Raw genomic sequence first — 57,671 nt, 5'->3', positions numbered from 1 at the left:
CGACGATCCGCGAAGGTCGCCATGAAGTAGAGCACGAGCCCCATGAACGTCAGCATGATCAGGCTGGCGAAGGCCTGGGGCAGCAGAAGCTGGAAGCTGAAGCGCTGGATCAGCACGCCGATCCCTTCGGAGGCGGAGACGAACTCGCCCACGATGGCGCCGATGAGAGCGAGGCTGATGCTGGTCTTGAAGCCCGCCATGATCACCGGCATCGCGCCGGGCAGCTGCAGATGGCGGAACACCTGCCACTTCGTGGCGCGCATCGAGTCGAACATCTCCTGGTTCTCGTAATCGACCTGCATCAGGCCGGTCAGCGCGTTGATGAACATCGGGAAGAAGCAGATGATCGCGGCAATGGCGATCTTCGGTTCCATGCCGAAGCCGAGCCAGGCGACGATGATCGGCGCGATGGCGATCCGCGGCGTCACCTGCAGAGCCACCATGTAGGGCTGCACCAGGCGGCGGAAGATCGGGTTGATCGCGGAAATGACCGCGATGCCCACGCCGAAGCTCGCGCCGATGGCGAAGCCCACGAGAACCTCGGTCAGGGTGACGAAGAAGTGGCTCCAGATGATGCCGCGCACGATGGCGAGGTCCCACCACGCGCCCACGACCGCGAAGGGAGAGGGCAGGATCAGGGCCGAGACCCAGTTGAACTGGACCGCCGCTTCCCAGATCGCGATGAAGCAGGCAAAGACCAGCAGGTGCTGGGCCCAGAGAGGAAAGCGGATGGCGGGGGCGGCCTTGGCCCGGCCCGCGGCGGAAGCGTCGGTCACGCTCATATCGTGCCTCCGAGAATGTCGCGGATCTCGAAGACCCGGCGGTTGAATGTGTCGTCCTTCATCAGCTCGATCTCCCGCGGGCGCGGCAGGTCGACGTCCACAACCTCGGCCAGCCGGCCGGGGCGCGGGGTCATCACGAACACCTTGTCGGCGAGGAACACCGCTTCCTGGATGTTGTGGGTGACGAAGAGGATCGTGGCCTTCACCTCGCGCTGGATGCGCAGAAGCTCCACGTTGAGGCGCTCTCGGGTGAACTCGTCGAGCGCGCCGAAGGGCTCGTCCAGAAGCAGGATCTCCGCGCCCGTGTTCAGCAGCCGCGCCAGCGCCACGCGCTGCTGCATGCCGCCCGAAAGCTGGCTCGGGTAGGAAAACTCGAAGCCCTCGAGACCGACGAGGTGCAGCAGGTCGATCGCCTTCTCGCGGTCGGCCTTGGAGGTGCGGCCCTTCTTGGCGAGCGTCACCGGCAGCATCACGTTCTCGAAGACGGATTTCCAGGCGAGCAGGGTGGGCTTCTGGAACATCATCCCGATCTCGGGACGCGGTCCGGCCATCGGCTGGCCCAGCACGTCGAGCGTGCCCGACGTGGGGAAGGTCAGACCCGCGACAAGGCGCAGGAACGTCGACTTGCCGCAGCCCGAGGGGCCGATGAGCGAGACGAACTCGCCCCGGCGGATGGTCGCGTTGATGTCCTCGAGGGCGACCACGGTCTCGCCGAAGATCTTGCCGACGGCCTTCGATGCGATGATGGCTTCGGAACTGGCAACTCCGGCGGCGGGGCCCTCTCGGGGTGTCTGGACTTGTGGCAAGGCGTTCATCGGTTCTCCCTGAATATCTGTGGCCCGCCCACCCGCCGGGCCGTGTCTTCGTGGTCTCGGCGCCCGTGTCAGGCGCTCTTCCGCTCCGCGCGCAACCGCGCGAGATGCGGGTATTTCTGCGTCAGCAGCGATCCGTGGTACCAGGTGGCGGCATGTTCCGGCCGCGCGCGCATGGTCTCGAACCAGGCGTCCACCATGGGCCGGTCGGCCCACATGTGACCGAGGTTGATGTCGTCCATCCGCACGATGACGGGCAGCACCGCGAGATCGGCAAGGCTGATCTCCGCGCCCATCAGGAACGGCCCGCCGCTCGCCTCGAGCCAGTCCGCCATGCGCGCGATGCCGCGCCCGAGCCGGCCCATGGCCTCGTCCATGTCCGCCTGCGGAAAGCCGGTACGCCCCATGCGCATCAGGAACTCCCGGCGCAGGGGCTTGCTGTCGCACAGCGCCTGGAAGTCCTCCTCGGACATGGACTGGAAATGCGGCAGGAACGCGAGGTTGTAGGACGGAATCCGGATCGCGGGCGTCGGCACCTCGTCGATGAAGCGCATCATCGCCCGCATCTGTGCGGCGGCCACCGGGTCGGCGGGCCGCATCGGCGCCACGTCGCCCCGCGTGTCTTCGAGGTATTCGAGGATCACCGCGCTGTCGACGATCACGGCATCGCCGTCCACCAGCGTCGGCACCACCCCGTTCGGGTTGAGCGACAGATACTCGGGCTTCAGCTGATCGCCGGAGAAGAGGTCGAGCTTCACCTCCTCGAAGGCCAGCCCCTTGGCATGGAGCGCGAAGCGCACGCGCTGCGAGCAGGTCGACTGCGGCGCGTTGTAGAGCGTCAGCGCCATGATGCCGCCCCTGCAGGCGACCGTCTCAGCCGCGTCGCCGGGTGTGCGTCGGAACCCATGTGTCTCTCCTCCCATCTGTCCGGGCGGAGGCTCCTCCCCCCGGGGTGCATCGCCGCGTCCAGCCGTCCCCTCGAGGCGGTCGCGGCGATGCGATCCGGCGCGGCCCTACTCGGCCGCTTCCGGCACCTCGAGCCCGGTCGGGTAGGGGCTGTCCTCGCTCTCGAGCTTGATGCCCGCCTGCGCCGCCACCGTCTCCAGAAGCATGGCGAAATCCGCGGCCAGATAGGCCTCCGGATCGTCCGACGCCTGCGCCATGCCGATATGCTGCTGGAGCGCCTCGCGCGTGGCCGCGGTCACCGGCATCGGCACCTCCAGCGCCCGCCCGGCGCCGAGGCCCAGATCGAGGTCCTTGCGCAGCAGCGCCGAGGTGAAGGTCGTCGTCCAGTCGAGGTTCACCAGCGCGTTCGTCTTGTAGCGCGTGAAGATCGAGCCCATCACCGAGTTGTTCATGAAGTCGAGGAAGGCCCGGCGCGGCACGCCCGCCTTCTCGGCGAGGATGGTGATCTCCGCGAGGTTCTGCGTCACCACGCCCAGCATCACGTTGTGCGCGATCTTGCAGAACCGGGCGAGCTCGCCCTCGCCCACATAGGACACGCCCATGGGCGCCACCGCGCCGATGATGTCCTTGACCTTCTCGAATGTCGCCTCGGGGCCCGAGACCACCGCCGAGAGCTTGCCCGACTTCACGCACTTGCCGTTGCCGGACACGGGCGAGCACAGGAACTCCGCCCCGCGGGCGGTCACGCGCTCGCGCAGCGCCGCCGATTCCTCGGTCGAGATCGACGACCAGTCCACCATGATCCCCGGCGTCGCGTCGCCCGAAAGCACGCCGTTCTCGCCGAAATAGACCTGCTCCACGTCCTTGCCGGTGGATACCATGGTGCAGAACACGTCCACCGACGCCAGATCCGCGGGGCTGTCCACGAGGGTCGCGCCCTTCGCGGCAAGAGGCTCCGCCTTCGCGCGAGTGCGGTTCCAGATCCGCACCTCGTAGCCCGCCTTCACCAGCCGTTCGGCCATGGGATAGCCCATCCGGCCCATCCCGACCCAACCGATCACAAGACCCGCCATACTTGATCTCCTTCCCTAACGTCCTGTCCTGTTCGTCCTGCCGTCGGGCCGTCTCGCGCCCCGGAGCAAACCATGAGCCATGGGGCGGCGCCCCATCTCGTCAACCTGGCGGACCGGAACCCGTCCCGCCCCGCCTGCCGCCGACGGACCTACCCGCCGACTCGACCGCGAAGGGTCTGTGCAATCGGTTGCGAGCAGGCTATGGATCGAGTCGCCGGCGGTCAAGAGCAATTCGCAAACGATTTCCGAGGCGGCCGTCCGGGGCGGATCTGGAAAGGGGCAGGGACCATAATGCCAATGCAGCATAGCCTTGACCGGAGCGTGCTTTCGCTGGAATGCCGTCCGCCGAGCCGGGCAGGCTCCCGTCGCGGAAGCCCCCCGGCCGAGGGCGCCGTTGCTGCGTCTGCAAACCTTTGCACGCTCCGCCGGGCCGGGTCGCCCGCCCCTGGCCGGGGGCGGGCGGGGCGATGAGCGCGATCGACCCGCTCGCGATCCTGACCATCGTCGTGGCGCTCGGCCTCGGCGGCTTCGTCAAGGGCGCCACCGGCTCCGGCGCGCCGCTGATCGCCGTCCCGGTGATCGCCGCCTTCTACGACGTCCGATTCGCGATCGTGGTCATGGTCGTGCCCAACATCGTGCTGAACGTGATGCAGGTCTGGTCCTACCGCCAGCATGTCACGGGCCGGGGAGTCGCGCTCTGGATGTGCGTCGGCGCCGTGCCCGGCATGGCGATCGGCACCCTGCTGCTGTCGCGGCTGCCCGCCGAGGCGCTGAAGCTGGGCCTCGGCGTGATCCTCGTCATCTATCTCGTGCTGCGGCTCGTCGATCCGGATTTCGCTCTCCCCCCGCGGGTCGCCCTTCGGCTGAGCCTGCCCGTGGGCGTCATGGGCGGCATCCTGCAGGGCGCGGCGGGCATGTCCGGGCCGCTCGCCATGCTGTTCCTGAGCACCCAGAGCCTCGCCCGGCCGGTGTTCATCGCCACGATCTCGGTCTTCTACCTGACGAACGCCGTGGTGCAGGCGCCCGCGCTCTGGGCCGAGGGGCTGCTGACTGCGGAGGGGATGATCTTCAGCACCATCGCCCTCGTGCCTGTGCTGGTGGCGATGCCGCTGGGGGGACGCGTCGGCCGGCGGATGTCCACCGAGACCTTCAACCGCTGGATCCTCGTCCTGATCGCGGTGCTTGCGGTGCGGCTTCTCTGGCGTGCCTTCGCCTGAGCGTCCCGGTCCCGCCGGCCTTGCTTGACAAGGGGGAGGGCGGCGACTAGCGCGCCTTCATGCTCCCCGCCGGCCCTCATTCCGCGTCGCCCGACCCCGTTCGCGTGGCCGTCGTGATCCCCGCCCATGACGAGGCCGCGGCCATCGCGGGCGTGGTGCGCGGGGTCCTTTCCGCCGGGACCGCCTTTCCCCTCTCCGAGGTGATCGTGACCGACGACGGCTCGCGCGATTCCACCGCCCGCATCCTTGCCGAGCTCGCCGCCGAGGAGCCGCGCCTGACCGTCGTGACCCACCCCCGCGCGGCGGGGCAGAGCGCGGCGATCCACAGCGCCGTGCGCCGGGCCACGGCGCCCGTGGTGGCGATGCTCGACGGCGACGGGCAGAACCCGCCCGAGGACCTGCCGAAGCTGATCGCGCCCTTCCTTGACGACGCCCCGGCGCGGCTGGGCCTTGTCGCGGGGCAGCGCGTCGGGCGCCGCGACACGCTCTCCAAGCGCCTCGCCTCGGGCTTCGCCAACCGCCTGCGCGGGGCGCTCCTGCAGGACGGCACGCGCGACACCGGCTGCGGGCTCAAGGCATTCCGGCGCGACGCCTTCCTGATGCTGCCCTATTTCGATCACATGCACCGCTACCTGCCCGCGCTCTTCCAGCGCGACGGCTGGGAGGTGCGCCATGTCGATGTCGGCCACCGGCCCCGCGAGGGCGGGCGGTCGAAATACACCAATCTCGGGCGCGGGCTCGTGGGGGCGGTCGATCTCGTCGGCGTGTCCTGGCTGATCCGCCGCCGCAAGCGCGCGCTCACCCCGGCGGACCTGCTGGCGGGCGGACAGGACGGACCGACATGCTAGAGGCGCTGAAGACCTTTCTCCATGTGGACAGCACCGCGGAGCTGACATGGGTGGCGGTGGGCCTGATCGGCCAGCTCGCCTTCACCGCCCGCTTTCTCGTGCAGTGGATCGCCTCCGAACGGATCGGCCGGTCCACCATTCCCGTGGCCTTCTGGTACTGCTCCATCGTCGGAGGGGCGATCCTGCTGAGCTATGCGATCTACCGCCGCGACCCGGTGTTCATCCTCGGGCAGTCCATGGGCGTGCTGATCTATGCGCGGAATCTCTGGCTGATCCGCCGCGAGAGGCTCGAGACGCAATGACGGCCCTCGCCGCCAGGGCCTGGGACCTCTTCCGCCGCTATCCGCTGACCTTCGCCGCGCTCCTGATCGCGGTGCAGTGCCTGCCCGCGCTCGAGGCGCGCTGGTTCTGGTTTTCCGACGAGGTGCGCTATGCCGAGGTCTATTCGAACCTCGTCGAGGGCGGGCACTGGATCGTCCTGAACCTCAACGGCGTGCCCTATCCCGACAAGCCGCCGCTGTTCTTCCTGATGCTGGCTGCGCTCGACCTGATCCCCGGCGTGGGGATGCCCGGGGTGATGTTCCTCGGCTCGGCGGTCTCGGGCTGGTTTCTTCTCTTCGCCGTCACGCGGCTGGGCGCGGCGCTCGGTCTGTCGCGCGATGCGCAGGCGGCGGGGGTGGCGGCGACGCTCTGCCTCTTCGGGGTGATCCTGCATCTTCACTACGTCCGCATGGATCTCCTGTTCGTCGCGCTGATGCTCTGGGCGCAGGCGCTGATGCTGCGCTTCCATCTCCACGGCGCGGGCCGCGCCGCGCTCATCGCGGGCTACGCGCTCGGCGGTCTCGCGGTGCTGGTGAAGGGCCCCCTCGGCCTCCTCCTGCCCATGGTCGCGGCCTGGGCGGCGGGCCTCTGGGCCGGCCGCTGGCGCCCCGTCCTGTCGCTCTCGACCCTCGCGGGCCTCGGGGTGGCCGCTCTGGTGATGTCGTCCTGGGCCCTCGGCATCGTGCTCGTCGAGGGCTGGGACTTCTTCGCGCGCGAGATCATCGGCCAGCAGGTCGTCGCCCGCGCCACAGACACCTTCCACCACGCCGAACCCTGGACCTTCTACTTCGGCGTCCTGCCGGTGCTCATGCTCCCCTGGACCGGCATGGTCGCGGCCCTCCCGTGGCGCCGCTTGCCCCGCTGGCTGCCCGGCCTCCGCGCCACCCTCGGCGCGCCGGGACCCGTCACCGCCCTTGCCCTCGGCGCCCTCGTCCACTTCGCGATCATGTCCACCCTCGACGGCAAGGTGGCGGTCTACCTGCTGCCCGTCATGGCGCAGCTCGCTCTCCTTCTCGGCGCCCTGTCGCTGAGCCACGACCTCCGTCCCGGCTGGATCGCCACAGGCGCCCTCACCGCCCTCTGCGGCGCGGCCCTTCTCGTCCTCGCCGTCCTCCCCGAGGGCGAGGGTCTGCGCGCCGGCGCGCTCCTCTGCGGCGCGCTCCTGCTGCCCGTCGGCGCCGCCCTGATCCTGCGCGCCCGCTCCGGCGGCCCGGCCCTCGCCGCGCTCACCCTGTCGCTCACCGCCTGGGGCCTCGCCCTCGCCCTCGTGCTCCTGCCGGGCCTGAACGAGCGCGCCTCCACCCGCATCCCGGCGGAACTCCTCGCCGCCTACGCCGAAAGGGGCTACACCCCCGTCGCCCACCGCACCTATCCCGGCATCTATTCCTACTACGCCGGCCGCGACATCCTGCAGATCGACGACCCCGAGGCCCTGAAAGCCCTCGCCGGAGAGGGCACGCCCCTCGTGATCGCCGTGCGCCGCGCGCGCTGGGAGGGGCTCGACCTCGAGGGATTCGAGATCATCGACGACCGCCCGATCCAGGGCGCAGGACCCGACTACCTCGTCCTGATCCGCCCGCCGCCGGGCTGACCGCCCCGGCCGATCCGCAGGCTGCGACATTTTTCGGAACCCTGCACAGGGGAACCGCGTTGGACCCCAAATTTTATGCGATCGGCGCGGATTTCCGCGATTGGGTTGCAATTCGAAGGGCCGACCTGTTTATTCGGTGCTCAGACAAGGCGGAAAACCGCCGGGACAACACGGGGAGCCTCTTTTGGCGGATACTGCGACCGGCACGGCGTTCGTTGCCTTTGAGCGCGTTCAGAAAAGCTATGACGGCGAAAGCCTCGTCGTCAAAGACCTCAACCTCGACATGCCGAAGGGCGAGTTCCTGACGATGCTGGGGCCCTCGGGCTCGGGCAAGACCACCTGTCTGATGATGCTGGCCGGCTTCGAGACCGCCACCCACGGCGAGATCAAGCTCGACGGCAAGCCGATCAACAACATTCCCCCGCACAAGCGCGGAATCGGCATGGTGTTCCAGAACTACGCGCTGTTTCCGCACATGACTGTTGCGGAAAATCTCGCCTTCCCCCTCGAGGTGCGCAAGATCGGCAAATCCGAGCGCGAGCAGAAGGTGAAACGCGCTCTCGACATGGTGCAGATGGGCGCATTCGGCGGCCGTCGCCCGGCGCAAATGTCCGGCGGGCAGCAGCAGCGAATTGCCCTCGCCCGCGCGCTGGTGTTCGAGCCCGAGCTGGTGCTCATGGACGAGCCTCTGGGCGCCCTCGACAAGCAGCTCCGGGAGAGCCTCCAGTTCGAGATCACGAACCTCGCCCACGAGCTGGGAATCACCGTGGTCTACGTCACCCACGACCAGACCGAGGCACTGACCATGTCCGACCGCGTGGCGGTCTTCGACGACGGTCGCATCCAGCAGCTCGCCCCGCCGGACGAGCTCTACGAGCGGCCGCAGAACAGCTTCGTCGCCCAGTTCATCGGCGAGAACAACACGCTCGAGGGCCGCGTGACGCAGATCTCCGGCGACGCCTGCGTCGTGCAGCTCGACAACGGCGAGGAGATCGACGCGACGCCGGTCAACGTCTCCGGCGTGGGCGACCGCACGCTGGTGTCGATCCGCCCCGAGCGGGTGGAGATCGACCCGCAGCTCGGTCCTGATGCCCACACGCTCAAGGCCGAGGTGAAGGAATTCATCTACATGGGCGACACGTTCCGGACGCGCCTCAGCGTGGCCGGCAACGACAATTTCATCGTCAAGACACGCAACCGCGCCGATCAGGTCCGGCTGCGTCCCGGGCAGCACGTCACCATCGGCTGGCTGCCCCGCGACTGTCGCGCGCTCGACGCCTGAGCCGCCGGCAAAGGGGGCCGTGCCCGCCCGGGGCCGCAGTCCTCTGTCAACGTGAATCCGGGCAAACGGGAGACCCGAATGAAAATGACAAAGCTTCTGATGACGACGACGGCGCTGACCCTCGCGGCCGGCGTGTCCTTCGCTCAGGACATGGAGAGCCCTGTCGCGGGTGAGCCCATGGCAGACGACCTGACCTTCGTCAGCTGGGGGGGCGCCTATCAGAACTCCCAGCAGCAGGCCTATGTCGTGCCGTACCTGGAAATGAACCCCGACGTCTCGATCTCCTGGGACGAGCGGTCGGCCGAGGCCGTGGCCAACCTGCGCGCCATGTTCGAGGCCGACAACGTGACCTGGGATCTCGTGGACGTGGTGGCCTCCGACGCCATCCGCCTCTGCGACGAGGGCCTCGCCATGGAAGTCGACCATGACGAGATCCTCGCTCCCGCGCCCGACGGCACCCCGGCCTCCGAGGACTTCGGCGACCTGATCGTGTCCGACTGCTACATTCCGCAGATCGTCTACTCGACGACCTTCGGCTACCGCACCGATGTCGAGGCCTGGGGCGACAACGTTCCGCAGGACGTCTGTGCCGTGTTCGATCTGGAAACCTTCCCGGGCCAGCGGTCGCTCGAGCGGCGCCCGATCAACAACATGGAATGGGCGCTTCTGTGTGACGGCGTCGCGAAGGAGGACATCTACGACGTCCTCGAGACCGAGGAAGGCGTCCAGCAGGCCTTCGCGAAGCTCGACACGATCAAGGACCAGGTCGTCTGGTGGAACGCCGGCGCCGACACGCCGCAGCTTCTCGCCGACGGCGAGATCGTCATGGGCTCCACGTACAACGGCCGCCTGTTCTCGGCGATCGTGGAGCAGGACCAGCCCATCGAGATGCTCTGGGACGCGCAGGTCTTCGACCTCGACGGCTGGATCATCCCGGCCGACCTGCCCGAGGAGCGCCTGAACCGGGTGCTGGACTTCCTGTGGTTCGCCACGGACACCCAGCGTCTCGCCGACCAGGCCGCCTACATCTCCTACGGCCCGGCCCGTGCGAGCTCGGCTCCGCTCGTTGGCACCCATGCGGAACTCGGTGTCGAGATGGCGCCGCACATGCCGACGGCGCCCGAGAACTCGCAGAACATCTTCGTCTACAACTACGAGTGGTGGGCGGACTATCGCGATGACCTGGACGCCCAGTTCCAGGCCTGGCTCGCCCAGTAAGCGATCTGCGCAGGCCGGGCCCCGGGCCCGGCCTGCCGCACCAGAGGGGGATGCGACACATGGCCAAGGCCTACTGGATGGTGCACCTGTCCGTGACGGACTCGGAAGCCTACAGGCCCTACGTCGAGGCCGCTCCGTCGGCCCTCGCCGAATTCGGCGGGCGCTATCTGGTCCGCGCCGGCCAGTCCGAGACGCCCGAGGGGGAGATGCCCCATTCGCGGCACGTCCTGATCGAGTTTCCCAGCTACGAGGCCGCCCTGGCCGCCTACCGGTCCGACGCCTACCAGGCCGTGGTCGGCATCCGGCATGCCAACTCGACCGGCACGCTGACCATCGTGGAGGGCGTGTGAGCGGGTCGGCCGCAGCGGAGCCGTGGATCGCGCCCGGTCGGTCGCGCGTGTCCAGCTTTCTGGTCTGCCCGGAGGCCGATGCCGTGCTGGCCTTCGCCCGCGAGGTCTTCGGCGCCGAGGACATCCGCCCGGCGCTCTATCGCCGGGGCGGGGCGCTCTGGAACGCCGAGTTGTCCATCGGCGGCTCCACGATCATGGTCGGGGCGTCGCGGCTCGGTTTCTCGCGACCCGGCTTCGTCTATGTGCACGTCCCCGACGCCCGGGCCACCTTCGACGCCGCCGTCGCGGCGGGGGCGCAGCCGGTGATGCCGCTCGCCGCGCAGTTCTACGGCGATCTCGACGGCGGGGTGGAGGACATGGGCGGAAACTGGTGGTGGATGTCCACCCACGAACGGAGCCTGTCCCCCGACGAGATCGAGGCCGGCGCCCGCCGGCAGGAGGCTGCCGCATGAGCCGGCCGCTCCGTCTTTCCGCCCCTGTGGATAACCTGTGGATAGATTCGTTTATCCATGGATTTCAAATTCTTGATGGGGTGTCCACGCGTGGACGCTTTCCCCGAATCCCGCGCCAGACCGAAACGGAGGTCCGCCGATGACCGACGCCGCCGCCAGCCCGGACAAGATCACCGGACCGACGCCCGACACCGCCATCCGCGACGCCGAACGCGCCGACGGGCCGATGGTGGCCGCCGACGGCCGGCCCCTGAAGCAGAGCCTGAACCGCGCCCTGCGCCGCCAGAAGATGCGCGCGCTCGCCCTGATCGCGCCGCTCCTGCTCTTCATCCTGCTGACCTTCCTCATCCCCATCGGCCAGATGCTGTTCCGCTCGGTCGAGAACCAGATCGTCACCGACACGCTGCCCCGCACCGTCGTGTCGATCTCCGACTGGGACGCCGCCGGCGGCGAACCTCCAAGCCAGGAGGTCTTCGCCGATTTCGCCCGCGATCTGACGCTCGCCGCCGAGCAGCGGATGCACACCCGCCTCGGCAGCCGCCTCAACTACGAACAGCCCGGCATCTCCTCCCTCTTCCGTCAGGCCGGCCGGGGCATGACCGACATGGGCGAGGAGGTGATGGAGAGCCTCGTCGCCGCCGAACCCGCCTGGGAGGAGGCGCAGACCTGGGTCGATCTCTTCGGAACGCCGGACTGGCAGGCCGAGAACGCCGACTGGCTTGTCCTGAAGGACGAGGGCGGCATGCGCTTCAGCATCCCGCCGCCGGAGTTCGAGTTCCGTCCCGAAGCCCGCGAGGCGCTGCCCCGCACCGCCGACGCCTTCGCCGATTTCGAGCTCTTCTCCCGCGTCGACGACATCGAGAGCGTGGCCGAGGAAACGCCCTGGCCCCTCGTCCACGTCTCGCTCGCGGAGGACCTCGCCGCCAATCCCGGGGCCGTCGAGGCGTTCGACGGGGAAACCCGCGCGCGTCTGGAGGCGGTGCTGCCCGTCGCCGAGGCGGAGATGCCCTTCGACTACCGCGCCGCCTTCGCCGAGATGGACGAGGACTGGCTCGAGGTATCCTTCTGGGAGACGCTGCAGACCTTCTCGACGCCCTTCACCTCCGGCTACTTCCTGACCGCCGCGGACCGCAAGCTCACCGCGGACGGCGTGCAGATGGTCCCGGAGGACCAGCGCATCTACGGAACGCTGTTCCTGCGGACGATGGTCATGTCCCTCGGGATCACCCTGTCGTGCATCCTGCTCGGCTATCCCGTCGCCTGGCTGCTGGCGAACCTTCCCCTGCGCACGGCGAACGTGCTGATGATCCTCGTGCTCCTGCCGTTCTGGACCTCGCTTCTCGTGCGGACCAGTGCCTGGAAGGTGCTCCTGCAGCAGCAGGGGGTGATCAACGACCTTCTGGTCTGGCTCAACATCATCTCGGATGCGAACCGCCTCGTGCTGATCAACAACCAGACCGGCACGATCATCGCCATGACGCACATCCTGCTGCCCTTCATGATCCTGCCGCTCTACTCGGTGATGAAGACCATCCCGCCCTCCTACCTGCGCGCGGCGAAGTCGCTGGGGGCCACCAACTGGACGGCCTTCTGGCGGGTCTATTTCCCGCAATCGGTGCCGGGCATCGGCGCGGGGAGCATCCTCGTCTTCATCCTCGCCATCGGCTACTACATCACGCCGGAGATCGTCGGCGGCACCCGGGGCGTCTTCATCTCGAACCGGATCGCCTTCCACATCTCGACCTCGCTCAACTGGGGCCTCGCGGCGGCGCTGGGGACGATCCTGCTGGCGCTCGTGCTGGTGCTCTACTGGCTCTACGACCGGATCGTGGGCATCGACAACGTGAAGCTGGGAGGCTGAGATGACCGACGCCGTCACAAATCCCGCAAACGCCACCAAGGGGCTGCCCTCCCTCGCCGGCTTCTCGGCGCCCATCGTGGCGGGGCTCGGCCTGATCCTCGGCTATCTCGGGGGCAATGCCGCGGGCCTCGGCCTCGTGGGTGCCCTCGTGGGCGCGGCCCTGGGCGCGCTCCTCGCCTATGCCGCCGCGGGCGCGTTCGATGCGGCCTCGCCGGTGAAGTTCGCGTCGAACCGGACGGCCGGTCGCTGGACCATGATCGCCCTCTACGGGCTGATCGGCCTCGCGCTCGGGCTCGTGCCCGGCCTGGTCGCCGGCGTGCTGATCGGTGCCGTGATGAGCTGGTTTGCCTACTGGATCGTGCGTGGCGACTACCGCAAGGGCGTGCCGCCCTATGCCACGCCGGGGCAGGTCCTCTGGCACAATGCCTTTCTCTTCATCTGCGGCGCGATCTTCTTCTTCCTGATCGCGCCCATCGTCACGATCATCCCGCTCAGCTTCAACGCGGAGGCGTTCTTCACCTTCACCCCAGAGATGCTGGCGCTCGACCCCGCGGGCTATTCCCTGAGGCACTACGAGGACTTCTTCACCAATTCCGACTGGCAGCTCGCCATGCGGAACTCGCTGATCATCGCCCCCTTTGCGACCATCATCGCGGTGACCCTGGGAACGGTCGCGGCCATCGGCCTCTCGCAGTCCCACGTCCCGGGGCGGCAGGCGATCATGGCGATCCTGATCTCTCCGATGATCGTGCCGCTGATCATCTCGGCCACGGGGATGTTCTTCTTCTATTCGGCCATGGGCAACTGGCTCGAGGCCAACCTCGGCATGAGCCGGGAACTCACGGGCTATATCAAGGTGATCCTCGCCCATGCGGCGCTCGGCATCCCCTTCGTCATCATCACCGTGACGGCCACTCTGGTGGGCTTCGACAGGTCGCTGACCCGTGCCTCGGCGAATCTGGGGGCGGGGCCGGTGCGAACCTTCTTCAAGGTGCAGATGCCGCTGATCCTGCCGGGGGTGATCTCGGGCGGGCTCTTTGCCTTCATCACCTCGTTCGACGAGGTGGTGGTGGTGCTCTTCGTCGGCGCCGCGGCGCAGAAGACGCTGCCGTGGCAGATGTTCATCGGGCTGAGAGAACAGGTCTCGCCCACCATTCTCGCGGTGGCGACGATCCTCGTGACCTTCTCGATCATCCTGCTGACCACGGTGGAACTCCTGCGCCGCCGCTCGGAAAGGCTGCGTGGCATGAGCCCGGGCTGATCCGGGGATCATCGAAGGATCGGGGGCCTCAGGGCAGGATCGCGAGCCAGACCCACACGCTGAGGATCGACAGTCCGGTCCCCATCAACACCCCGGAGGCCGCGACGCGCCGCGCGGCCCCGTAGAGATTGGCGAAGACATAGGTGCTGACCCCCGGCGCCATTGCCGCCGTCACCACCGCCGAGCGCAGGGCCTCCGTCCCGAGCCCGAGCGCCGTGCCGAGGGCGTAGGCGATCGCGGGATGCAGAACGAGGCTGATCGCGCAGACGAAGAGGATCACCCGCATGTCGCCCGCGGGCCTGTAGCGGTAGAGCACGCCCCCGAGCGAGAAGAGCGCCACGGGAATGGCCGCTCCGACCATCAGGTCGAGCGCGTCGGCCATGACGCCCGGCATCGGCAGCCCGCCGAGGTTCACGACGAACCCCAGAGAGATTCCAACGATGAGCGGGTTCGAGAGGATCGCCTTCAGCACCTTCTTCGGGATGTGCCGCGCCGGGGCGCCGCGCGACCGGGCGATCTCCATGCAGGTGATGGCCACGCCGTAGCACAGCGGCGAATGCACGGCGATGATCGCGAAATTGCCGGTGAGCGAGTCGGGGCCGAAGGCGCGCTCCATGATCGGCAGGCCCAGCAGGACCGTGTTCGAGAAGAGCCCGCAGAACCCGATGGCGACCGAGTCCTCCCAGTTCCGCCCGAAAACGTACCGCCCGCCGAGAAGCCCGAGGGCAAAGCCCGAGAAGGCGCCCGCGTAGAAGCTCACGAGAAGCCGCCAGTCGAAGCTCGCGCCGAGATCGAGCGTGGAAATCGCCAGGAACAGCAGGCAGGGGATCGCGAAGGTCTGGGTGAAATAGACCAGCGCATCCACATCGGCATCGGTGAAGAAGCCGCGCCAGCGCACCACGTAGCCGAAGCCGATCACCAGGAAGACCGGCAGGATGACCGTCAGGAGCCCGCTCATCCGGCGCGGCGCACAGGGGGAACGGCGGGAGCCTCCGGCGGGGATATTTGCAGGCCCAAAGAGGTATCAGATCGGAAAGGAAAGGGTGAGGCCGTCATGGGCCGGCTCCACGTGGTCCGGGGTCTCGGCCCGGATCGTCTCGTAATCGAGGTCGATATGCATGTTCGTCAGCACCGCCCGCGCCGGGTCCGCCCGCGCGATCCACTCCAGCGTGCGGGCGAGATGGGCATGGGTCGGATGGGGCTCGCGGCGCAGCGCATCGACGATCCAGAGTCGCAGCCCCTCCAGCGCGGGCCAGCTTTCGGGAGGGATCTCGGCCACGTCGGGCAGGTAGGCGATATCCGCGAACCTGAAGCCCAGCGCGTCGATCGCCCCGTGGTTCACCTCGAAGGGCATGAAGGTCAGCGCGCCGCCCGCCCCCTTGACGGTGACCTCCCCGGCGATCTCGTGCAGATCGAGGATCGGCGGATAGGGAGAGCCCTCCGGTTGCACGAAAGCATAGCCGAACCGGCTGACAAGGGCATTCGACGTGTCGCCATCGGCCCAGACCGGCAGCCGTTTCCGGGTGTTGAAGACGATCTGGCGCAGGTCGTCGAGCCCGTGCACATGATCGGCATGGGCATGGGTGTAAAGGACGGCGTCCACCTCTCCGACCTCCGCGGCGAGGAGCTGGTCGCGCAGGTCGGGCGCCGTGTCGATCAGCACCCGCGTCTCGCCCGCGCCCTCGCGCCGAGTGACCAGCAGGGAACAGCGGCTGCGGCGGTTCTTCGGGTTCGCGGGATCGCAGGCACCCCAGTGCCCGCCCAGCCGCGGCACGCCGCCCGAGGAGCCGCAGCCCAGGATCCGGACGGAAAGCTCGGCCATCAGGCGGCGGCCCTGGCGAAGAGCCTGTCGAAATTGGCGCTGGTGGCGCGCGCGAACTCCGCCTCGTCGAGACCGAAGAGCTCCGCACCCACGCGGGCGGTATGGGCGACGTAGGCGGGCTCGTTGCGGCGGCCGCGATGGGGCGGCGGGGCGAGATAGGGGCTGTCGGTCTCCACGAGGATGCGCTCGAGGGGCGCCGCTGCGAAGATGTCCCGCAGCTCCTGCGACCGCGGGAAGGCCGCGATGCCCGACATTGACAGGTAGAACCCGAGGTCGAGCGCGGCCTCTGCGAGGCCGCGGCCCGAGGAGAAACAGTGCATGACGCAGGCAAAGGCGCCGTTCGCATGGCCCTCGCGCAGGATCCGGGCCATGTCCTCGTCCGCGTCCCGGGCGTGGATGATCAGCGGCAGGCCGGTCTCGCGGGCGGCGTCGATATGCACCCGCAGGCTCTCGCGCTGCACCTCGGCGCTTTCGGCGGTATAGTGGTAGTCGAGTCCGCTCTCGCCGATGCCCACGAACTTCGGATACCGGGCGAGGGCGACAAGCTCGTCCACCGTGGCCATGGGCTCCTCCGCGGCGGACATCGGGTGGGTGCCCGCGGCATAGAAGACGCCGTCGTGGGCCTCGGCGATGGCGCGCACCTGCGCCTCGTTCCGCAGGCGCGTGCAGATGGTGACCATGCGCGTGACGCCCGCGGCGCGGGCGCGGGCGATGACCTCGCAGCGCTCGTTATCGAAATCGGGAAAGTCGAGGTGGCAGTGGCTGTCCACCAGCCGCGCGGGCGCGCTCTGTCCGGATGTCATGTCGGCGGGGCTCATGGGGCGGCCTCGGCTGTCGCGACCGCGCGGGCCGTCTCCTCGATCTTCAGGAGCATATCGAGCACGAGGCTGGCAGGGTCAAGGTTGACCGCCCGGCCGCGGCGGGACCGCTCCGTCAGGCGCTGGCCGAGATCGGCCCAGGCCCGCGCCGCCCGCGCATCGGGCGCCAGCCGCGCCGCCAGCCGCGCCTCGCCGGGCGCGCCCTGCACCTCCGGGGGACCCGCGACCCCGGCGCGGGCGAGCCGCGCGATCAGCCGGTCCAGAAGGTCGAGCGTCATGTCGTAGCGTGCCTCGTTCTTCGCTCCGACGCAGGCCTCGGCGAGCCGGATCGCGACGGTGCGGTCCATCCGCGGCGCGCCGGAGACGAGCTTCACGAGATCCGCATAGAGGGAAAGCCCGTCGCCCTGCGCCAGCCGTATCGCCTCGCCCACCGAGCCGCCCGAAAGCACGGCCAGTGCGTCCGTCTCCGCCAGGTCGACGCCGGCCTGGGCGAGGGCAGCGCCGAGGTCTGCGGCCTCGAGAGGACCCAGCCGCAGTTCCCGGCAGCGCGAGCGGATGGTGGGCAGGAGCCGCGAGGGCCGGTGTGCCACCAGGAGCAGCGTCGTGAGGGCAGGCGGCTCCTCGAGGTCCTTGAGGAGCGCGTTGGCCGCGGAGACGTTCATCTCGTCCGCGGCATCCACGATCACCGCGCGCCGCCCGCCGTCGGTGGCGGAGAGGTGAAAGAACTTCTTCATGCCCCGCACGACGTCGGCGCGGATCTCGGCGGACAGCCTGTCGCCCCGGTCGTTCGGCCCGCGCCGGACGAGGTGCAGCCGCGGATGGGCGCCCGCCGCCACCAGACGCGCATCGGGATGATCGGGCGGGATGGCAAGGCTCTCGGGCGGCGGCGGTGCGCCGAAGAGGCCCGCCTCCCCGGTCGCGGCGGGCTGCGCCACGAGAAAGGTCGCGATTTTCCAGGCGAGCGTCGCCTTGCCCACGCCGCGCGGGCCCGAGATCAGCCAGCCCGAATGGAGGCGTCCGGAGGCGAAGGCCTCGAGAAAGGCCGCCTCTGCGGCGGCCTGTCCGTAAAGGCGCGGGGTGTCCCGGGGGTGCGGCGCACCGGGCAGGCGGTCGGGTTCGGGAAGATCGGCGGGATCGGCCATGCTCCCTCTTGGCGCAGGCGGGGCCCGTGTGCAATCGGTCCCGTCAGCCGGGCAGGGGCGCGGGCGCGCGCGCGGCCCGTTCGTGTCGGGCCGAGGCGAGGGCCGAGACCAGCGCCGCCACGGCAAGGCCCCCGAGCAGCAGGACCGTGCCGCTCCAGTCCCCCGCGGCGACGCGGGCCGAGGCCATCAGCGGCGGGCCGGCGAGCTGGCCCAGATTGGTCGCCATCACCATCAGCCCGGTCAGCACGCCGACAAGGGCGGGCGAGGGCGCATAGACCGGAGCGGCGGCCAGCGCGGCGGCGGGGATCAGGCCGCCCGCAAGCCCGAAGAGCACCAGCAGCGCCAGCCGCAGAGCGTCGGGCAGGCCCGCGCTGAAGACGAGAAGCTCCACGCAGAGCATCCCCAGCGAGCCCAGTGCCAGCAGCCGCCAGATCGGCGCTCCGCGCCCCAGCGCCCGCGCAGCCAGCAGGTTGCCGCCCGCATTGGCCATCAGCACCATCGCGGTAACGAGCGCCGCCGCCAGCGGCCCGGTCGCCCGCGTATCGGCAAGGATCGTGGGCAGCCAGGTCATCATGCCGAGGTGCTGCGCGGCATAGAGCCCGTAGCAGACCGCCGCGAGCACCGCGCCGGTCCGTCCGAGATCGAGCGCGAGGCTCGCGCCAAGGGACCGTCCCCCGTCGCGCCGCCCCTCGCCGCCATCGCCCGCGCCCGTCGCTCGAAGGACGATCCCCGCCCAGAGCAGAGTGATCCCCGCCGCGATCAGCCAGACCGGCCGCCAGCCGAAGGGGCCGGTCATCAGCGCCGAGACCAGCAGCATGGCGGTGAAGCCAAGCGGCATGAAGGTTGCCCAGCGCGCCATGGCGCGGCGGCGGTCGGCCTCGGAAGTGGCCCGCGCGATCAGGATACCACCCGCGACGGTGGTCGCGGTAAAGCCGATCCCCTCGACGAAGCGCGCGAGCAGCATCAGCGCGGGCGCGGTGGCGAGGCTGCCCGCGAGGCTCCCGAAGGCGAGCGCCAGAAGTCCTCCGACGAGGGTCCGGCGCGGGCCGGCCCTGTCCGCGAGCCCGCCCGCGACGAGCCCGGTGAGGGTGCCCACGGCGGAGATGGTGGAGGCGATCCACCCGGCCATCACGAGCCCCGCGCCAAGGTCCTCGCGGATCGCCCCGATGGCGGGCGGCAGCTTGCCGATATGCATGGCCGCGACCACGCCCGCGCCGAAGGCGATGCCCACCATCCGCCAGTTGGTCCCTGTCATCCCGGTTCCCTTCCGCGCGGCGGTCAGCCGCGCGGGCCGAAGGGGCGCAGGCGCGGGTGGCGGTTCACGTCCTTGTAGAGCAGATAACGAAAGGGCTCCGGCCCGCCCGCATAGCAGGCCTGGGGGCAGAAGGCGCGCAACCACATGTAATCGCCCGCCTCGACCTCGACCCAGTCGCGGTTGAGCCGGTAGACGCCCTTGCCCTGCAGAACGTAGAGCCCGTGCTCCATGACATGGGTCTCCATGAAGGGGATCACGGCGCCGGGCTCGAGCGTGACGATGGTGACATGCATGTCGTGGCGCAGGTCGGCGGGATCCATGAAGCGCGTGGTGGCCCAGCGGCCTTCCGTGCCCGCCATGGGGCTCGGCGCCACCTCCGCGTCGGACGTCACGAAGGCGTCCGGCGCTTCGAGGCCCGGGGCAGGCTCCCAGGCCTTCCTCAGCCAGTGGAAGGACAGGGTGTCCGTGCCGCTATTGCGCAGCGTCCAGTCGGTGCCCGGGGGCAGGTAGGCAAAGCTGCCGGGCGCGAGCGCGCGCTCGGCGCCGTCGAGAGCGAGGGTGCCCGTGCCCGCGGTGACGAAGAGCGCGCCCTCGGCCTCGGGATCGGGCTCGGGGCGTTCCGAGCCGCCGCCGGGCGCGACCTCCATGACGTAATGGCTGAAGGTCTCGGCAAAGCCCGACAGCGGCCGCGCGAGGATCCAGAGCCGGGTTCGGTCCCAGTGGGGCAGGGCGCTCGCGGTGATGTCCTGCATCGTGCCGCGGGGCAGGACGGCATAGGCCTCGGTAAAGACCGCGCGGCCGGTCAGAAGCTGGTCCTGTGGGGCGTGTCCGCCGAGGGCGGAGAAATAGCTGTGCGTCATGGGATGTTCTTGGCCCATCGCGCGGGGGCCGGCAACGGGGGAGGCTTCGGAACGGCGGGCGGCGGGCTGGAAATCCGCCCTGCGGACGGCGGCGGCGGGTGTCCCGCCTAGATCGACACGGCGGAGAGAAGCTTCTCGCGGTCGAGCGCGGCCTTGTCGGTGCGGAAGCTGACCTCGCCGCGTGTGAGCACGGTGAAGCGGTCGGCAAGGCCCACGGCGAAGTCGAAATACTGCTCCACCAGCACGATCGCCATCTCGCCTTCGGCGCGCAGGGTCTCGATCACGCGGCCGATCTGCTGGATGATGTTGGGCTGGATGCCCTCGGTGGGCTCGTCGAGGAGCAGCACGCGAGGCCGGGTGATCAGCGCGCGCGCGATGGCGAGCTGCTGCTGCTGGCCGCCCGAAAGATCGCCTCCTCGGCGGGCGAGAAAATCCTTCAGGATCGGGAACAGCTCGAAGATGCGTCCCGGGATGCCGCGCTCGCCCCGCGGCAGACAGGCATAGGCCGTCTCGAGGTTCTCCCTGACCGTCAGCAGGGGAAAGATCTCGCGGCCCTGGGGCACATAGGCGATGCCCGCCCGTGCGGCGGCATAGGCCGAGGGATGGCCGAGATCGCGGCCGTCGAGGGTGATCCGGCCATCGCGGAACGGATGGCGCCCGGCGATGGCCTTCAGCAGCGAGGTCTTGCCGACGCCGTTGGTGCCCATGACGGCGGTGACTTCGCCGGGGGCGGCGGTCAGGGAAATGCCGTGGAGGATCTGGCTCTGGCCGTAGCGGAGGGTGAGGTTCGACACGTCGAGCATGGATCAGCGCCCCAGGTAGACGTCGATCACCCGCTGGTCGCGGGTGACGTGATCGAGAGAGCCCTCGGCCAGCACCGAGCCCTCGTGCAGGACGGTCACTCGGCATTCGAGGCGGCGGACGAATTCCATGTCATGCTCCACGACGACGACGGCGTGCTTCTCGGCGGCGCGCTTCAGCAGGTCGGTGGTATGCTCGCGCTCCGCCGGAGTCATGCCGGCGGCGGGTTCGTCCACGAGGAGGAGGCGCGGGTCCTGCGCCAGCAACATGCCGATTTCCAGCCATTGCTTCTGCCCGTGGGAAAGCTCCCCGGACAGGCGGTCGAGCTCTCCCGCAAGGCCGATCTCGGCGGCGAGTTCGGAGATGCGGGCGGCGACGTCGGGGCCGGGGCGGAAGAACAGCACGTCGAAGGGCGAGCGCGGCGCCTTCAGCGCCATGGCGAGGTTGGCGCGCACGGTCTGGGCCTCGAAGACCGTGGGCTTCTGGAACTTGCGGCCGATGCCGGCGCGGGCGATCTCGGATTCCGACATCTTCAGCAGGTTCAGGCTCTTCTCGCCCCAGAGGACGCGACCCTCGTCGGGCCGGGTCTTGCCGGTGACGATGTCCATGAAGGTCGTCTTGCCGGCGCCGTTCGGTCCGATGATGGCGCGCAGTTCCGGCTCGCCGATGCTGATCGAGAGGTTGTTGATCGCCCTGAAGCCGTCGAAGGTGACCGACACGCCCGAGACCTCGAGGAGCGTCGCGCCCGGGCGGCGGGCGCGCTCTCCGCGCTCGTGCGAGCGCGGTTCGCTTTCGGTGAGCGCCGTCATGTCCGCGCCTCCTCGTCCTCGGGGCCTTCCTCGGCGCGGCGGCTGCCCGCGTCCGGGCCGTAGTCGCCCTCGCGGTCGGCCTCGGGCTTGCGCACGAGGAAATCGAAGAGCCCGCCGATGCCCTTGGGCGCGAAGAGGGTGACGAGGACGAAGGAGAGCCCGAGCAGCACGAGCCACCAGTCCGTCCAGAGGATCCTGTAGAAGCCGAGGTCGAGGGGCGGCGCGCCGCCCCCGGTGAACCAGGACGACAGCAGCGAGACGAAGGCCGCGCCGATGGCCGCGCCGTAAAGCCGCCCGCGCCCGCCGATGGCGACCCAGACCGCGAGGTAGATCGAGGCGATGGGCGCGATCTCCGCCGGGTTGATGATGCCCGCCTGGGGATAATAGAGCGCGCCTGCGAGCCCGCAGACCACCGCCGTCAGGGTGAAGACGAAGAGCTTGAACCCCTCCACCGGGTAACCCAGGAACCGCACCCGGCTCTCGTTGTCGCGGATGCCGCGGATCACCGAGCCCATCTTGCCGGATACGATCCACGAGAAGAGCAGGTAACCGGCGGCGAAGGCGAGTGCGGAGGCCCAGAAGAAGGCGAGCGAGATCACCGCCTGGGAGGTCTGCTCGTGGCCGGGGATGTTCTGCAGGCCCGAGAGACCGTTGTTGCCCCTGAGCCCGCTGTCGTTCTGGAAGAGGTAGAGCGAGAGCGCCAGCGTCATCGCCTGGGTCAGGATCGAGAGATAGACGCCCGTCACCCGGCTGCGGAAGGCGAGCCAGCCGAAGACCAGCGCCAGAAGGCCGGGCACCAGCACGACGAGCGCCAGCTGCAGCGTCAGCGAATGGGCGAATCCCCAGATCGGCGGCAGGTCGGAGGAGCCGACCACGCCGAAGATCTGGCTGCCGATGGCGTTCTGTATCTCCTGCGGCGTGGCCGGGATGGGCTGGCTCGCGAGGTTCTCGAGCACGATGGCCTCGGTCCGGGCATACATCAGCCACTGCCCGATCATGTATCCGCCGAGGCCGAAGAAGGCCATGTGACCGAGGCTGAGGATCCCGGTGTAGCCCCAGACCACGTCCATCGCGATGGCCGCGAGGCAGAGGCAGAGCGTCTTGCCCAGGGTCTTGACGAAGGAGGTCGAGATCGTGCCGGTGCCCGCGGCCTCGGACATGATCGTGACGGCGAAGCAGAAGAGGAACAGGAGGCCGAGAACCCAGTATTTCGGCTTGCCGGTTTCGCCGTGGTCTGCACGGCGACCCGCCGGGGGAGGCGCTGCCTCCCCGTCGCCATTGTCACTCGGACCAATGGCGCGACCATGGCGACCCCCACCGGGATATTTGCGGCCCAAGGAATGAGGGGTGTCGGTCATGAAGGCCTGCCGGTGTTCGGATCGATCGGGGTCATGGGATCAGTCGCCCGCGGCGCGGCCCTTGAGGGCCACGATGCCCTTGGGGCGGAACTGGATGAACAGGATGATGAAGATCACCATGTAGGTTTGCGCGGCGAGGGTGTTGGAGGGATTGAACCACTCGATTCCCTTCTGCAGCCCGCCGATCAGCGACGCTCCGGCGAGGGTGCCCCAGACGTTGCCGACGCCGCCCACGACCACTGTCATGAAGCTCTGGACGATGTAGCTCGAGCCCATCTCGGAGGTGACCTGTGCGTAAAGCCCGATGGCCACGCCCGCGATCCCCGCGATGCCCGACCCGAGTCCGAAGGTCAGCATGTTGATCCGGTCCGGGTCGATCCCCATGGAGGCCGCCATGCCGGGGTTCTGGGTCACCGCGCGGACCTCGAGGCCGAGGCGGGTGCGGTTCAGCAGGAACAAGAGGAGGGCGAGGAAGATCAGCGCCAGCACGAAGATCGCGATGCGGATGTAGCTGATCTGGATCACGTCGTTCACGGCCCAGGCGCCCGCAAGCCAGTCCGGCGAGGTGAGCGGCCGGGCCTGGGTGCCGAAGATGTTCTTGGCCAGCTGCTGCAGGGCGATGGAGATGCCGAAGGTGGCGAGCAGGGTTTCGAGCGGACGGTGGTAGAGAAAGCGGATCACCGAGCGTTCCAGCGCCACGCCTGCACCGAAGGTCACCACGAACGCGAGCGGCAGGGCGATGGCGAGGCTCAGCGTGTAGTCGGGCACGAAGAGTTGCACGACGTAGCCGGTGTAGGCGCCCATCATGATGAACTCGCCGTGGGCCATGTTGATCACGCCCATCACGCCGAAGGTGATGGCGAGGCCGATGGCGGCGAGAAAGTAGATCGACATGAGCGACAGCCCGTCGAGCGTCCGGTCCGCGACCTGCCCGAGGCCGACCCGGGTCTGGATGCCCGACAGGACGCGTCGGGCGGCGTCGGTGATGGCCTCGTCGGGTTCCAGATAGGACTCGAAGAAGACGTGTGAGGTCACCGCCCCGGCGATCGCCTCGGGCGGGATCCGGCGCGGCACGGCGCCCGCCTCGGCCAGCGCGTCGTAGGCGCGCAGCCGCTCGGCGGGGTCGCCCAGAAGGGCCACGGGCACGCCCGCCACGGTACCGCCGTCTATGTTCTGCGTGAGCGCCGTGTAGATCTCGGCGTCGGTCGGGTTGGCTTGGGCGAGGCCCTCGGACACCAAGATCCCGTAGGCAGCCGCCTCGGTCAGGTCGCGGCCCGGCTCCAGGACGCGGGCGATGTTCGCCTCCGGCAGGTCCGTGGCCACGCCCGCCTCGGTCGCGAGGATGCGGTTCAGCGCCGCGCGGACCTCCACCGAGAGCGAGCCCGTCAGGTCCTCGATGGCGGCGATCCGCTCCTCGGGCGTGTCGCCGTAGGTGGCGGCCAGCAGGTCCGCAAGCTGTTCCTTGCGGGCCTTCAGCGCCGGGTCGGGCTCGGTGTCGACCGAGGCGCGCAGGGGCGCCAGGTGATCCTCGGACGGAGACCGGGCGATGGCCTCGACCGCGGTCCGTCGCCGCGAGATGTCCGGGTCCGAAAGCTGGAAGGCCACCAGCGCCCCGGCGATCTCGCGCTGCACGCCGCCGTTGGGGCGGATCTGCTCCAGGTCGTCGGCGGAGACGCCTTCGGTCGCAGCACCGGTGTCGATGTCGATCAGGGTATAGGTCCGGTCGCCGGTGTCCTCGGCATAGTAGAAGCGCCCGTCCGACAGGCGCTGCCAGACCTCGCGGTCGCGGTAGCGCTCGAGGAAGGTCGCCGTCTCCGGCGCGCCCGAGGCGGAGATATCCGCAAGCAGGACGCCCACGCTGCGCCGGGAGGGAGAGGCTGCCTCCTCGGCATGGGTCTGCAGGACGCTCTGCACGTCCTGGGCGAGAACCGCCGCCGGAAGCAGAAGCAGGGCCGCGAGGATCTTCAGGAGGCGCATCCGGGTCCGTTCGGGTCATGGGTCGGGGGAGGAGAGGGGCGAAAGGCCCCGGTCCGCCAGGGAGGAGAGGGCGGGCCGGGGTCGGCCGGCGCGCGGCAGGGAGATCCGCGCGCCGGAGATCGCGCGTCAGTAGTTCGAGGTCAGCTGCACGCAGGTCTGGGTCTCGGTGTTGTACATGCCGCAGCCCAGCTCCTGCCAGTCCGACATCAGCACCGCGCTTTCGGGAAGGAAGTCGGTCCAGGCATCACCGGGGACCGGTTCGGTCTGGCTGATGATGTCGAACATCCCGTCGGCGCGGATCTCGCCGATAAGCACCGGCTTCGACAGGTGGTGGTTCGGGTTCATCACCGCCGTGCCGCCGGTCAGGTTCGGGAATTCCTGTCCCCACATGGCCTCGCGCACGGCGTCCACATCTGTGGTGCCGGCCTCGGTCACCGCGTTCACCCACATGTTGAAGCCGATGTAATGGGCCTCCATGGGATCGTTGGTCACGCGGTCGGTGGTGCCGATGAACTCGTGCCAGGCGGCGATGAACTCGGCGTTCTCCGGGGTGTCGGCGGTCATGAAGTAGTTCCACGCCGCGAGGTGGCCGACGAGGTTCGTCGTGTCGAGGCCCGACAGCTCCTCCTCGCCCACGGAGAAGGCGACGACGGGAATGTCGGCCGAGTCGATGCCCGCGGCGGCGAGTTCCTTGTAGAAGCCCACGTTGGCGTCGCCGTTGATGGTGGAGATCACGCCCACCTGGCTGCCGTCGGCCGACAGCTCCACCACGTCTGCCACGATCGACGACCAGTCGTTGTGGCTGAAGGGCGTGTAGTTGACGAAGATGTTCTCGGCGGGGATGCCGGCATCCTGCAGATACTGCTCGAGGATGTTGTTCGTGGTGCGCGGATAGACGTAGTCGGTGCCCAGAAGCGCGAACTTCTCGACGCCCAGCTCCTCGAGGAAGTAGTCCACCGCGGGGATCGCCTGCTGGTTCGGCGCGGCGCCGGTGTAGAAGACGTTCCGGCTCGATTCCTCGCCCTCGTACTGCACGGGGTAGAACATCAGACCGTTCAGCTCTTCGAGCACGGGCAGGACGGACTTGCGGCTGACCGAGGTCCAGGAGCCGAAGATCACGTCGACCTCGTCCACGGTCAGCAGTTCGCGGGCGCGCTCGGCGAAGAGCGGCCAGTCGGAGGCGGGGTCCACGACCACGGCCTCGATGTCGCAGCCCAGAAGGCCGCCGGCGGCGTTCTGCTGCTCGACGAGCATCAGCATCACGTCCTTGAGCGTGGTCTCGGAAATCGCCATCGAGCCCGAGAGCGAGTGCAGCACGCCGACCTTGATCGGGCAGGCCGTCTCCTGCGCCGAGGCGGCGAGGCCCGATGCGAGAAGCGCGGCGGCGGAAAGGGCGGTTGTCGTCTTCATCTGGCAGTTATCCCCCAGTGGCGGCTCCTGTCGGCCGGGCCTTCGACCGGTCCCGGGGGAGGAGCGCGGAGCCGGTGGTCTCCTCCCGATGCGGGCAGCGCGCCCGTCTGTCTGCGGACTACACAGAGGCGCAGGACCGGGCGGACTCCTTTCGGGAGGTCCGGCGGGGCGCATCGGCGCAGGTGCCTTCATTTTGTGCATGTCGCGCCGTCGCTGCCTCATCCTGCGGCGCAGCATGGCCGCCGGTCCGCCTCCTCCTCTGCGCGGATTCTCATCCGATCCGCCGCCCGGGTGTTCCCATTTCCCGCCGATCCCGGTTTACTGCGTCCCGCGCCCCGGCCCGCAGGCCCGTCGGGGCGGAGGAGGGGACGCAGGGCCGGACCTGCAATGAAGGGCGCCTGACGCCGCCAAGGGAGGATCCATGAACACCGCCGCCAAGACCGCCGCCGCCGTCTATCCGCCCCGCAAGGAGTTCGCGCAGACGGCCCATGTCGACGCCGACCGCTACGCCGAGCTCTATGCCGCCTCGGTCGCCGATCCCGAGGCCTTCTGGCGCGAGGAAGGCAAGCGGATCGACTGGATCAGGCCCTACGAGACGGTGAAGAACACGGATTTCACCCTCGGGCAGGTCTCGATCAGGTGGTTCGAGGACGGCACGCTGAACGTCTGCGCCAACTGCGTGGATCGCCACCTCGAGACCCGCGGCGACCGGACCGCGATCATCTGGGAACCGGACGACCCGAAGGACGCGCCGAAGCACATCAGCTACCGCGAACTCCACGGCCATGTCTGCCGGATGGCGAACATTCTCGAGGACATGGGGGTCAGGAAGGGCGACCGGGTGGTGATCTACCTGCCTATGATCCCCGAGGCGGCCTATGCCATGCTCGCCTGCGCCCGGATCGGCGCCGTGCACTCGGTGGTCTTCGCGGGCTTCTCGCCCGACGCGCTGGGCGCCCGGATCAACGGCTGCGACGCCAAGGTCGTGATCACAGCCGACTACGCGCCCCGCGGCGGCAAGAAGACCGCGCTCAAGTCCAACACCGACAAGGCGCTGCTGCACGCCAAGGACAGCGTGAAGGTCCTGATGGTGCGCCGCACTGGCGAGCAGACCAGCTGGGTCCAGGGCCGCGATCACGACTACAACGAACTGGCGCTCGAGGCCGACGACGTCAGTGGCTGCGTGGAGATGGGCGCCGAGGACCCGCTCTTCATCCTCTACACCAGCGGGTCCACGGGCCAGCCCAAGGGCGTGGTCCATACCTCGGGCGGTTACATCGTCTACACGGCGATGACGCACGAATATGTCTTCGACTACCACGAGGGCGACGTCTTCTGGTGCACCGCCGATGTCGGCTGGGTCACCGGGCACAGCTACATCGTCTACGGGCCGCTGGCGAACGGCGCCACCACGCTGATGTTCGAGGGCGTGCCCACCTGGCCCGACGCGGGTCGGTTCTGGGAGGTCTGCGCGCGGCACAAGGTCAACCAGTTCTACTCCGCCCCGACCGCCATCCGGGCCCTGATCGGGCAGGGGACCGAGTGGGTGGAGAAGCACGACCTCTCGAGCCTGAAGCTCCTCGGGACCGTGGGCGAGCCGATCAACCCCGAGGCCTGGAACTGGTACAACGAGGTCGTGGGCAAGGGCCATCTGCCCATCGTCGACACCTGGTGGCAGACGGAAACCGGCGGGCATCTCCTGACGCCGCTCCCCGGCGCCACGCCGCTCAAGCCGGGCTCGGCGACGAAGCCCTTCTTCGGCGTCCAGCCCGTCATCCTCGATCCTCACACGGGCGAGGAGATCACCACGAACCCCGCCGAGGGCGTGCTCTGCCTCAAGGACAGCTGGCCCGCGCAGATGCGCACCGTCTGGGGCGATCACGAGCGGTTCGAGAAGACCTATTTCTCCGACTACAAGGGATACTACTTCTCCGGCGACGGCTGCCGCCGGGATGCGGACGGCGATTACTGGATCACCGGCCGCGTGGACGACGTGATCAACGTCTCGGGCCACCGCATGGGAACCGCCGAGGTGGAAAGCGCGCTCGTGGCGCACGAGACCGTGGCCGAGGCCGCGGTCGTGGGCTACCCGCACGAGATCAAGGGGCAGGGCATCTACTGCTACGTCACCCTGATGAACGGGGTCGAGCCGACGGACGAGCTGAAGGCCGAGCTCCAGAAATGGGTCCGGACCGAGATCGGCCCCATCGCGAAACCGGACGTGATCCAGTGGGCGCCGGGCCTGCCCAAGACCCGCTCGGGCAAGATCATGCGCCGCATCCTGCGCAAGATCGCCGAGAACGACACGGGCAGCCTCGGCGACACCTCGACCCTGGCCGATCCTTCGGTGGTGGACGACCTCATCGCCAACCGCGCCGGCCGCGAGGGCTGAGGCGCGCGCATTGATGGAATCCCCTCATTTCCGGATGCCGGGATTCCGTCACCACTGAAAGGGAACGGCCCACGCGCGTTGACAGCCGCGCGCCCGTGACCGAAGCCTTGACCCGGTTCCGGTGCGCCACGCCGGGACCGCGAGGGAGTTCCGGCGGCGCGCAGGGGCGCCCGTGGCCACGGGAGGAGACATGGCGCGACTGGATGTCATCACCATCGGCCGCTCGTCGGTCGATCTCTACGGCGCGCAGGTCGGCGGCCGGCTCGAGGACATGCGCTCCTTCGACAAGTATGTCGGCGGCTCGCCCACCAACATGGCCTGCGGCACCGCCCGCCTCGGCCTGAAATCGGGCCTCATCACCCGCGTCGGCGACGAGCACATGGGCCGCTTCCTGCGCGAGGAACTGGCCGCCGAGGGCGTCGACACCCGCGGCGTCGTCACCGATCCCGAGCGGCTGACGGCCCTGGTGATCCTCGGCATCCGCGACGACGAACGATTTCCGCTGATCTTCTACCGCGAGAACTGCGCCGACATGGCGCTCTGCGAGGACGACATCGACCCCGCGCTGATCGCGGACACCCGCTCGGTCGTCGCCACGGGCACCCATCTCAGCCATCCTCGCACCGAGGCCGCCGTGCTGAAGGCCCTGAGACTCGCCCGCGAGGGCGGGGCGAAGACCGCCCTCGACATCGACTACCGCCCCAACCTCTGGGGCCTCGCCGGCCACGGCGCGGGCGAGGAGCGCTTCATCGAGAGTGCGGCCGTCACCGCGAAACTTCAGAGCCACCTGCACCTTTTCGACCTGATCGTCGGCACCGAGGAGGAGTTCCACATCGCCGGCGGCTCCACCGACACGCTGGCCGCCCTGCGCGCCGTCCGCGCCGTGTCCTCCGCCACGCTCGTCTGCAAGCGCGGCGCGGCGGGCGCCGTGGCCTTCACCGGCGCCATCCCCGAAAGCCTCGACGCGGGCGAGAGCGGGCCGGGCTTTCCCATCGAGGTCTTCAACGTCCTCGGCGCGGGCGACGGCTTCATGTCGGGCCTCCTCAAGGGCTGGCTCGACGGCGAGGACTGGCCGACCGCACTGAAATACGCCAACGCCTGCGGCGCCTTCGCGGTCAGCCGCCACGGCTGCACCCCCGCCTATCCCTCCTGGGACGAGCTGCGGTTCTTCCTTGCCCGGGGCGTCAAAACACCCGCCCTGCGCCACGACGCCGAGCTCGAACAGGTGCACTGGGCAACGAACCGCATCGCGGACTGGCCCGAGCTCAAGGTCTTCGCCTTCGACCACCGCGCCCAGCTCGAGGAGCTGCCCGGCGCCGACCCCGCCAGGATCGGCCGCTTCAAGGAGCTCTGCCTCGACGCCGTTCTCCAGGTGTCCCAGGGCAAGCCCGGCCACGGCCTCCTCTGCGACGGCCACCTCGGTCGGCGCGCGCTCTACGCGGCGGCGGGGCAGGGGCTCTGGATCGGCCGCCCGGTGGAGCTTCCGGGCGCGCGCCCCCTGCGCTTCGAGCCCGAGATCGGCGCGGACCTCGGCGGGCTGTCGGAATGGCCGCGCGAGCATGTGGTGAAATGCCTGTGCTTCTGCCACCCGGACGACGCCGCCGCGATGAAGGCCGAGCAGGACGCCCAGATGCAGCGCCTCTTCGCCGCCGCGCGCCGGAACCGCCTCGATTTCCTGCTCGAGGTGATCCCCTCGAAGGTCGGTCCGGTGACCGACATCACCACCTCGGACCTCATCGACCACATCTATGGCCTCGGCATCTTCCCCGACTGGTGGAAGCTCGAACCACTCCCCTCGGACACGGCCTGGACCAATGCCACCGCCGCGATCGGCCGCCACGATCCCCATTGCCGCGGCATCGTCATGCTGGGCCTTGCCGCCGCCGAGGAGGCGCTGACCCGGGGCTTCGCCACAGCCGCGCGCCAGCCGCTGGTAAAGGGCTTTGCCGTGGGCCGCACGATCTTCGGCCATGCCGCCCGCGAATGGATGGCGGGCGCGATGACCGACGCCGGGGCCACCGCCGACATGGCCGCCGCCTATGCCCGCCTCTGCGCGGCCTGGGACGCGGCAAGACATTCCGCGAGGACCGCCGCATGACCGACACGATCCGACTGACCGCCGCGCAGGCCATGGTGCGCTGGCTCGCGGCGCAGAAGGCCGAGGACGGCACGCCCTTCATCGCCGGCTGCTGGGCGATCTTCGGCCATGGCAATGTCGCGGGGCTGGGCGAGGCGCTCCACGGCGTCCGCGAGGAGCTCCCCACCTACCGGGGACATAACGAGCAGGGCATGGCCCATGCCGCCATCGCCTATGCCAAGCAGCTCCAGCGCAGGCACGCGATGATGGTGACATCCTCCATCGGGCCGGGGGCGACGAACATGGTCACCGCCGCCGCGCTCGCCTATGTGAACCGCCTTCCGGTCCTGCTGGTGCCCGGCGATGTCTTCGCCCACAGAGGCCCCGACCCGGTGCTGCAGCAGACGGAGAATTTCGCCGACGGCACGGTCAGCGCCAACGACTGCTTCCGGCCCGTCAGCCGCTATTTCGACCGCATCCAGCGCCCCGAGCAGCTTCTGACCGCCCTGCCGCGCGCCATGCGGACCATGACCGATCCCGCCGATTGCGGCCCGGTCACGCTCTCCTTCTGCCAGGACGTGCAGACCGAAGCCTTCGACTGGCCCGTCCGCTTCTTCGAGGAGCGCACATGGCGCATGCGCCGGACCCCGCCCGACCCGGTGGAACTCGACACGGTCACCAAGGCGCTCGCGGCGGCCGAACGCCCGGTGATCGTCGCGGGCGGCGGCGTGCATTACTCCGACGCCACCGACGCACTCAGGACCTTCGCCGAAGCGCACGGCATCCCCGTGGTGGAGACCCAGGCCGGCAAATCCGCCCTGCCGTGGGACAATCCGCAGAATGCCGGGCCCGTAGGCGTGACCGGCGCGACAAGCGCCAACGAGACCTGCGCCGAGGCCGATCTGGTACTTGGCGTGGGCACCCGGTTCCAGGATTTTACCACCGGAAGCTGGGCGCTCTTCCGGTCCGCGAGGACCATGGTCAGCCTCAACGTCAACGCCTACGACGCCGCGAAACACGGCGCCCTGCCTCTGATGGCCGACGCCCGCACCGGTCTCGAGGCCCTCTCGCAGGCGCTGGGGGACCGGAACTGGTCCGCCGACATCGCCGCTCGCAAGCAGGCCTGGTTCGCCGAGGTCGACCCGCTCACCGCCGCCCCCGGCCCGGACGACAACGCGCTGCCGACCGACATGCAGGTGATCGGCGCGGCCCAGCGCGCCGCGGGCCCCGACACCGTGGTGATGTGCGCCGCCGGCACCATGCCGGGCGAGCTGCACAAGCTCTGGAAGGCAGGGCGACCGCGCAGCTACCACATGGAATACGGCTTTTCCTGCATGGGCTACGAGCTCGCCGGCGCCATGGCGATCAAGATGGCCGAGCCCGACCGCGACGTTGTCTGCATGCTGGGCGACGGCAGCTACATGATGATGAACAGCGAGCTGGCGACCGCCGTCATGATGGGCGTGAAGTTCACCGTGGTCATCACCGACAATCGCGGCTTCGGCTGCATCAACCGCCTGCAGATGGCGACCGGCGGGGCGGAGTTCAACAATCTGCTGGACCACACCGTCCACGCAGCATCCTCGCGGATCGACTTCGCAGCCCATGCCGCCAGCATGGGCGCCGAGGCGGTCAAGGCCGGCTCCATCGCCGAGCTGGAGCAGGCGCTCGCGAGGGCGAAGGACGCGCGCGGCCCCTTCGTCGTGGTGATCGACACCGACCCCTATCCCTCCACCCCCCATGGCGGGCACTGGTGGGAGGTCGCGGTCCCCGAGGTCAGCCCGCGGCCCGAAGTCAACGAGGCCCGCAAGGGCTATGAGAGCAACCGCAAGCGTCAGGTGACGGCATGATCCTCTACGGCACGAACCCCATCGCCTGGTCGAACGACGACGACCCAACCATCGGCGGGCATATCAGCCTCGAGACCTGTCTCGACCAGACCGCCGAGATCGGTTTCGACGGAACCGAGAACGGCAACAAGTTTCCGAAGGACCCCGCCGGGCTGAAAGCCGTGCTGGAGCCGCGCGGCCTCGCCTTCGTCTCCGCCTGGACCTCGCTCGACCTCCTGCAGATCGACGTCGAGACGCAGAAGGAGCGCATCGCGCCCCAGGTCGACCGCCTGCTGGAGATGGGCTGCCGGGTGATGATCGCCTGCGAGACCTCCAACACGGTCCACGGCTCGGCCGTGCCGCTCAGCCGCAAACCCGTGCTCGAGGCCGACGCAATGGCGCGCTTCGGGGCGCAGGTGGAGCAGATCGCCGAATGGAGCGCCGCGCGCGGCCTGCCGATGGCCTATCATCATCACATGGGCACGGTGGTGCAGACGCCGGACGAGATCGACCGCTTCATGGCCGCGACGGGCCCGGCCACGGGCTTTCTCTTCGACAGCGGTCATGCCTATTTTGGGGGCGGCGATCCGGCGGAGATCCTCGCGAAACACATCGGCAGGCTCCGGCACTTTCACGCAAAGAACGTCCGCCGCCCGATCATGGAGGCGATCCAGGCGCGCGACCTGACCTTCCTCGACGGCGTGCGGCAGGGGGTCTTCACCGTGCCCGGCGATCCCGACGGCGCCATCGACTTCGCACCGCTCATGGCGCAGCTCGCCGCCGCCCGCTACGACGGCTGGATCGTCATAGAGGCCGAACAGGACCCCGAAGAGCGCGACCCGGTGGAATACCAGTCCCTCGGCCTCGCCACGCTCAAGGCCCTCGCCGCGGAGGCCGGGCTCGCCGCATGAAGCTCTTCGACCTGCGCCACCCGTTCTTTCGCCCGCTCTGGCGCCGTGTCGCCGTGACGGCGGTCTGCGTGGTCTGGGCCGTGGTGGAGCTCATGGGCGGCAACGTCTTCTGGGCGATCCTCTTCGGCGGTCTCGGCGGGCTCTGCGCCTGGGAGTTCTTCGTGGTCTACGACGAGGCGAACTACGCCGACCGGGACGACAAGGGGGGATCGTGAGACGGCTGACGCCCCCGCGACGTCCGCAGCCGGTCGCGACAGGACCATCCGACCCTCGTTCTGCGGAGCCTCATGGCTGGTGGGTCCGTCGCTCACGCAAGCGGCGCACATGCGACATCAGCTCGCCGGACCGTAAGGGCGGCCCGGTCCTGCCATCTCCGCTCGGACCGATGGTGCAACGCTTGCGGCCGCGGCATCCCCTGCCACGCGCGTCAGATGATCGAGGGAGACCTGCCCCATGACAGACCTGCTCCGCCGCCCCGCCTCGGAGGCGGGCAAGATCCACGACATCACCCCCGAGAGTGCCGGCTGGGGCTATGTGGGCTTCGGGCTCTATCGCCTCTCCGCCGGGCAGCGCGCCGCAGAAGCGACGGGCGACCGCGAGGCGATCCTCGTGCTGGTGGAGGGCCGCGCCCGCATCGCCGCCGCCGGTCACGACTTCGGCGAGCTCGGCCAGCGCCTGACCGTCTGGGACCAGACCCCGCCCCACGCCCTCTACGTCCCGGGCGGCAGCGACTGGACGGCGGAGGCCACCACCGACTGCATCCTCGCCATCTGCACGGCCCCCGCCCGGGGCGACCATCCCGCCGCGCGGATCGGCCCCGAAGGCATCGAGCGCATCACCCGCGGCAAGGGCGCCAACACCCGCTACATCCACCCCATCGCCATGGAGGAGCGCGACGTCGCGGGCAGCCTTCTGGTGACCGAGGTCTATACCCCCGCAGGCAACTGGTCCTCCTATCCGCCGCACCGCCATGACGAGGACGACTTCCCGAACATGACCTACCTAGAGGAAACCTATTACCACCGCCTGAACCCGGCGCGGGGCTACGGCCATCAGCGCGTCTTCACCGAGGACGGCAGCCTCGACGAGACGATGACCGTCCACGACCACGACGTGGTGCTGGTGCCGAAGGGCCACCACCCCTGCGGCGCGCCCTACGGCTACGACATGTACTATCTCAACGTGATGGCAGGTCCGCTCCGCAAGTGGCGGTTCCGGAATCACCCCGACCACGACTGGATCGCGCAGAAGGACGCCTGACCGGGGTCAGAGAAACCCGAGGTGCTTCAGGGCCTTCTCGGCGGACGCCCGCAAGCCCGGGTCGCCGGTCGCGACCGCCTCGTTGAGGCTGCGCATCAGATCGGAAAGCCGACGCTCGGCGATGGAGTCGCGCAGGAAATGCGCCACCTCCTCTTCCGGCAGTCTGGCGATCATGGCGACGGCCTCCTGGGCCCCCGACAGCGTCCCGGACATCGGTGATTCCCCCCGCCGATGATTCCCTCCCGCATATGTTAACGGAAACGGCGGCGCGCGTCTCCCCGCTCGTGGCGGGAACGGGGTCACTCCGCCGCGACCGGAACCGCCGCCTGCCGCGCATCGACGAAGCGCATCGCCGCCTCTCCGGCGGCAAAGACCAGCCGTCCGGCCACTAGGGTCGCCTCCACCTGCCGCGTGGCCTTGTTCACGATCGCCAGGTCCGCGCGCTTTCCCTGCGCAATGACCCCCCTGTCCGGCAGACGCATCAGGGCGGCGGGCGCTTCCGACACCAGACGCCACGCGCGGGGCAGGTCGAGAACCCCGTCGTCGGCGAGGGCGAAGGCCGTCCTTGCCAGCGCGGCCGGACGCCCCCCCGAAGCCAGCGCCGAGCATTTGCCCGCCCGGACGAGGGCCGTGGCCGGCACCTGGGCCGCCTCGCTCCCCGAGACGGCGGCCACGACCGGGTCCCCCACCGCGCGCGCCAGCGAGGCTGCGCGCAGGGCCGCGGGACTCTCGCAGATCCGGGCGCCCAGCATCGCGAAGAATTCCCGCGTCTCGCCGTCCGCATCGCCCTGCGAGCCGTAGCTCACCCCGAGTATGTCCAGCGCCTCGGCGATGCGGCAAAGGATGCGCGGCAGCTCCCGCGGTCCGACCGGTGCGCCCGCCAGCTCCTGCGACAGCGCCTCCGCGCTCAGTCCCCGCGCCTCTGCCATCGCCCGGAGGCGGGCCGGATCGAAGGCGGGCGTCCGCTTCGTGGCCACGACCGCGTCGACGAAGGCGAGCCGGTCGACCCCGTGCCGCCGGATCGCGGCCAGCAGGCGCTCCGTGGCGGGCAATGTGGCCGCGTCGTAGGTCAGTGCGATGCGCAGATCGACAAGCGTCTCCGCCCGGTGCCGGTCGAGCGCGCGCAGACAGGCCTCTGCGCGCTCCGCCGCCCCGGCGCCGCTCGCCGACCACAGGTGCGTGGCCCAGCCCGTCGTCACGCCCGCCATGGCCGCCGCGCGACCCGCCTCGGCGAGGGCCGCCCGCGCCGAGGTCTCGGTGGGCGGCGGGCCGTCCCGGTCGAGCGCCCGGACCGACAGGTCCACCATCCCGGGAAGGATAAAGAAACCGCTGAGGTCCACGGCGGGGTAGGGCCCGGCCGAGATCCGCCCGCCCGCGATGGCCACGGTGCGGTCCTGCAGCCCCCCGTCCCGCAGGACGGTGGCGCCGGTCAGGCGCAGCGGGGGCAGGGGGCCGGGCATCGCGGGGCCTTTCGCTCGGGCTTTGGTGGCCTTTGCTTCTAGACCCTTGATGTTGCGCCCGTATGACAAGCCATCCACAAGAGCGTGGTTTCGACGCCGCAGTCCCCTTCGCCGCCCGTGTCCGTAGGGCGGGTTTCGAGCCCGCCTCCGCCCGCCACCCCGGGCCGTAGGGAGGGTTTCGAGCCCCCCGCCGCCCAAGCCGTAGGGCGGGTTTTCAACCCGCCTGCGCGTCCACCCAAAGCCGGAGGCCAGGGCCTCTTGCCCGCCGCCGTCCGCCCCACCGACCCGGCAAACGCCTTCCCGGCCGCCGCAGGGCGCCCCCCGGGCCGCGCCCGTCAGGTCACCACGTCGGGTCCCGCCCGGCCCGTCTTCGCCCTGAGCCCCGTCAGCTCCTCCGCGGCCGCGATCACCGGCGCCAGCGCCGCCTGCGGTTCCTGGTGAAGCGCATCGGGCGCCGTCTCCAGCCGCTCGAGATAGACCCGCACCGTCGCGCCTTCGGTGCCCGTGCCCGACAGCCGGAACACCGCCCGCGCGCCGCCCTCGAACCAGACCCTCAGGCCCTGACCCGAGGCCGTGGAGCCGTCCACCGGATCGGTATAGCCGAACTCGTCGGCGGCGCTCACCGTCAGCCCCCCCGCCATGGTCTCCGGCAGATCGCCCAGCCTTGCGCTCAGATCGCCCATGATCTCTTCGGCGAGGCCCGCGTCCACCGCCTCGTAATCGTGACGCGAATAGTAGTTCCGCCCGAACCGGGTCCAGTGGTCGGCCATCAGGTCGGCGACGCTTCTGCCGGTGCTGGCAAGGATGTTGAGCCAGAGCAGCACCGCCCAGACCCCGTCCTTCTCGCGCACATGGTCCGATCCCGTGCCCGCGCTCTCCTCCCCGCAGAGCGTGGCGCGGCCCGCATCGAGCAGCGTGCCGAAGAACTTCCACCCCGTCGGCGTCTCGTAGCAGTCGATGCCCATGGCCTCCGCCACCCGGTCCACCGCGCCGGAGGTGGGCATCGAGCGCGCCACGCCCGCCAGCCCCCCGGCATAGGCGGGGGCGAGATGGGCGTTGGCGGCCAGCACCGCAAGGCTGTCCGAAGGCGTCACATAGCAGCCCCGGCCCACGATCATGTTGCGGTCCCCGTCGCCGTCCGAGGCCGCGCCGAAATCGGGAGCATCGGCGCCCATCATCAGGTCCATCAAGGGTTTGGCCCAGATCGGGTTCGGGTCGGGATGCCCGCCGCCGAAATCGGGGGAGGGGACCGCGTTCACCACGGTGCCCGGCACGGCGCCCAGCCTCTCCTCGAGGATCGCGCGCGCGTAAGGCCCCGTGACGGCGTGCATGGCGTCGAACCGCATGGTGAAGCCGCCCGCGAACAGCGCCCGGATCGCGTCGAAATCGAAAAGCTCCTCCATCAGCGCGGCGTAATCCGCGACCGGGTCCACCACCTCCACGACCATGCCGCCGAGACTGCTTTCGCCCTGCGCGGAAAGGTCCACGTCCTGCGCCTCGAGGATGCGGTAGGAGCGCACTTCCTTCGTGGCGGCGAAGATCCGGTCGGTCACGCCTTCCGAGGCCGGCCCGCCGTTCGGTCCGTTGTATTTCAGCCCGAAATCCTCGTCCGGCCCGCCGGGATTGTGGCTCGCCGACAGGATCAGCCCGCCGTCCGTGCCGCGCTTGCGAATGAGGTTCGAGGCAGCGGGCGTGGAGAGGATGCCGTCCTGCCCCACGATCGCGCGCGCCGCCCCGCTGGCCGCCATCATGCGCAGGATCACCTGGATCGCGCGGTCGTTGAAATAGCGCCCGTCGCCGCCCACCACGAGGGTCTTGCCCGCGACCCCGCCGATCCCGTCAAAGATCGCCTGCACGTAGTTCTCGAGGTAATGCGGCCCCATGAAGACCCGCGTCTTCTTGCGCAGCCCGCTGGTGCCGGGCTTCTGGCCCTCGATCGGGCTCGTCTCGACGGAGATCGCGTCCATGGGGTCCTCCCTCAGGATTTCTTCAGGATCAGGGCCACGACGGACTCGCCGTGCACCTTCAGGGGTTTTCTCACGGCAAAGCTGCCGCAGGCCGGGTCTGCCGTGTCCAGCTCCCGATACCACAGCCAACCCTCGCGCGGCGAGGGAAGGTCCACGGTCAGCGGCCCGCCCGCGTTGAAGATCGCCATGACCGCATATTCCAGCCGGTCGTATTCCGGCGTCCCGCTGGCCATGCGCATCTCGGCGATCAGGTGCCGGCGCTCCGGATCGGCCCAGTCGGCCTCGGTCATGGGCGGGCCGTCCGCCTTGCGCCAGTAAAGGTCGGGCACCCCGTCCACCAGCCGCGGCCGGGCGTGCAGGAACCGCTTCTGGCGCAGCACCGGATGGGCGCGGCGGAACTGCACGACCTGCCGCGCGAAGGCAAGGAAGTCCGGATTGTGTCCTTCCCAGGTCACCCAGCCGATGGGGTTGTCCTGGCAATAGGCGTTGTTGTTGCCGCCCTGGCTGTTGCCCAGCTCGTCGCCCGCCAGCAGCATCGGCGTGCCCTGGCTGAGCATCAGCGTGGCGAGCATGTTCCGCCGCCGCCGGTTCCGGCATTCACGGATCTCCGGATCGTCCGTCGGCCCCTCGACGCCGCAGTTGTCGCTGGCGTTGTGGTCGTGCCCGTCGGCGTTGTTCTCGCCGTTGGCCTCGTTGTGCTTCCGCGCGTAGCTGACCACGTCTATCAGGGTGAAGCCGTCGTGGCAGGTGATGAAGTTCACCGAAGAGGTCGAGGGCCGCCCGTCATGGTCGAACCGGATCGCCGAGCCCGAAACCCGGTTGGCGAGCTTCGAGACCATGCCCGCGTCGCCCCGCCAGAACCTCCGAACCTGGTCGCGGTAGCGGTCGTTATGCTCGCCCCAGGGGTTCGGAAAGGCGCCGAGCTGATAGCCCCCGGGGCCGATGTCCCAGGGCTCTCCCATCAGCTTGACGCGGGCCAGCACCGGGTCCTGCCGGATCGCCTGGAAGAACGCCGCGTTGCGGTCGAACCCGTGCGCCGTCCGCCCCAGCGAGGCCGCGAGATCGAAACGGAAGCCGTCCACATGGTAGGTCTCGACCCAGTGCCGCAGGCTGTCCATCACCATCCGCAGCACCATCGGATGCTCGATGTTCAGCGAATTGCCCGTGCCCGAGTCGTTGATGTAGCGCCGCGGCGTCTCGGCGAGGCGGTAGTAGCTGCGGTTGTCCAGTCCCCGGAACGACAGGGTGGGGCCCAGGTGATTGCCCTCGCCCGTGTGGTTGTAGACCACGTCGAGGATCACCTCGATCCCGGCAGCGTGGAACCGCCGCACCATCTCCTTCAACTCGTGCGGCCCGCCGCCGGGGGTGAGATACCGCGGCTCGGGCGCGAAGAACCCGATGGTCTGGTAGCCCCAGTAGTTCGTCAGCCCCTTCTCGATCAGGTGCTCGTCGTTCAGGAAGGCATGGATCGGCAGGATCTGGATCGCCGTGGCGCCAAGGGCGCGGATATGCTCGAGGATCGGATCGGAGGCGAGCGCGGCATAGGTCCCGGGCGCCGCGATCCCCGGATGGCCCATGGTCAGGCCCTTCACATGGGCTTCGTAGAGGATCGTCTCCTCCATCGGCCTGCCCGGCGGGCGGTCGCCCTGCCAGTCGAAGCCGTCGTCCGCGGCCATCACCACGCAGCGCGGCATGTGCCCGGCGCTGTCGCGCGTGTCGAAGGTCAGGTCGCCGTGCCGCGCGGTCACGTCATAGCCGAAGACGGCGCCCGACCAGCGCGGATGCCCCGTCAGCCAGCGCGCATAGGGGTCGAGCAGCAACTTGTTGGGGTTGAAGCGGTGCCCCTCGTCGGGCCGGTAGGGGCCATGGGCGCGGTAGCCGTAATGCTGCCCCGGTCCCAGCCCCGGCAGGTAGCCGTGCCAGACATGGCCGTCCCTTTCCGGCAGGGCGAGGTTGATGCGCTCGGTCCCGTCCTCGTCGAAGAGGCACAGCGTCATCTTCGTCGCGTGCTGCGAGAAGATGGCGAAGTTCACCCCCTCGCCATCCCAGGTCGCGCCCAGCGGGGCGGGGCGCCCCGCCCTGATCTCCACATTGCCGTTCATGTCTCTCAGGTTTTTAGAGCGGCGTAGAGGCCCGCATAGGCCCCCGCCGATCTCTCCCATCCCACTGGCGCCGCCATGGCGTTACCCTGCACTTGCGCCCAGACCGCGGGCGTTTCCCAAAGGTCGCAGAGCCGCCCCAGCCCGTGGGCCAGCGGCCCGGCCGCGACGGGATGAACCTGTATGCCGGTCGCCGCTCCTGCCGCAAGAGCCGCGGGCGAGGCGTCGATCACCGTATCGGCAAGCCCGCCCGTCAGCGCCACCAATGGGACCGTGCCATAACGCAGCCCCATCATCTGCGTCAGCCCGCAGGGCTCGAAGCGCGAGGGCACGAGGATCGCGTCGCCCCCCGCGATGAGCCGGTGCGCCAGCGCCTCGTCGTAGCCGATCCGTACCGCGACGTTCCGGTCCTCCGCCGCCGCGTGAAATGCCCGCTCCAGCGCCGGATCGCCCGATCCGAGGAGCGCCAGCTGCCCGCCGCGGGCCAGAAGCGCGGGCAGGGCCTCGAGCAGCAGGTCGAACCCCTTCTGCTCCGTCAGTCGGCTGACCACGACGCAGAGCGGCCCAGCCGCGTCGGGCAGTCCCATGATCCGCCGCAGCGCGACCTTGTTGGGCGCCTTGCCTCCGGGGCTGTCGTAGCGCTCGATCAGCGGATCGGTGGCGGGGTTCCAGACCCCGGTGTCGATCCCGTTGAGGATGCCTGTGAGATCGCCCGCGCGCGCCCGCATCACCCCGTCGAGGCCCATGCCGAACTCCGGCCGCATCAGCTCGGCGGCATAGGTGGGCGAGACGGTCGTCAGCCGGTCCGCCCAGACGAGCCCCGCCTTCAGCGCCGACACCCGCCCCCAGAACTCGTAGCCTTCCGGTGTGAAATCGGAGGGATCGAGCCGGAGCGGCCCGATCTCCTCGGGCGCGGCGTTGCCGTGAAAGGCGATGTTGTGGATCGTCAGCACCGAGGGCGGGCCTCCGGCGCGGAGGTAATAGGGCGCAAGACCCGCCTGCCAGTCGTGGCAATGAACGACGTCGGCGGGCCAGTCGGCCCTTGCCACCTCCGCCGCCGCCCAGGACAGCGCGGCGAAGCGGGCCGGGTTGTCGGGCCAGTCCCGACCGTCCGGGCCGAGGTAGATCGACCCCTCGCGCGCATAGAGATGCGGCGCCTCCACCACCATCAGATCGAGCGGTCCCGCGCGCCCCGCGAGCACCCGCGCCGGGCCGCCCATCAGGTCGCGCTCCTCGTGCACGACCTCCCCGCCCTCGAGCGCCGCCATCACCGCCGGATAGCCGGGCAGCATGGTGCGCATCTCCACGCCCTCGGCCTTCAGCGCGGCGGGCAGGGCGCCGGCCACGTCGGCAAGGCCCCCGGTCTTCACCAGGGGCGCGCATTCCGACGCGACCGACAGCACCCTCATTGCGCGGCGGTCCAGGCGTCGATCATCGGCTGGGTGATCAACGTGACGCCGGTATCCGAGACGCGGAAGAACTTGGCGTCTTCCACCGGGTCCTCGCCCACCACCAGCTTCTCGGGGATCACCACGCCCTTGTCGATCACGACCTTCCTCAGCCGCGCGTGGCGGTTCACCACCACCCGTGGCAGCACGACGGCATGGTCGAGCACCGCGTAGCTGTTGGTGTGCACGTTGGTGAACAGCAGCGAATTGCGTACCTCTGTGCCCGAGACGATGCAGCCCCCCGACACCATCGAGGAAATCGCCATGCCGCGCCGGTCCCTCTCGTCATGGATGAACTTCGCCGGCGGCACGCCTTCGGAATAGGTCCAGATCGGCCAGTCCCGGTCCCAGAGGTCGAGTTCGGGCGTGAAGTTCGTCAGGTCGATGTTGGCCTGCCAGAAGGCATCGACGGTGCCCACGTCCTTCCAGTAGGCCGGCGCGCCCGGATGCCGGACGCAGCTCGTGTCGAAGCGGTGGGCCATCGCCTTGCCGTTCTTCACGATCTCCGGGATCAGGTCATTGCCGAAATCATGGCTCGAATTCGTGTCCTCGCCGTCCTTCAGCAGGAGCTCACGCAGGAACCTGTAGTTGAAGACGTAGATGCCCATGGACGCCAGCGCGACATCGGGATCGTCCGGCGTGCCCGGCGGATCGGCGGGCTTTTCCAGAAACTCGGTGATCCGCCCGGTCTTGTCGATGCCCATCACGCCGAAGGCCGTGGCTTCCATCCGCGGCACCGTGAGACAGCCGATGGTGACATCGGCCTCGGTCTCCACATGCTGGCGCAGCATGATCTCGTAATCCATCTTGTAGATGTGGTCGCCCGCCAGGATCACGATGTAGTCGATCCCGTAATCGTCGAGAATGTCGATGTTCTGCGTCACCGCGTCCGCCGTGCCGCGGTACCAGTCCTCTCCTCCGGTCCGCTGGCTCGCCGGCATGATGTCGAGAAACTCGTTGCGCTCGGCGCGGAAGAAGTTCCAGCCCCTCTGGCAATGCCGGATCAGGCTGTGGGCCTTGTACTGCGTGGCCAGCGCCATCTTTCGGATGCCCGAGTTCATCGCGTTCGACAGGGCGAAGTCGATGATCCGCGTCTTGCCGCCGAAATAGACCGCCGGTTTCACCCGCCTGTCCGTAAGCTCCTTGAGCCGCGAGCCGCGGCCGCCCGCCAGCACGAAGGCCATGGAGCGTTGTGTCAGTCGTCTGCTGTCGTCCATCGGACTTTCCTCCCTCAGGTCGGCTCAGCCGGGGCTGAACATCACCACCGCCAGCGGCGGCAGCGTGATTTCGAGCGTATGGTCCCGGCCATGGGAGGGCGCCGCCACCGCATTGCGTCCCCCCGGCTGGCCCATGCCGCTGCCGCCGTAACGCGCGGCATCGGTATTCAGCACCTCGCGCCAGTGCCCGCCCCGCGGCACGCCCAGCCGGTAGCCCTCCCGCGGAACGGGGGTGAAGTTGCACACCACGAGCACCGGCGCGTCCCCCTCCCGGCCAAGGCGCAGGAAGCTCAGCACCGAGAGATCCGCGTCGCCGTGATCCACCCAGGCGAAACCCTCCGCCTCGCAATCCTTCACATGCAGCGCGGGCGTGGCACGGTAGAGCGCGTTCAGATCCCGCACGAGGTCCCGCACGCCCGAGTGGCGGGGCAGGGCGGCGGCCTCCCAGTCCAGCTCCCGGTCATGGTTCCATTCCGCCGGCTGGCCGAACTCGCAGCCCATGAACAGCAGTTTCTTGCCCGGATGGCTCCACATGTACCCGTAATAGGCGCGCAGATTTGCAAATTTCTGCCATTCGTCGCCCGGCATCTTCTCCAGCATCGACCCCTTGCCGTGCACAACCTCGTCATGGCTCACGGGCAGGACGAAGTTCTCCGAGAACGCCCAGGAGATCGTGTTGGTCACTTGGTGATGATGGTATTTCCGGTATTCGGGCGCCCGCGCGATGTAGTCGAGCGTGTCGTTCATCCAGCCCATGTTCCACTTGTAGCCGAACCCCAGCCCGCCCGCATGCGCCGGCCCCGACACCGCCGGGTAGGAGGTGCTTTCCTCCGCCACGGTCAGGATCCCGTCGTGCTCGCCATAGACCAGCGTGTTCATCCGCTGCATCAGGGCGATCGCCTCGAGGTTCTCGCGCCCGCCGTGGACATTGGGCACCCAGTCCCCCTCTGGCCGCGAATAGTCACGGTAGAGCATCGAGGCCACGGCATCCACGCGCAGCCCGTCCACATGGTATTCGTCGAGCCAGTAAAGGGCGTTGGCGACAAGGAAATTCGCCACCTCGCGCCGCCCGTAATTGTAGATCAGCGTGTTCCAGTCCCGGTGGAACCCCTCCCGCGGATCGGCATGTTCGTAGAGCGCGGTTCCGTCGAACCGCCCCAGCCCGTGAGCATCCGTCGGAAAATGCCCCGGCACCCAGTCGAGGATCACGCCCAGCCCCGCGCCATGGGCCGCCTGCACGAGGTCGCGGAACTCGTGCGGCGGGCCGAACCGGATCGTCGGCGCGTAAAGCCCCACGGGCTGGTATCCCCAGGACCCGTCGAAGGGAAATTCCGACACCGGCATCAGCTCGAGATGGGTAAAGCCCATGTCCCGCGCATAGCCCACCAGCTCCTCGGCATGTTCGCGGTAGGACAGGGGCCTGCCGCCCTCGTCGTGGCGCCTGCGCCAGCTCCCCAGATGCACCTCGTAGACCGAAATCGGCGCATCCCGGCTGTTGCGCGCGGCCCGCGTCTCCATCCAGCCGTCGTCATCCCAGCCATAGCCGCGGATGTCGCGCACGACGCTCGCGGTGGCGGTCGGATGCTCCGCGCCGAAGCCCACCGGGTCCGCCTTCTGCACGACCCGGCCGTCGCGGCCGAGGATCTCGTACTTGTAGGCCGCGCCCTCGCCGACGCCGGGCAGGAAGATCTCCGACACGCCCGTCGCCCCGCGCCGCCGCATCGGATGGCGCCGTCCGTCCCAGCCGTTCATGTCGCCCACGACCGACACCCGCCGCGCATTCGGCGCCCAGACCGCGAAATGCGTGCCGTCGCTGCCCTCGTGCCGCATCCGGTGCGCGCCCAGGGCCTCCCACAGCCTGTGATGGGCACCTTCGCCCAGCAGGTACTCGTCGAAATCCGTCAGCACCGGGCCGAAGCGGAAGGCGTCGTCATGGTCCCACTCCGCCCCGTCCGCGCCGGTGCCGTGAAGGACATAGCTCTCCGACCTGTCGCCGATGGCGGCCGAGACCGGCCCCGAGAACACAGGCCCCGCGATGCGCTCCAGCACGAACACCGCCCCCGAGGCGCCCCGCACCTCCAGCCGGTCCGCGCCGGGGTCGATCGCCGTCAGCCGACCCGCCGCGCCCGCGCGATGCGGCCCCAGCACCGCGAACGGATCATGGTGCCTGCCCGCGGCCAGCGCCTCGGCCGCCTCGAGGTCGATGTCCTGATCGTCGCCCGTATCGCGCACGGCCCGTCCCCCTGTCTTTGACGGCAGGGGAACACGGAAATCGCCGAGTTCAAAGGGTATAGTCGGCCTTCAGCGCCTTTTCGACGATGCGCAGGGCGTTCGGAATGTCGTTGCGCTCCGCGCGCCGGGTCGCCGCGGCACGGCTGAATCCGTGGCTCAGCCAGCGCTGGATCAGCCGCGCGCGCAGCTCCGGCACGGGCACGTCGATCCGCACCGAAAGGCACCAGAGCGGGGCGAGCAGCGACCAGGGCCGCTCGTCGAACAGGAGGTAATTGCCCTCCACGATGACCACCTGGCATTCGGGCGGCACCACCAGCGCCCCCGCTATGGCAAGGTCCCGCGGACGGTCGAAGACCGGCAGGACCACCTCCTCGCCATTGGCGAGCCGCCGCATGGCATTGAGAAAGCCCAGCGCGTCAAAGGTTTCCGGGGCACCCTTGCGCTGAGTGAGGCCGCGGTCCTCGAGCACGCGGTTGTCGAGGTGAAAGCCGTCCATGGGCACCACCGCCGTGCGCACCTTCTGCCCGCCGAGCCTGCGCCCCACCTCGGCGGCCAGCGTCGACTTGCCGGAGCCCGGCGCGCCCGCAATCGCCACGAGCAGCCGGGGGGCCCCCTCTCGCTTCTCGTGTATCGCCTCGGCCACCAGGTTCACATGGGAGGTGAGATCGATCATCGGGCCACTCGTTCGGATCAGGACAGGTCGGGGGCGGATCAAGGCCCGCATACCGCGCCCGTCTGCGAGTCGGGAGGGGTTTGTGGCCGACGTCGCGGGACCGGCGGGGGGCTGCTCAGGCCTGCGGCGCGCGCAGCGTGCCGCGCTCGACGAATTGGCACGGGAACGCGGCCAGCTCCGGATCGCCGCCAGGCGCCTCGATCAGCGCGACGAGCCGCGACGCCGCGGCCTGCGTCACCTCCTCGAGGGGCATCCGAAGCGTCGTGAGCCGGAACTGCGGCCAGCCCGCCATCTCGATATCCCCGAGCCCCACCACGCCCGCCTCGTCGGGCACGGAGATCCCGGCCTCCTCCAGCGCCAGAAGCACACCGAGCGCCAGCCGGTCGTCGGCGCAGAAATAGCCGTCCGCGCCGCCGCGGCTGAGGATCTTCTCCGCCGCGCGCTGGCCGGCCTCGACAGAGACATCCTCCGTCCATTGCACCTGCAACTCGAGATCCCGCGACCGCGTCACCGACCGGAACCCCGCAAGCCGCTCCTGCATCGGTGCCCAGGTCCTCGGTCCGCCGACGAAGGCCGGACGTCCGTAGCCCCGTGCCAGCATCTTGCGCGCGGCCAGCCGTCCCGCGCGGACGTTGTCGATCCCCGCCACATCCGCCGCGGCGGCCTCGACCACATGGGGAAAGCACTGCACCACGGGCCGCCCCGCGCCGCGCAGCGCCTCGACCACCTCCGCCGGAAGCTGCGCCGCGACCAGCAGCGCGCCGTCCGCGTGATAGGCGCCAAGCCGGGCGGCCGCCCGCGCTGGGTCGGTCTCTCCGGCGAGGTTGACGAGGACCGCCCGCCGGCCCTGCGCCTCGAGCGCCGCCGACAGCGCGGCCTGCGCGGCCAGCGTCACGGGGTTCGCCGCATCGTCGATGACCAGCGCCACCAGGCCGCTGCGTCCGGTCTTCAGCGCCGCGGCCAGCGGATTGGGGCGATATCCGAGTTCGGCCGCCGCCGCCTCGACCCTGGCCCGCATCTCCGGCGAGACCGTTCCGCCCTTCGTGAAGGTTCGACTGACAGCCGAACGGGACACACCCGCACGCGCCGCCACATCGGTGACAGTGACCGTCATGAGCCTGCTCCGGTTCTTGTTGTCGGGTCTGCGCCCTGCCTCGGGAGCATTTGAGCCGCTCCGGCGTTCCAAGACAATAAGCCGCCTGCGAAGGCTTCGGGGAGTGTTGCGCGCACGTCTCGTGCCGCCGCGGGTGTTCGGATCGGCACAGCCGTGCCTATATTGGGAGACGCACCCATCGGTCCGCACCCGCTCCCGGCGGGGAGGCGGACCGTCAGCAGGCCCGCAAGGCGCCGTGACAGATCAGGGAGACCCGCGATGTACTACGAGATGATCGGCTTCGTATCCGAACCCCATGGCGACGGGCCGTGCGAGACGACCCTTCCGGAGGTCGACCTTGGCCGCACGGCCCTGTTCCTCGACTTCGACGGCACCCTCGTCGACATCGCCCCGCGCCCCGACGCGATCGAGGTGCCGGACGATCTCGTCGATCTGCTCAAGGCCCTCGATGCTGCCACCGACGGCCGGCTCGTCATCGTCACCGGCCGTCCCATCGACGTGGCCTGCGGTTTTCTCGGCGGCTTCGGCGGCCATGTGATCGGTTCCCACGGCGCCGAGGACCGCGTCGAGGGCGAGGTGCACCGCCATCCGCTCGCCGGGTCGGACGTGGTCGCCCGCCTGGGCGACATGGCCGAGGCCTTCGCCGCCACCCACGAGGGCCTGCTCGCCGAGCGCAAGCCCACCGGCGTGGTTCTGCACTTCCGCCAGGTGCCGGAGCGGGAGGCCGAGGCCTATGCCTTCTTCCATGCCCTCGAGCAGAGCCACGAAGGCTTCGAGCTGCATCACTCCAAGATGGCCTACGAACTGCGCCCCGAGGGCATCTCCAAGGACGCCTCGATCAAGCGCATCATGGAAAGCGCGCGCTTCGCGGACCGCCGCCCGGTGTTCTTCGGCGACGACGTGACCGACGAGCCGGCCCTCGCCTGGGTCACCTCCCGGTCCGACGGCATCTCGGTCAAGGTCGGGCCGGGCGACACCCAGGCCGGCTTCCGCGTCCCGGACCCCGCCGCGGCCCGCGCGGTCCTGCGCACCTGGACGGAGGGCGGGAGCTGAACCATGGCCGCAGAGAGTCGTCTCATCGTCGTCTCGAACCGCATCCCCACCGACGCCCAGCCCTCCGGGGGGCTGGTGGTCGCGCTCCATGACGCGCTGAAGGCCCGCGGCGGCGTCTGGATCGGCTCGTCGGGCGAAACCTCGGACTCCCCCGGCCCCCTGCACGAGATCGAGGGCGTGCCGGAGTATCGCAAGCTCGCCTACGACCTGACCGAGGATGAACACCGCGGCTTCTACCTCGGCCATGCCAACTCGGTGATCTGGCCGCTGTTTCACCACCGCGCCGACCTCATCGACGTGGACGAGGAGAACCGCCGCCAGTACATGGCCGTCAACGCCCGCGTGGCGGAGATGATCGCCAAGGTGGTGGAGCCGGGCGACATCCTCTGGGTCCACGACTACCACTTCCTGCCGCTGGGTCACGAGCTGAGAAAACTGGGGGTGCAGAACCGCATCGGCTTCTTCCTGCACATCCCCTTCCCGAACCCAGGCGACATCGCGGCCCTCCCGGACCAGAAGCAGCTCGGACCCTGGGTCTCCTCCTTCGACCTCTTCGGCCTGCAGACCCAGCGGGACGTCTCCGCCTGCCTCGAATGGCTGCGCACCGCCACCGAGGCGGAATTCACCCTGCGCGGCCGCATGAAGCTCGCCGACCGCTTCTTCGAGGTCCGCTCCTTTCCCATCGGCATCGACGTCGACAGCTTCCAGGAGGCGGCCGACGCCGCCGACATCACCATCACCGACCTGCCGGTGGAGCAGAAGCTGGTGCTGGGCGTGGACCGGCTCGACTATTCCAAGGGCCTGCCCAACCGCTTCGAGGCCTTCGGCAAGTACCTCGGCCTGCGCGCCAGCGACGGACCTCGGGCGACCATGCTCCAGATCGCGCCGCCGAGCCGCGAGGACGTGGAGGCCTACCGCGAGATCCGCGCGGAACTCGAGAGCATGGCCGGCAGCGTGAACGGCGAGCACGCGGAACTCGACTGGACCCCGATCCGCTACATCCGCCGCCCCCTCCCGCGGGAGATCGTGGCCGGGCTCTACCGCCGGGCCGACGTGATGCTGGTCACCCCTCTTGCCGACGGGATGAACCTCGTCGCGAAGGAATTCGTCGCCGCCCAGGACGGCGCGGATCCCGGCGTGCTGATCCTGTCGCATTTCGCGGGGGCCGCCGAGCAGCTCGACGGGGCGCTGATGGTCAACCCCTACGACACCTCGGGCATGGCCCGCGCCATCGACCAGGCGCTCGCCATGTCCCTGCACGAGCGCCACGCACGCTGGCTGTCCATGATGCAGGTGATCCGCGACACGGATATCGAGTGGTGGACCGAGAGCTACCTGCGCGCCCTGCGCAGCCAGCCTCAGGTGCAGGTGGCCTGACCGCTCCGCTCGGTCCGGTCCCGGTCCTTTTCTGGCCGGAAATATCCCGGGGTCCGGGGCGGAGCCCCGGTCCCGCCATCCGCTGGAATGCGCAACCCTCTGGTGTATAAGAAATTTTTAGCGCCATCTCGCCCGGAAAGAATTTTCGGGTTTTTTCCACGCGGCCGGGAACAAGGCGGCCCCGGGCCTGTTGTCACGGTGTCGAGGTCGCACCGCGACTTTTGGCGAACACCAAACCGGCCACGGCCCGTTCCCTGTCCCCTCGTCCCTCAGGGTCGTGGTCGGTCTTGGTGACATGCACCGCTCCCCGGAAATCCCGCCGTCGCCCCTTGCGGCCTCTCGACCGAGAGTATGGGATAGCTCCATGACCCGACCGGACCGGAACCGCGCGCGATGACCGGCGTGAAGCGGATGATCCGCGCCATGCAATGGCTCGGCGCGGAAATCGACCGCACCAATCTCGGTCTCATCGCGGCGGGCTGTGCGTTCTTTGGCGTCGTCGCGATCTTTCCGGCCATCGCCGCCGTCATCGCCCTCTTCGGTCTCGTCGCCGATCCGGGCATCGTCGCCGAGCAGATGGAGCTTCTCCACGAGATCATGCCCGAGGAGGCCTATGCCGTCTTCTCCTCCCAGGTCATGGGTCTTCTGAACACCCGCAGCGACACGCTCGGCTGGGCCTCGGGCCTGTCGATCCTCCTGGCGCTCTGGTCGGCGCGGGCTGGCGTGGCGGCGGTGATCCGGGGCCTCAACGAGATCCACGGACGCGGCAACCGCGGCGGTCTGCGCCACGCGATCGTGGCGATGACGCTGACGGTCTCGCTGGTTGGCGTGGCGCTGGCCGCACTGATCCTCGTGGTCGTGGCCCCCGTCGCGCTGGCCTTCCTGCCGCTCGGCCCGGCGGAAGCCCTGGCCGCCGAGACCTTCCGCTGGACGCTGGCCATCGCGGTCCTTCTGGCGGGGCTGAGCCTGCTCTACCGTTTCGGACCGAACCCGGGCGGTGAGGCGCGGCCCGGCTGGTTCACCCCCGGTGCGGTGGTGGCGGTCGCGGTCTGGCTCGCGGCCTCGGTGGGCTTCTCGGTCTACCTGGCGAATTTCGGGAACTACAACCGGCTCTACGGGTCAATCGGCGCGGTGATCGCGCTGATGATGTGGTTCTACATCTCCGCCTACCTCGTGCTTCTCGGAGCGGTTCTGAACCGGCTCATCCTCGGCCATGCCGACACGCGGAGGCGGGGCGCGCCGAGCCGCCCCCCGCCCACGACGCCGGCTCCGTGAGCGCCCGCCGGACCTCGGCCCGGCACGCCGGCCCCGGCGCCGGACAGTCGCGCCGATGCACCTCAGCTGTGCAGCGGCTCCGTCGAGGAGAAGAACATGGCCTGGCTCACCGCCGAGCGGACCTGATCCTCCCGGTAGGGCTTCGAGATCAGGAAGGCCGGTTCCGGCCGCTCGCCCGTCAGAAGCCGCTCGGGGAAGGCCGTGATGAAGATGACCGGCAGCGTGCCAAGCTCGCGCAGGATGTCGTTCACCGCGTCGATCCCGCTCGAATTGTCGGCAAGCTGGATGTCGGCGAGGATCAGGTCCGGCGCCTCTGCCCGCGCCAGTTCGATCGCGGCGTCGCGGGTCCGGGCGACCCCGGTGATCGCATGGCCCATGTCGGCCACGATGGCCTGCAGGTCCATGGCGATGATCGCCTCGTCCTCGATGATCATGATGCGCCCCGACACGCTGTCGGCCATCTCGCGCTCTGCCACCTCCACCAGATGACGCACCTCGGATTGTTCGATCCCCATGACGAAGGCGATCTCCTCTATGGACAGTTCTTCGATGGACTGCAGCAGCAGCGCCTCGCGGGTGTTCGGCGTCAGCTTCGACAGATGGGCCTGAGCGGCCTGCGCGAGGCCGGTCTCGTCCTCCGAGACGGGCTGGCCCGAGCTTTGCCAGATGCCGTGGAAGACCTGGAACAGCGCGACCTTCGGCCGTCGTTCGCTGGCGAAGACATCCCGGTCCTCGAGGATCGCCTCCAGGGCCGCCGCAGCATACGCGTCGCCCGTGCCCTGCGACCCGGTGAGGGCCCGGGCATAGCGGCGCAGGTACGGCAGTTCCCCCCCGATTGCGCTGGCAAGGGTGGACGCGTCTGTGATCGCTGTCATATTTTCGTTCCCTGATGCGTAATTTTGTGGAACCGAACGCATATCCTGCGACTTGGGTTCCCGTCGGCGGTGCAGGACACCTATATCCTGTAGGCCGGGGGACAAGACGCCAAGGCGCGGCGAATGGGGAAAGACATGCCGAAGGGGCACAGGGCCGGAGATATCGACGCACACCTGCGTCGGGCCTTCAAGGAAATAGAAAGCGATCCGCTGCCCGAGCGCCTGCTCGGACTTCTCGAGGAGTTGCGCCGTCGTGAGGCGAACGGCAGCGCCGCCGCGGGGGTGGAGGCTGCGGCCCCAGAGCAAGACCCGGATCGCGGGTGACGCCATGACCCGAACCGATGCCCAGGACCCGCGCGACGAACTCGTCACGCACCTGCCCGCCCTCCGTGCCTTCGCGCTCAGCCTCACGCGGAATTCCGCCTCGGCGGACGACCTCGTGCAGGACACCGTGGTCAAGGCCTGGTCGAACTTCGACAAGTTCGAGACCGGCACCAACCTGCGCGCCTGGCTCTTCACGATCCTGCGCAACACCTTCTATTCGGGCCGTCGCAAGGCGAAGCGCGAGGTGGAGGACGTGGACGGCGCCTTCACCGCGTCGCTGGCCGAGAAGCCCGAACACGACGGCAAGCTGCAGCTCGCGGATTTCTTCACCGCCTTCGCCCAGCTTCCCGCCGAGCAGCGCGAAGCGCTGACGCTGGTGGGCGCGCAGGGTTTCTCCTACGAGGAGGCCGCGCGCATGTGCGGCGTGGCCGTGGGCACGATCAAGAGCCGCGCCAACCGGGGCCGCACCCGGCTCGCGGAACTTCTCGACCTCAATGACAACGAGGACATGGAGCTGACCGACGGGGCCACCCGCGCCGTCCTGTCCTCGAGCGGCCCGGGCAGCCTGTGATACCCGACACCGCCGAAGGCGGAGGCCGCGAAGCGCGCGGCCTGACATTCCGGGTGATCGCCTTCCTGACGATCGCCCTTCTGCCCCTCGGCCTGATCGCGGTGATCCAGACCCAGGAATACCAGCGCGAGGCCCTGCGCCGGTCGGAACTCGCCTTTCTCGCGCTCACCGAACGCGCCGCCGCCGCCGAGGCCGAGGTGGTCGCGGGGGCCATCGGCGCGGCCCAGACGCTTGCGGGCCTCGCGCCCGGCATCCTCGGCGACACCGAGGGCTGCAACGACGCCCTTCGCCGGATGATCGAGAACGATCCGCAGTTCAGCTTCGTCGGCTTCATCCCGCCCGACGGCCATATCGCCTGCTCCACCGCCGACGGCGCGCTGACCCTGCCGATGACGCCCGAGCGGCTGGAGTTCCTCGAAAATCCCCGCCGCCTCATCTCCTCCAACCAGCGCGGACCGGTGAGCGAGGACTGGGTCGTCATCATCTCCGAACCGGTGTTCGACGCCGGCCGCTACCTCGGCGCCATATCGATCTCCATTCCCAACACCGTCCTCGCCTCCGCCTCCGGGAGCCGCCGTCCCGAGAATCTCATCGCCGAGGACCCGCTCGAGATGATCACCTTCAACCGGCGCGGCCAGATCCTCAGCACCCTCAGCGGCGAGCCGCAGCCCCCCGAGGCGCTCATGCCCCGGCAGGAGCTGACCGCGCTCTTCCCCGAGGCGCCAAGCGCCTTCACCGGCGAGAGCCGCGGCGGCGACATGCAGACCTACACGGTCACCCCCGTCGTGCCCGGCGAGGTCTATGTCCTCGGCGTCTGGGAGCCCGAGCTGCCGCGGCTCGGACGGCTGCCAACGCCCGTCGCCGCCGTGCTCTTCCCGCTCCTGATGTGGGGCGCGAGCCTGCTCGTGGCCTCGATCGCCATGCACCGGCTGGTGCTGGTCCATGTCCAGGCGCTGCGCAGCAAGATGCGCAGCTTCGGACGCTCCCGCCAGCTCGACGTGGCCCCGCCCCAGGCCGGAACGCCGGCCGAGTTCCGCGAAATGGACGCCGAGTTCGTGGCCATGGCCGAAAGCGTCCTGCGCGACGAGGCGCAGCTCGAGGATGCGGTGCGCGAGAAGAACATCCTGCTGAAGGAGATCCACCACCGGGTTAAGAACAACCTGCAGCTCCTCAGCTCGATCACCTCGATGAAGCGCAGGCGCGCCGACTCGCCCGAGGCCCGCGCCGTGCTGCGCGCCCTCCAGGACCGGATCCTCAGCCTCGCCGCGATCCACCGCAATCTCTACCTGTCGAAGGACATGAGCGCAGTGGAGGCGGGCCGCCTGATCCAGGACATCGCCGCCCAGCACGGCGTCCTGCCGGGCCAGAGCCGCCTGCGCATGGTGCTCGAGCCGGTGGTGCTGGTCCCCCAGCAGGCCGTGCCGCTCTCGCTCCTGGTGGCGGAGGCCCTGGGCGGCGGGAACACCGCCGACGACGCGACTCCGGTGGAGATCGCCCTGACCCAGGACGACGAGAGGATGGTGACCCTGCTGCTCGAGACCGGGCCGCCTGCGCACGCGACGGACGAATCGGACGCCACGATCGGCGAGAACCTGATCGTGGCCTTCGCAGACCAGCTCGGTGGAACGCTGGACCGCCAGCTCCTCGACACCGGACGCTGCCGCATCACCCTGACCTTCCGCGCGCTCGACACCGTGCCCGACGCGCTTGATTACTGAGCCGCGCCGCGCGCGAGGGGGAGCGGTGACACCCGTCTTGCGCGTGGCACGAAAGGCACGAACCACGACCTTACGTCATAATGTGGCCGAAATGCGTCTGGATTCGGGCCGACCGGCTCGTTAGTCTCGGCCCAAATACAAAAATGCAGGCATCCGACCGTGAAAACACGGCGGTAAATACGAGGCAGAGCAGAATATGTCAGCGATTGATTTCGTCGTCCGCGATGGTGCGGGCTCGTTCGACCGTGGGTCGGTCGTCCCGGGTGCTCAGCCGTCCGTCGTCCTCGCACGCGGCTCGGACATCTCCCTGAACCTCTACCCGGGCCAGATCGCCGGCTACGGGCGGCAGGGGCAGGCGCTCGTGATCACCCTCGCCAATGGCGAGGTCCTCGTGCTCGAGGGCTTCTTCGACGCGGCGGGCAACCCGACCTCGCAGCTCTACGTCTCCGCGGGAGGCGAGCTCTACGGTGTCGAACTGGTCGCGGGGCAGGGCGGTCAGGTCTTCGCGAACTACGAGAACGGCGGCGACTTCGGCAAGTTCAACCCGGATGACGCCTTCTTCTTCCTGCGCGGGCCGGAGCTTCTGGTCGCGGAAGGCGCGGTCGTCGAGGACGATGCGGTCGGCATGCTCGCCAACCCGCTTCTCGGCGCTTTCGGGGCCATCGGTCCGCTGGGCTGGGGCGCTGGCGCCGCTGGCGCGGCTGTCCTTGGAAGCACCTTCACCCGCGACGATGACGGCCGGACCAGCAGCAATACCGACACCAACCCCGACACCGGCGATACGGACGGGGACGGGGACGGCGACGGCGGTGACGGCGGCAGCGACGGCGGTGATGGCGGCAGCGGCGACGGCGGCGATGGCGGCAGCGGCGGTGGCGGCGGCGGCGATGGGGGTGACGGCGACGGGCCCGATGGTCCCGGTCCCGGTCCGGACGATCCGGAAGATCCCGACGGTCCGAACGAGCCCGAGACCCCGGTCCCGCCCACCGTCACCATTCGCGAGGGCACCCAGAGCGCCGGCCACGTCGTCAATGACGACGACCGCCGCGACGGCGTCACGATCGGCGGCACCGGGACCCCGGGCGGCACCATCGAGGTGACGCTGGGCAACGGCTCCACCCAGACCGGCACGGTCGACGAGAACGGCGACTGGCAGGTGGTCTTCGGCCCCGATGACGTTCCGCCGGGCGAATACAGCGACAGCGTCACCGTCATCATCACCAACGAGGGCGGTACCGGCAGCGACAGCGACTTCCTCGACGTGGACACCGAGACCTTCGTGACCTTCGACGCCGAGGCGACCGAGGGCGACGGCAAGGTCAGCGCGGTCGAGGCCGCCGACGGCGTGATCCTGTCCGGCACCACGGAGGCCGGCGCCAGCGTCGTCGTCACCGTCTACGGCAAGCAATATACCGCCACGGTTACCGGCGAGTCATGGACGGCCTTCGTTCCCGCAGAGGACGTCACGCCGGGCGAGTACAACCTCGAGGTCTCCGTCACCGCGACGGATGCGGTCGGCAACACCGCCAACACCTCCGGCACCGTGCTCGTGGACACCGAGACCTTCGTGACCGTGAACACCGCCATCATCGGCGGCGACGGCACGGTGAACCGTGTCGAGCGCGCCGCCGAACCGCGCGTGACGGGCACCGCCGAGGCGGGCGCCACGGTCGTGGTCACCATGGGCGCCGCGTCCAAGACCGTCGTCGCGGATCAGAACGGCAACTGGATCACCCAGTTCGCCCGCGCCGAGATCCCCGGCGGGACCTATGAGACCACCGTCACCGCCACCGCGACCGATGCGCTGGGCAATACCGCCTTCGCCTCGGGAACGGTCAACATCGACACCGAGCTCTCGGTCGCCTTCGACACCACCCCGCTCGAGGGGGACAACATCGTCAACGCCGCAGAGCGCGCCGACGGCGTTGTCCTGACCGGCACCACCGATCCCGGCTCGACCGTGATCGTCCAGATGGGCGGCCATTCGGTGACCGCCACGGTCGCCGCCTCGGGCGCCTGGAGCGCGGCCTTCCCCGCCTCCGCGCTGCCCCAGGGCGAGACCACCATTCAGGCGACGGCGAACGCCACCGATCCGGCCGGAAACACCGCCTCCGCGACCCGCAGCGTCGTGGTCGACACCACGACCTTCGTCACCGTGGAGACCGCCACGGTGGAGGGCGACGGCATCATCAACCGCGAGGAACGCGCCGATGGCTTCGTGCTCACCGGCACCGCGGAGGCCGGCGCGGTCGTGGAGGTCTCGGTGGAGGACTATACCGTCACCACCGTCGCCGACTCGTCGGGCAACTGGTCCGCGCAGTTCCGCCGTGCCGATGCGCCGCTCGGCGAGAGCATCCGCGCGGTCAGCGCGACGGCGACGGACATCGCGGGCAACACCGCAACCGCCACCGGCACGATCCGGGTCGACACCCTCGTGAACCGGCTCGAACTCGACGGGCCGGTGACCGCCGACAACACCCTCAACGCGCTCGAGGTCGCCGCCGGCGTGACCCTCACCGGCAAGGTCGAGGAGGGCTCCACCCTCTTCGTGACGCTGCAGAACACGCGCAAGGAGGCCACCGTCGACGCGGACGGCAACTGGACCGTGGACTTCGGCCCCGAGGCCCTGCGCACCGGCGAATACACCGGCCGCATCCGGATGGAGGCCACCGACATCGCCGGCAACACCCGCACCGAGGACCACTTCTTCCAGGTCGACACGATCGCCCCCGAAGTGCCCGTCGCGACCTCGGTCGACATCGGGAGGGACGGCTCGCTCCGGTCCTTCGGGATCTCCGAGGCCGACGAGAATCTCGAAGTGACGCGGATCGACGCGAACGGCAGCCGCACGAAGCTCTCGGTCGACCCCGAGGTGGATACCCGGCACAACGAGATCGACCTCTACTTCGACACGCCGGTCTCCGACGGCAGCCAGCTCGTGATCAGCTCGACGGACCTCGCGGGCAACCAGAACGCCACCCTCTTCGTGCTCGGCGACCGGGGCACCAAGGTGGTCGACGTGAACAATCCGGGCTTCGACGCCTTCGACATCGGCGCGATCGACCTCAAGTTCGTCGACTGGAGCGAACTGACCCTGACCGCCGCCGACCTCGAGTCCCTGTCGCGCAACGACAACACGCTCAAGATCCATGGCGGCGCGGACGATACCGTCACCCTCGTGGGCGGCGCGTCGCTGATCGGCTCCGAGGACGGCTACTCGATCTACACCCTCGGCACCGAGGGCGGTCGGGTCCTCATCGAAGAGGACATCAACGTCATCACCTGACCTCGACGACGCCCAAGGCGCAGGCCGCTCCCATGGCCTGCGCCCAAAGTCCGCAAGAGACCACAAGGCAGGACGGTAACGTGACATCGGCAAGACAGGGACGGGCAGGACTGGCGGCGGCACTCGCCGCGCTGGCGCTTTCGGGATGCATGGCGCCCGGAACGCGGCAGGCGGACCAGGAGGGGCAGGGACTTGTCGCGGCGACCCGGCAGGCCTTCGGCTTTCTGTCCCCCGGCGATACCGCTGCCCCCGAGCCGGACGCCGCGGCGCTCGATCCGGAGCTGACC

49 protein-coding genes (2 of these 49 cut by a window edge) are annotated in these 57,671 nt (G+C 69.3%); 24 read left to right on the top strand and 25 right to left on the bottom strand.

Going from position 1 to position 57,671, the window contains the following annotated elements; genetic code table 11:
• From EAT49_RS13955 to EAT49_RS13940, 4 genes are all read right to left on the bottom strand, one after another.
• A protein-coding gene (locus EAT49_RS13955) for an ABC transporter permease (RefSeq protein ID WP_123642893.1) crosses the window boundary here: on the bottom strand, positions 1–782 show its 5' portion. It extends 94 nt beyond the left edge of the window; only the first 782 of its 876 coding nucleotides appear in the window; the start codon lies at positions 780–782; the stop codon falls past the left edge of the window.
• On the bottom strand, positions 779–1,597 hold the full coding sequence (locus EAT49_RS13950) for an ABC transporter ATP-binding protein (RefSeq protein ID WP_123642892.1): 819 nt from the start codon (positions 1,595–1,597) through the stop codon (positions 779–781). The genes EAT49_RS13955 and EAT49_RS13950 overlap by 4 nt, the downstream gene beginning before the upstream one ends.
• A gap of 68 nt (positions 1,598–1,665) precedes the next feature.
• Complete coding sequence (locus tag EAT49_RS13945) at positions 1,666–2,442, bottom strand: glutathione S-transferase family protein (RefSeq protein WP_123642891.1); 777 nt, start codon at positions 2,440–2,442, stop codon at positions 1,666–1,668.
• A gap of 165 nt (positions 2,443–2,607) precedes the next feature.
• A complete protein-coding gene (locus EAT49_RS13940; RefSeq protein WP_123642890.1) occupies positions 2,608–3,573 on the bottom strand; it encodes an NAD(P)-dependent oxidoreductase in 966 nt (321 codons plus the stop codon).
• Positions 3,574–4,040: 467 nt separating this feature from the next.
• On the opposite strand from EAT49_RS13940, the gene EAT49_RS13935 reads away from it, so the two are divergent.
• The 10 genes from EAT49_RS13935 to EAT49_RS13890 all read left to right on the top strand — a co-directional run bounded on the left by EAT49_RS13935 (position 4,041) and on the right by EAT49_RS13890 (position 13,974).
• Positions 4,041–4,790: a sulfite exporter TauE/SafE family protein gene (locus EAT49_RS13935; RefSeq protein ID WP_185020759.1), complete on the top strand. Its 750-nt coding sequence runs from the start codon at positions 4,041–4,043 to the stop codon at positions 4,788–4,790.
• 104 nt (positions 4,791–4,894) lie between these two features.
• On the top strand, positions 4,895–5,638 hold the full coding sequence (locus EAT49_RS13930) for a glycosyltransferase family 2 protein (protein WP_342773826.1): 744 nt from the start codon (positions 4,895–4,897) through the stop codon (positions 5,636–5,638).
• Positions 5,632–5,940 carry a lipid-A-disaccharide synthase N-terminal domain-containing protein gene (locus EAT49_RS13925; protein WP_123642887.1) on the top strand — a complete coding sequence of 103 codons (309 nt, stop codon included), beginning with the start codon at positions 5,632–5,634 and terminating at the stop codon, positions 5,938–5,940. The genes EAT49_RS13930 and EAT49_RS13925 overlap by 7 nt, the downstream gene beginning before the upstream one ends.
• Positions 5,937–7,550, top strand: coding sequence for an ArnT family glycosyltransferase (locus tag EAT49_RS13920; protein ID WP_123642886.1), 1,614 nt, complete (start codon positions 5,937–5,939; stop codon positions 7,548–7,550). The genes EAT49_RS13925 and EAT49_RS13920 overlap by 4 nt, the downstream gene beginning before the upstream one ends.
• Before the next feature lie 184 nt (positions 7,551–7,734).
• Positions 7,735–8,832, top strand: a complete 1,098-nt coding sequence (locus EAT49_RS13915; RefSeq protein WP_123642885.1) for an ABC transporter ATP-binding protein — start codon at positions 7,735–7,737, stop codon at positions 8,830–8,832.
• 78 nt (positions 8,833–8,910) lie between these two features.
• Positions 8,911–10,050 (top strand): extracellular solute-binding protein, encoded by a 1,140-nt coding sequence (locus EAT49_RS13910; protein ID WP_123642884.1) that lies wholly within the window; start codon positions 8,911–8,913, stop codon positions 10,048–10,050.
• A 59-nt stretch (positions 10,051–10,109) separates the two neighbouring features.
• Complete coding sequence (locus tag EAT49_RS13905; RefSeq protein ID WP_123642883.1) at positions 10,110–10,400, top strand: DUF1330 domain-containing protein; 291 nt, start codon at positions 10,110–10,112, stop codon at positions 10,398–10,400.
• Complete coding sequence (locus EAT49_RS13900) at positions 10,397–10,852, top strand: VOC family protein (RefSeq protein WP_185020758.1); 456 nt, start codon at positions 10,397–10,399, stop codon at positions 10,850–10,852. The genes EAT49_RS13905 and EAT49_RS13900 overlap by 4 nt, the downstream gene beginning before the upstream one ends.
• A 139-nt stretch (positions 10,853–10,991) precedes the next feature.
• Complete coding sequence (locus EAT49_RS13895) at positions 10,992–12,713, top strand: ABC transporter permease (RefSeq protein ID WP_123642881.1); 1,722 nt, start codon at positions 10,992–10,994, stop codon at positions 12,711–12,713.
• Between the two features lies 1 nt (position 12,714).
• Complete coding sequence (locus tag EAT49_RS13890) at positions 12,715–13,974, top strand: ABC transporter permease (RefSeq protein WP_123642880.1); 1,260 nt, start codon at positions 12,715–12,717, stop codon at positions 13,972–13,974.
• 28 nt (positions 13,975–14,002) lie between these two features.
• Here EAT49_RS13890 and EAT49_RS13885 read toward each other — a convergent pair whose 3' ends face one another.
• The 11 genes from EAT49_RS13885 to urtA all read right to left on the bottom strand — a co-directional run bounded on the left by EAT49_RS13885 (position 14,003) and on the right by urtA (position 26,226).
• Positions 14,003–14,932 (bottom strand): AEC family transporter, encoded by a 930-nt coding sequence (locus EAT49_RS13885; RefSeq protein WP_123642879.1) that lies wholly within the window; start codon positions 14,930–14,932, stop codon positions 14,003–14,005.
• A gap of 66 nt (positions 14,933–14,998) precedes the next feature.
• On the bottom strand, positions 14,999–15,796 hold the full coding sequence (locus tag EAT49_RS13880; RefSeq protein WP_123642878.1) for an MBL fold metallo-hydrolase: 798 nt from the start codon (positions 15,794–15,796) through the stop codon (positions 14,999–15,001).
• Positions 15,796–16,614, bottom strand: coding sequence for a TatD family hydrolase (locus EAT49_RS13875; RefSeq protein WP_425459527.1), 819 nt, complete (start codon positions 16,612–16,614; stop codon positions 15,796–15,798). Before EAT49_RS13875 ends, EAT49_RS13880 begins: the two co-directional genes overlap by 1 nt.
• Entirely contained in the window at positions 16,611–17,756 is a 1,146-nt protein-coding gene (locus EAT49_RS13870; protein ID WP_123642877.1) for a DNA polymerase III subunit delta', read from the bottom strand. Before EAT49_RS13870 ends, EAT49_RS13875 begins: the two co-directional genes overlap by 4 nt.
• Positions 17,757–17,799: 43 nt before the next feature.
• Positions 17,800–19,011 (bottom strand): MFS transporter, encoded by a 1,212-nt coding sequence (locus EAT49_RS13865; protein WP_123642876.1) that lies wholly within the window; start codon positions 19,009–19,011, stop codon positions 17,800–17,802.
• A 23-nt stretch (positions 19,012–19,034) separates the two neighbouring features.
• A complete protein-coding gene (locus EAT49_RS13860) occupies positions 19,035–19,871 on the bottom strand; it encodes a bifunctional allantoicase/(S)-ureidoglycine aminohydrolase (protein WP_123642875.1) in 837 nt (278 codons plus the stop codon).
• A 107-nt stretch (positions 19,872–19,978) separates the two neighbouring features.
• Positions 19,979–20,674, bottom strand: a complete 696-nt coding sequence (gene urtE / locus EAT49_RS13855) for an urea ABC transporter ATP-binding subunit UrtE (protein ID WP_123642874.1) — start codon at positions 20,672–20,674, stop codon at positions 19,979–19,981.
• Between the two features lie 3 nt (positions 20,675–20,677).
• Positions 20,678–21,481, bottom strand: coding sequence for an urea ABC transporter ATP-binding protein UrtD (gene urtD / locus EAT49_RS13850; protein WP_123642873.1), 804 nt, complete (start codon positions 21,479–21,481; stop codon positions 20,678–20,680).
• Positions 21,478–22,839, bottom strand: coding sequence for an ABC transporter permease subunit (locus tag EAT49_RS13845; RefSeq protein WP_246003852.1), 1,362 nt, complete (start codon positions 22,837–22,839; stop codon positions 21,478–21,480). Before EAT49_RS13845 ends, urtD begins: the two co-directional genes overlap by 4 nt.
• Positions 22,840–22,878: 39 nt before the next feature.
• Positions 22,879–24,816, bottom strand: a complete 1,938-nt coding sequence (urtB, locus tag EAT49_RS13840) for an urea ABC transporter permease subunit UrtB (RefSeq protein WP_123642872.1) — start codon at positions 24,814–24,816, stop codon at positions 22,879–22,881.
• A 126-nt stretch (positions 24,817–24,942) separates the two neighbouring features.
• Positions 24,943–26,226, bottom strand: coding sequence for an urea ABC transporter substrate-binding protein (gene urtA / locus EAT49_RS13835; RefSeq protein ID WP_123642871.1), 1,284 nt, complete (start codon positions 26,224–26,226; stop codon positions 24,943–24,945).
• A gap of 421 nt (positions 26,227–26,647) precedes the next feature.
• On the opposite strand from urtA, the gene acs reads away from it, so the two are divergent.
• The 6 genes from acs to iolB all read left to right on the top strand — a co-directional run bounded on the left by acs (position 26,648) and on the right by iolB (position 34,695).
• Complete coding sequence (gene acs / locus EAT49_RS13830; protein ID WP_123642870.1) at positions 26,648–28,618, top strand: acetate--CoA ligase; 1,971 nt, start codon at positions 26,648–26,650, stop codon at positions 28,616–28,618.
• 190 nt (positions 28,619–28,808) lie between these two features.
• The gene (locus EAT49_RS13825) at positions 28,809–30,716 is read left to right on the top strand and encodes a bifunctional 5-dehydro-2-deoxygluconokinase/5-dehydro-2-deoxyphosphogluconate aldolase (protein ID WP_123642869.1); all 1,908 of its coding nucleotides are present in this window, start codon (positions 28,809–28,811) and stop codon (positions 30,714–30,716) included.
• Entirely contained in the window at positions 30,713–32,545 is a 1,833-nt protein-coding gene (gene iolD, locus EAT49_RS13820; protein WP_123642868.1) for a 3D-(3,5/4)-trihydroxycyclohexane-1,2-dione acylhydrolase (decyclizing), read from the top strand. The genes EAT49_RS13825 and iolD overlap by 4 nt, the downstream gene beginning before the upstream one ends.
• Positions 32,542–33,435, top strand: coding sequence for a myo-inosose-2 dehydratase (gene iolE / locus EAT49_RS13815; protein WP_123642867.1), 894 nt, complete (start codon positions 32,542–32,544; stop codon positions 33,433–33,435). Before iolD ends, iolE begins: the two co-directional genes overlap by 4 nt.
• Positions 33,432–33,650 carry a hypothetical protein gene (locus EAT49_RS13810; protein ID WP_123642866.1) on the top strand — a complete coding sequence of 73 codons (219 nt, stop codon included), beginning with the start codon at positions 33,432–33,434 and terminating at the stop codon, positions 33,648–33,650. Before iolE ends, EAT49_RS13810 begins: the two co-directional genes overlap by 4 nt.
• 238 nt (positions 33,651–33,888) lie before the next feature.
• Positions 33,889–34,695 carry a 5-deoxy-glucuronate isomerase gene (gene iolB, locus EAT49_RS13805; RefSeq protein ID WP_123642865.1) on the top strand — a complete coding sequence of 269 codons (807 nt, stop codon included), beginning with the start codon at positions 33,889–33,891 and terminating at the stop codon, positions 34,693–34,695.
• 6 nt (positions 34,696–34,701) lie between these two features.
• Here the strand turns inward: iolB and EAT49_RS21245 are convergent, their stop codons facing one another.
• From EAT49_RS21245 to EAT49_RS13765, 9 genes are all read right to left on the bottom strand, one after another.
• Positions 34,702–34,869, bottom strand: a complete 168-nt coding sequence (locus EAT49_RS21245) for a hypothetical protein (RefSeq protein ID WP_185020757.1) — start codon at positions 34,867–34,869, stop codon at positions 34,702–34,704.
• A 125-nt stretch (positions 34,870–34,994) separates the two neighbouring features.
• Positions 34,995–36,155, bottom strand: a complete 1,161-nt coding sequence (locus EAT49_RS13800) for an amidohydrolase family protein (protein ID WP_123642864.1) — start codon at positions 36,153–36,155, stop codon at positions 34,995–34,997.
• A gap of 335 nt (positions 36,156–36,490) precedes the next feature.
• Positions 36,491–38,122 carry an alpha-D-glucose phosphate-specific phosphoglucomutase gene (locus tag EAT49_RS13795; RefSeq protein ID WP_123642863.1) on the bottom strand — a complete coding sequence of 544 codons (1,632 nt, stop codon included), beginning with the start codon at positions 38,120–38,122 and terminating at the stop codon, positions 36,491–36,493.
• A gap of 11 nt (positions 38,123–38,133) precedes the next feature.
• Complete coding sequence (gene glgX, locus EAT49_RS13790; protein ID WP_123642862.1) at positions 38,134–40,224, bottom strand: glycogen debranching protein GlgX; 2,091 nt, start codon at positions 40,222–40,224, stop codon at positions 38,134–38,136.
• Positions 40,225–40,229: 5 nt separating this feature from the next.
• A complete protein-coding gene (glgA, locus tag EAT49_RS13785; RefSeq protein ID WP_123642861.1) occupies positions 40,230–41,630 on the bottom strand; it encodes a glycogen synthase GlgA in 1,401 nt (466 codons plus the stop codon).
• Positions 41,627–42,886 (bottom strand): glucose-1-phosphate adenylyltransferase, encoded by a 1,260-nt coding sequence (gene glgC, locus EAT49_RS13780; RefSeq protein WP_123642860.1) that lies wholly within the window; start codon positions 42,884–42,886, stop codon positions 41,627–41,629. Before glgC ends, glgA begins: the two co-directional genes overlap by 4 nt.
• Before the next feature lie 24 nt (positions 42,887–42,910).
• Positions 42,911–45,118, bottom strand: a complete 2,208-nt coding sequence (gene glgB, locus EAT49_RS13775; RefSeq protein WP_246003851.1) for a 1,4-alpha-glucan branching protein GlgB — start codon at positions 45,116–45,118, stop codon at positions 42,911–42,913.
• Between the two features lie 49 nt (positions 45,119–45,167).
• Entirely contained in the window at positions 45,168–45,791 is a 624-nt protein-coding gene (locus EAT49_RS13770; protein WP_123642859.1) for a nucleoside/nucleotide kinase family protein, read from the bottom strand.
• Positions 45,792–45,906: 115 nt separating this feature from the next.
• The gene (locus EAT49_RS13765; RefSeq protein ID WP_123642858.1) at positions 45,907–46,905 is read right to left on the bottom strand and encodes a LacI family DNA-binding transcriptional regulator; all 999 of its coding nucleotides are present in this window, start codon (positions 46,903–46,905) and stop codon (positions 45,907–45,909) included.
• Between the two features lie 258 nt (positions 46,906–47,163).
• On the opposite strand from EAT49_RS13765, the gene otsB reads away from it, so the two are divergent.
• From otsB to EAT49_RS13750, 3 genes are all read left to right on the top strand, one after another.
• A complete protein-coding gene (otsB, locus tag EAT49_RS13760; RefSeq protein WP_123642857.1) occupies positions 47,164–47,958 on the top strand; it encodes a trehalose-phosphatase in 795 nt (264 codons plus the stop codon).
• 3 nt (positions 47,959–47,961) lie between these two features.
• Positions 47,962–49,335, top strand: a complete 1,374-nt coding sequence (locus EAT49_RS13755) for an alpha,alpha-trehalose-phosphate synthase (UDP-forming) (RefSeq protein ID WP_123642856.1) — start codon at positions 47,962–47,964, stop codon at positions 49,333–49,335.
• A gap of 393 nt (positions 49,336–49,728) precedes the next feature.
• Positions 49,729–50,610 carry a YihY/virulence factor BrkB family protein gene (locus EAT49_RS13750; protein ID WP_123642855.1) on the top strand — a complete coding sequence of 294 codons (882 nt, stop codon included), beginning with the start codon at positions 49,729–49,731 and terminating at the stop codon, positions 50,608–50,610.
• A 62-nt stretch (positions 50,611–50,672) separates the two neighbouring features.
• On the opposite strand, the gene EAT49_RS13745 is transcribed toward EAT49_RS13750, so the two are convergent.
• Complete coding sequence (locus EAT49_RS13745; RefSeq protein ID WP_123642854.1) at positions 50,673–51,485, bottom strand: response regulator; 813 nt, start codon at positions 51,483–51,485, stop codon at positions 50,673–50,675.
• A 135-nt stretch (positions 51,486–51,620) separates the two neighbouring features.
• Between EAT49_RS13745 and EAT49_RS13740 the strand changes: the two genes are divergently transcribed.
• The 5 genes from EAT49_RS13740 to EAT49_RS13720 all read left to right on the top strand — a co-directional run.
• A complete protein-coding gene (locus tag EAT49_RS13740) occupies positions 51,621–51,809 on the top strand; it encodes a NepR family anti-sigma factor (protein WP_185020756.1) in 189 nt (62 codons plus the stop codon).
• Positions 51,810–51,813: 4 nt separating this feature from the next.
• Positions 51,814–52,380: an RNA polymerase sigma factor gene (locus EAT49_RS13735; RefSeq protein WP_123642852.1), complete on the top strand. Its 567-nt coding sequence runs from the start codon at positions 51,814–51,816 to the stop codon at positions 52,378–52,380.
• A complete protein-coding gene (locus EAT49_RS13730; RefSeq protein WP_148078739.1) occupies positions 52,377–54,098 on the top strand; it encodes a histidine kinase dimerization/phosphoacceptor domain -containing protein in 1,722 nt (573 codons plus the stop codon). Before EAT49_RS13735 ends, EAT49_RS13730 begins: the two co-directional genes overlap by 4 nt.
• A 196-nt stretch (positions 54,099–54,294) precedes the next feature.
• Entirely contained in the window at positions 54,295–57,384 is a 3,090-nt protein-coding gene (locus EAT49_RS13725) for a BapA prefix-like domain-containing protein (RefSeq protein WP_123642850.1), read from the top strand.
• A gap of 80 nt (positions 57,385–57,464) precedes the next feature.
• On the top strand, positions 57,465–57,671 hold the 5' portion of the coding sequence (locus EAT49_RS13720; RefSeq protein ID WP_123642849.1) for a TolC family protein. Its footprint extends 1,161 nt past the window's final position; the window shows 207 of its 1,368 coding nt (coding positions 1–207); its start codon is at positions 57,465–57,467; the stop codon falls past the right edge of the window.

Origin of the sequence: Histidinibacterium lentulum (genome assembly GCF_003789055.1) — a bacterium.
Lineage (GTDB): Bacteria > Pseudomonadota > Alphaproteobacteria > Rhodobacterales > Rhodobacteraceae > Oceanicola > Oceanicola lentulus.
The sequence above is the reverse complement of the archived record's forward strand: the minus strand, read 5'-3'. Positions and strand labels throughout refer to the sequence as shown.

Bases quoted from the DNA above. Each gene is read 5' to 3' on its own strand.
- urtA (WP_123642871.1), bottom strand. From the start codon at position 26,226: ATGAAGACGACAACCGCCCTTTCCGCCGCCGCGCTTCTCGCATCGGGC.
- EAT49_RS13895 (WP_123642881.1), top strand. From the start codon at position 10,992: ATGACCGACGCCGCCGCCAGCCCGGACAAGATCACCGGACCGACGCCC.
- EAT49_RS13935 (WP_185020759.1), top strand. From the start codon at position 4,041: ATGAGCGCGATCGACCCGCTCGCGATCCTGACCATCGTCGTGGCGCTC.
- EAT49_RS21245 (WP_185020757.1), bottom strand. From the start codon at position 34,869: ATGATCGCCAGACTGCCGGAAGAGGAGGTGGCGCATTTCCTGCGCGAC.
- glgC (WP_123642860.1), bottom strand. From the start codon at position 42,886: ATGGACGACAGCAGACGACTGACACAACGCTCCATGGCCTTCGTGCTG.
- otsB (WP_123642857.1), top strand. From the start codon at position 47,164: ATGTACTACGAGATGATCGGCTTCGTATCCGAACCCCATGGCGACGGG.
- iolE (WP_123642867.1), top strand. From the start codon at position 32,542: ATGATCCTCTACGGCACGAACCCCATCGCCTGGTCGAACGACGACGAC.
- EAT49_RS13800 (WP_123642864.1), bottom strand. From the start codon at position 36,155: ATGCCCGGCCCCCTGCCCCCGCTGCGCCTGACCGGCGCCACCGTCCTG.
- EAT49_RS13845 (WP_246003852.1), bottom strand. From the start codon at position 22,839: ATGACCGACACCCCTCATTCCTTGGGCCGCAAATATCCCGGTGGGGGT.
- EAT49_RS13735 (WP_123642852.1), top strand. From the start codon at position 51,814: ATGACCCGAACCGATGCCCAGGACCCGCGCGACGAACTCGTCACGCAC.
- EAT49_RS13880 (WP_123642878.1), bottom strand. From the start codon at position 15,796: ATGGCCGAGCTTTCCGTCCGGATCCTGGGCTGCGGCTCCTCGGGCGGC.
- EAT49_RS13740 (WP_185020756.1), top strand. From the start codon at position 51,621: ATGCCGAAGGGGCACAGGGCCGGAGATATCGACGCACACCTGCGTCGG.
- EAT49_RS13905 (WP_123642883.1), top strand. From the start codon at position 10,110: ATGGCCAAGGCCTACTGGATGGTGCACCTGTCCGTGACGGACTCGGAA.
- iolB (WP_123642865.1), top strand. From the start codon at position 33,889: ATGACAGACCTGCTCCGCCGCCCCGCCTCGGAGGCGGGCAAGATCCAC.
- EAT49_RS13755 (WP_123642856.1), top strand. From the start codon at position 47,962: ATGGCCGCAGAGAGTCGTCTCATCGTCGTCTCGAACCGCATCCCCACC.
- EAT49_RS13890 (WP_123642880.1), top strand. From the start codon at position 12,715: ATGACCGACGCCGTCACAAATCCCGCAAACGCCACCAAGGGGCTGCCC.
- urtD (WP_123642873.1), bottom strand. From the start codon at position 21,481: ATGACGGCGCTCACCGAAAGCGAACCGCGCTCGCACGAGCGCGGAGAG.
- EAT49_RS13920 (WP_123642886.1), top strand. From the start codon at position 5,937: ATGACGGCCCTCGCCGCCAGGGCCTGGGACCTCTTCCGCCGCTATCCG.
- acs (WP_123642870.1), top strand. From the start codon at position 26,648: ATGAACACCGCCGCCAAGACCGCCGCCGCCGTCTATCCGCCCCGCAAG.
- EAT49_RS13745 (WP_123642854.1), bottom strand. From the start codon at position 51,485: ATGACAGCGATCACAGACGCGTCCACCCTTGCCAGCGCAATCGGGGGG.
- EAT49_RS13750 (WP_123642855.1), top strand. From the start codon at position 49,729: ATGACCGGCGTGAAGCGGATGATCCGCGCCATGCAATGGCTCGGCGCG.
- EAT49_RS13860 (WP_123642875.1), bottom strand. From the start codon at position 19,871: ATGACGCACAGCTATTTCTCCGCCCTCGGCGGACACGCCCCACAGGAC.
- EAT49_RS13810 (WP_123642866.1), top strand. From the start codon at position 33,432: ATGAAGCTCTTCGACCTGCGCCACCCGTTCTTTCGCCCGCTCTGGCGC.
- EAT49_RS13950 (WP_123642892.1), bottom strand. From the start codon at position 1,597: ATGAACGCCTTGCCACAAGTCCAGACACCCCGAGAGGGCCCCGCCGCC.
- EAT49_RS13770 (WP_123642859.1), bottom strand. From the start codon at position 45,791: ATGATCGATCTCACCTCCCATGTGAACCTGGTGGCCGAGGCGATACAC.
- urtB (WP_123642872.1), bottom strand. From the start codon at position 24,816: ATGCGCCTCCTGAAGATCCTCGCGGCCCTGCTTCTGCTTCCGGCGGCG.
- EAT49_RS13885 (WP_123642879.1), bottom strand. From the start codon at position 14,932: ATGAGCGGGCTCCTGACGGTCATCCTGCCGGTCTTCCTGGTGATCGGC.
- EAT49_RS13865 (WP_123642876.1), bottom strand. From the start codon at position 19,011: ATGACAGGGACCAACTGGCGGATGGTGGGCATCGCCTTCGGCGCGGGC.
- EAT49_RS13875 (WP_425459527.1), bottom strand. From the start codon at position 16,614: ATGAGCCCCGCCGACATGACATCCGGACAGAGCGCGCCCGCGCGGCTG.
- glgX (WP_123642862.1), bottom strand. From the start codon at position 40,224: ATGAACGGCAATGTGGAGATCAGGGCGGGGCGCCCCGCCCCGCTGGGC.
- EAT49_RS13795 (WP_123642863.1), bottom strand. From the start codon at position 38,122: ATGGACGCGATCTCCGTCGAGACGAGCCCGATCGAGGGCCAGAAGCCC.
- glgA (WP_123642861.1), bottom strand. From the start codon at position 41,630: ATGAGGGTGCTGTCGGTCGCGTCGGAATGCGCGCCCCTGGTGAAGACC.
- EAT49_RS13910 (WP_123642884.1), top strand. From the start codon at position 8,911: ATGAAAATGACAAAGCTTCTGATGACGACGACGGCGCTGACCCTCGCG.
- EAT49_RS13765 (WP_123642858.1), bottom strand. From the start codon at position 46,905: ATGACGGTCACTGTCACCGATGTGGCGGCGCGTGCGGGTGTGTCCCGT.
- EAT49_RS13925 (WP_123642887.1), top strand. From the start codon at position 5,632: ATGCTAGAGGCGCTGAAGACCTTTCTCCATGTGGACAGCACCGCGGAG.
- urtE (WP_123642874.1), bottom strand. From the start codon at position 20,674: ATGCTCGACGTGTCGAACCTCACCCTCCGCTACGGCCAGAGCCAGATC.
- EAT49_RS13825 (WP_123642869.1), top strand. From the start codon at position 28,809: ATGGCGCGACTGGATGTCATCACCATCGGCCGCTCGTCGGTCGATCTC.
- iolD (WP_123642868.1), top strand. From the start codon at position 30,713: ATGACCGACACGATCCGACTGACCGCCGCGCAGGCCATGGTGCGCTGG.
- EAT49_RS13870 (WP_123642877.1), bottom strand. From the start codon at position 17,756: ATGGCCGATCCCGCCGATCTTCCCGAACCCGACCGCCTGCCCGGTGCG.
- EAT49_RS13940 (WP_123642890.1), bottom strand. From the start codon at position 3,573: ATGGCGGGTCTTGTGATCGGTTGGGTCGGGATGGGCCGGATGGGCTAT.
- EAT49_RS13725 (WP_123642850.1), top strand. From the start codon at position 54,295: ATGTCAGCGATTGATTTCGTCGTCCGCGATGGTGCGGGCTCGTTCGAC.
- EAT49_RS13945 (WP_123642891.1), bottom strand. From the start codon at position 2,442: ATGGCGCTGACGCTCTACAACGCGCCGCAGTCGACCTGCTCGCAGCGC.